51 protein-coding genes (1 of these 51 cut by a window edge) are annotated in these 56956 nt (G+C 64.1%); 33 read left to right on the forward strand and 18 right to left on the reverse strand.

Annotated elements, in window-relative coordinates:
• On the reverse strand, positions 1-968 hold a 968-nt coding region (locus tag QOS90_RS12590; protein WP_085272983.1), incomplete at its 3' end, for an IS110 family RNA-guided transposase.
• 385 nt (positions 969-1353) lie between these two features.
• Between QOS90_RS12590 and QOS90_RS12595 the strand changes: the two genes are divergently transcribed.
• Entirely contained in the window at positions 1354-1566 is a 213-nt protein-coding gene (locus QOS90_RS12595; protein ID WP_027593522.1) for a PLDc N-terminal domain-containing protein, read from the forward strand.
• Positions 1567-1616: 50 nt separating this feature from the next.
• Here QOS90_RS12595 and QOS90_RS12600 read toward each other — a convergent pair whose 3' ends face one another.
• A complete protein-coding gene (locus tag QOS90_RS12600; protein ID WP_085272982.1) occupies positions 1617-1934 on the reverse strand; it encodes a hypothetical protein in 318 nt (105 codons plus the stop codon).
• 191 nt (positions 1935-2125) lie between these two features.
• Between QOS90_RS12600 and QOS90_RS12605 the strand changes: the two genes are divergently transcribed.
• Both QOS90_RS12605 and QOS90_RS12610 read left to right on the forward strand, forming a co-directional pair.
• Positions 2126-2536 carry a RidA family protein gene (locus QOS90_RS12605; protein WP_027593520.1) on the forward strand — a complete coding sequence of 137 codons (411 nt, stop codon included), beginning with the start codon at positions 2126-2128 and terminating at the stop codon, positions 2534-2536.
• 100 nt (positions 2537-2636) lie between these two features.
• On the forward strand, positions 2637-3509 hold the full coding sequence (locus QOS90_RS12610; RefSeq protein ID WP_085272981.1) for a DMT family transporter: 873 nt from the start codon (positions 2637-2639) through the stop codon (positions 3507-3509).
• On the opposite strand, the gene QOS90_RS12615 is transcribed toward QOS90_RS12610, so the two are convergent.
• A complete protein-coding gene (locus tag QOS90_RS12615) occupies positions 3506-4225 on the reverse strand; it encodes a TorF family putative porin (RefSeq protein ID WP_085272980.1) in 720 nt (239 codons plus the stop codon). The two genes, QOS90_RS12610 and QOS90_RS12615, sit on opposite strands and share 4 nt — an antisense overlap.
• Positions 4226-4306: 81 nt before the next feature.
• The gene (locus QOS90_RS12620; RefSeq protein WP_027593517.1) at positions 4307-4558 is read right to left on the reverse strand and encodes a hypothetical protein; all 252 of its coding nucleotides are present in this window, start codon (positions 4556-4558) and stop codon (positions 4307-4309) included.
• A gap of 204 nt (positions 4559-4762) precedes the next feature.
• Here QOS90_RS12620 and QOS90_RS12625 point away from each other — a divergent pair, with 204 nt between their 5' ends.
• On the forward strand, positions 4763-6229 hold the full coding sequence (locus QOS90_RS12625; RefSeq protein WP_085272979.1) for a DUF3300 domain-containing protein: 1467 nt from the start codon (positions 4763-4765) through the stop codon (positions 6227-6229).
• Positions 6226-7119, forward strand: coding sequence for a DUF2950 domain-containing protein (locus QOS90_RS12630; protein ID WP_085272978.1), 894 nt, complete (start codon positions 6226-6228; stop codon positions 7117-7119). The genes QOS90_RS12625 and QOS90_RS12630 overlap by 4 nt, the downstream gene beginning before the upstream one ends.
• Before the next feature lie 27 nt (positions 7120-7146).
• On the opposite strand, the gene QOS90_RS12635 is transcribed toward QOS90_RS12630, so the two are convergent.
• The 4 genes from QOS90_RS12635 to QOS90_RS12650 form a co-directional block, all read right to left on the reverse strand.
• Positions 7147-8103 carry an AraC-like ligand-binding domain-containing protein gene (locus QOS90_RS12635; RefSeq protein WP_085272977.1) on the reverse strand — a complete coding sequence of 319 codons (957 nt, stop codon included), beginning with the start codon at positions 8101-8103 and terminating at the stop codon, positions 7147-7149.
• A 149-nt stretch (positions 8104-8252) separates the two neighbouring features.
• Positions 8253-10337 (reverse strand): caprolactamase subunit alpha, encoded by a 2085-nt coding sequence (gene capA, locus QOS90_RS12640; RefSeq protein WP_085272976.1) that lies wholly within the window; start codon positions 10335-10337, stop codon positions 8253-8255.
• 13 nt (positions 10338-10350) lie between these two features.
• Complete coding sequence (capB, locus tag QOS90_RS12645) at positions 10351-12096, reverse strand: caprolactamase subunit beta (RefSeq protein WP_085272975.1); 1746 nt, start codon at positions 12094-12096, stop codon at positions 10351-10353.
• Positions 12097-12354: 258 nt separating this feature from the next.
• The gene (locus QOS90_RS12650) at positions 12355-13221 is read right to left on the reverse strand and encodes a LysR family transcriptional regulator (RefSeq protein ID WP_085272974.1); all 867 of its coding nucleotides are present in this window, start codon (positions 13219-13221) and stop codon (positions 12355-12357) included.
• 93 nt (positions 13222-13314) lie between these two features.
• On the opposite strand from QOS90_RS12650, the gene QOS90_RS12655 reads away from it, so the two are divergent.
• Positions 13315-13746 (forward strand): multidrug/biocide efflux PACE transporter, encoded by a 432-nt coding sequence (locus QOS90_RS12655; RefSeq protein ID WP_027593510.1) that lies wholly within the window; start codon positions 13315-13317, stop codon positions 13744-13746.
• Between the two features lie 4 nt (positions 13747-13750).
• Here QOS90_RS12655 and csiR read toward each other — a convergent pair whose 3' ends face one another.
• Positions 13751-14449, reverse strand: a complete 699-nt coding sequence (gene csiR, locus QOS90_RS12660) for a DNA-binding transcriptional regulator CsiR (protein ID WP_027593509.1) — start codon at positions 14447-14449, stop codon at positions 13751-13753.
• 196 nt (positions 14450-14645) lie between these two features.
• On the opposite strand from csiR, the gene glaH reads away from it, so the two are divergent.
• From glaH to proP, 6 genes are all read left to right on the forward strand, one after another.
• The gene (glaH, locus tag QOS90_RS12665) at positions 14646-15623 is read left to right on the forward strand and encodes a glutarate dioxygenase GlaH (protein ID WP_085272973.1); all 978 of its coding nucleotides are present in this window, start codon (positions 14646-14648) and stop codon (positions 15621-15623) included.
• A gap of 22 nt (positions 15624-15645) precedes the next feature.
• Complete coding sequence (lhgD, locus tag QOS90_RS12670; protein ID WP_027593507.1) at positions 15646-16896, forward strand: L-2-hydroxyglutarate dehydrogenase; 1251 nt, start codon at positions 15646-15648, stop codon at positions 16894-16896.
• A 158-nt stretch (positions 16897-17054) separates the two neighbouring features.
• A complete protein-coding gene (gene gabP / locus QOS90_RS12675; RefSeq protein WP_027593506.1) occupies positions 17055-18446 on the forward strand; it encodes a GABA permease in 1392 nt (463 codons plus the stop codon).
• A 119-nt stretch (positions 18447-18565) separates the two neighbouring features.
• Positions 18566-19459, forward strand: coding sequence for a PA4780 family RIO1-like protein kinase (locus tag QOS90_RS12680; protein ID WP_027593505.1), 894 nt, complete (start codon positions 18566-18568; stop codon positions 19457-19459).
• A gap of 215 nt (positions 19460-19674) precedes the next feature.
• Positions 19675-20649, forward strand: a complete 975-nt coding sequence (hemB, locus tag QOS90_RS12685; protein ID WP_027593504.1) for a porphobilinogen synthase — start codon at positions 19675-19677, stop codon at positions 20647-20649.
• 142 nt (positions 20650-20791) lie between these two features.
• Positions 20792-22294: a glycine betaine/L-proline transporter ProP gene (gene proP, locus QOS90_RS12690; protein ID WP_027593503.1), complete on the forward strand. Its 1503-nt coding sequence runs from the start codon at positions 20792-20794 to the stop codon at positions 22292-22294.
• 42 nt (positions 22295-22336) lie between these two features.
• Here the strand turns inward: proP and QOS90_RS12695 are convergent, their stop codons facing one another.
• The 4 genes from QOS90_RS12695 to QOS90_RS12710 form a co-directional block, all read right to left on the reverse strand.
• On the reverse strand, positions 22337-23038 hold the full coding sequence (locus QOS90_RS12695) for a YoaK family protein (protein WP_027593502.1): 702 nt from the start codon (positions 23036-23038) through the stop codon (positions 22337-22339).
• A 2-nt stretch (positions 23039-23040) separates the two neighbouring features.
• Complete coding sequence (locus QOS90_RS12700) at positions 23041-23670, reverse strand: riboflavin synthase (RefSeq protein WP_027593501.1); 630 nt, start codon at positions 23668-23670, stop codon at positions 23041-23043.
• 83 nt (positions 23671-23753) lie between these two features.
• Positions 23754-25820, reverse strand: a complete 2067-nt coding sequence (treS, locus tag QOS90_RS12705) for a maltose alpha-D-glucosyltransferase (protein WP_027593500.1) — start codon at positions 25818-25820, stop codon at positions 23754-23756.
• Positions 25821-26070: 250 nt separating this feature from the next.
• Positions 26071-26988 (reverse strand): LysR family transcriptional regulator, encoded by a 918-nt coding sequence (locus QOS90_RS12710; RefSeq protein ID WP_027593499.1) that lies wholly within the window; start codon positions 26986-26988, stop codon positions 26071-26073.
• Positions 26989-27108: 120 nt separating this feature from the next.
• Here QOS90_RS12710 and QOS90_RS12715 point away from each other — a divergent pair, with 120 nt between their 5' ends.
• From QOS90_RS12715 to QOS90_RS12725, 3 genes are all read left to right on the forward strand, one after another.
• Positions 27109-27867: a 5-oxoprolinase subunit PxpA gene (locus tag QOS90_RS12715; RefSeq protein ID WP_027593498.1), complete on the forward strand. Its 759-nt coding sequence runs from the start codon at positions 27109-27111 to the stop codon at positions 27865-27867.
• 93 nt (positions 27868-27960) lie between these two features.
• Positions 27961-28848 (forward strand): 5-oxoprolinase subunit B family protein, encoded by an 888-nt coding sequence (locus QOS90_RS12720; protein WP_027593497.1) that lies wholly within the window; start codon positions 27961-27963, stop codon positions 28846-28848.
• Entirely contained in the window at positions 28845-29816 is a 972-nt protein-coding gene (locus QOS90_RS12725; RefSeq protein ID WP_027593496.1) for a 5-oxoprolinase subunit C family protein, read from the forward strand. The genes QOS90_RS12720 and QOS90_RS12725 overlap by 4 nt, the downstream gene beginning before the upstream one ends.
• 27 nt (positions 29817-29843) lie before the next feature.
• Here QOS90_RS12725 and QOS90_RS12730 read toward each other — a convergent pair whose 3' ends face one another.
• Positions 29844-30710, reverse strand: coding sequence for a TIGR03915 family putative DNA repair protein (locus QOS90_RS12730; RefSeq protein ID WP_085272972.1), 867 nt, complete (start codon positions 30708-30710; stop codon positions 29844-29846).
• Positions 30701-31921, reverse strand: coding sequence for a putative DNA modification/repair radical SAM protein (locus QOS90_RS12735; RefSeq protein WP_027593494.1), 1221 nt, complete (start codon positions 31919-31921; stop codon positions 30701-30703). Before QOS90_RS12735 ends, QOS90_RS12730 begins: the two co-directional genes overlap by 10 nt.
• A gap of 156 nt (positions 31922-32077) precedes the next feature.
• On the opposite strand from QOS90_RS12735, the gene mqo reads away from it, so the two are divergent.
• The 3 genes from mqo (at position 32078) to QOS90_RS12750 (ending at position 35779) form a co-directional block, all read left to right on the forward strand.
• The gene (gene mqo / locus QOS90_RS12740) at positions 32078-33658 is read left to right on the forward strand and encodes a malate dehydrogenase (quinone) (protein ID WP_027593493.1); all 1581 of its coding nucleotides are present in this window, start codon (positions 32078-32080) and stop codon (positions 33656-33658) included.
• A 278-nt stretch (positions 33659-33936) separates the two neighbouring features.
• Positions 33937-34983, forward strand: a complete 1047-nt coding sequence (locus QOS90_RS12745) for a class I SAM-dependent methyltransferase (protein WP_027593492.1) — start codon at positions 33937-33939, stop codon at positions 34981-34983.
• 100 nt (positions 34984-35083) lie between these two features.
• Entirely contained in the window at positions 35084-35779 is a 696-nt protein-coding gene (locus tag QOS90_RS12750; RefSeq protein ID WP_027593491.1) for a tRNA (adenine(22)-N(1))-methyltransferase, read from the forward strand.
• 1 nt (position 35780) lies between these two features.
• On the opposite strand, the gene QOS90_RS12755 is transcribed toward QOS90_RS12750, so the two are convergent.
• Positions 35781-36044, reverse strand: coding sequence for a DUF2790 domain-containing protein (locus tag QOS90_RS12755; protein ID WP_027593490.1), 264 nt, complete (start codon positions 36042-36044; stop codon positions 35781-35783).
• A 125-nt stretch (positions 36045-36169) separates the two neighbouring features.
• Between QOS90_RS12755 and QOS90_RS12760 the strand changes: the two genes are divergently transcribed.
• Positions 36170-37102 carry a LysR family transcriptional regulator gene (locus QOS90_RS12760; protein ID WP_027593489.1) on the forward strand — a complete coding sequence of 311 codons (933 nt, stop codon included), beginning with the start codon at positions 36170-36172 and terminating at the stop codon, positions 37100-37102.
• Between the two features lie 63 nt (positions 37103-37165).
• Here the strand turns inward: QOS90_RS12760 and QOS90_RS12765 are convergent, their stop codons facing one another.
• Together QOS90_RS12765 and QOS90_RS12770 are read right to left on the reverse strand one after the other, a co-directional pair.
• Positions 37166-38317 carry an acyl-CoA dehydrogenase family protein gene (locus QOS90_RS12765; RefSeq protein ID WP_085272971.1) on the reverse strand — a complete coding sequence of 384 codons (1152 nt, stop codon included), beginning with the start codon at positions 38315-38317 and terminating at the stop codon, positions 37166-37168.
• A gap of 16 nt (positions 38318-38333) precedes the next feature.
• Complete coding sequence (locus QOS90_RS12770; protein ID WP_085272970.1) at positions 38334-39404, reverse strand: enoyl-CoA hydratase/isomerase family protein; 1071 nt, start codon at positions 39402-39404, stop codon at positions 38334-38336.
• A 322-nt stretch (positions 39405-39726) separates the two neighbouring features.
• Between QOS90_RS12770 and mdcA the strand changes: the two genes are divergently transcribed.
• From mdcA to QOS90_RS12840, 14 genes are all read left to right on the forward strand, one after another.
• On the forward strand, positions 39727-41388 hold the full coding sequence (mdcA, locus tag QOS90_RS12775; RefSeq protein WP_027593486.1) for a malonate decarboxylase subunit alpha: 1662 nt from the start codon (positions 39727-39729) through the stop codon (positions 41386-41388).
• On the forward strand, positions 41388-42344 hold the full coding sequence (locus tag QOS90_RS12780; protein WP_085272969.1) for a triphosphoribosyl-dephospho-CoA synthase: 957 nt from the start codon (positions 41388-41390) through the stop codon (positions 42342-42344). The genes mdcA and QOS90_RS12780 overlap by 1 nt, the downstream gene beginning before the upstream one ends.
• A gap of 1 nt (position 42345) precedes the next feature.
• Positions 42346-42645: a malonate decarboxylase subunit delta gene (locus QOS90_RS12785; RefSeq protein WP_085272968.1), complete on the forward strand. Its 300-nt coding sequence runs from the start codon at positions 42346-42348 to the stop codon at positions 42643-42645.
• Complete coding sequence (locus QOS90_RS12790; protein WP_085272967.1) at positions 42638-43486, forward strand: biotin-independent malonate decarboxylase subunit beta; 849 nt, start codon at positions 42638-42640, stop codon at positions 43484-43486. Before QOS90_RS12785 ends, QOS90_RS12790 begins: the two co-directional genes overlap by 8 nt.
• Entirely contained in the window at positions 43483-44274 is a 792-nt protein-coding gene (mdcE, locus tag QOS90_RS12795) for a biotin-independent malonate decarboxylase subunit gamma (protein ID WP_085272966.1), read from the forward strand. Before QOS90_RS12790 ends, mdcE begins: the two co-directional genes overlap by 4 nt.
• A gap of 1 nt (position 44275) precedes the next feature.
• A complete protein-coding gene (locus tag QOS90_RS12800) occupies positions 44276-44890 on the forward strand; it encodes a malonate decarboxylase holo-ACP synthase (RefSeq protein ID WP_027593481.1) in 615 nt (204 codons plus the stop codon).
• Entirely contained in the window at positions 44887-45807 is a 921-nt protein-coding gene (mdcH, locus tag QOS90_RS12805) for a malonate decarboxylase subunit epsilon (RefSeq protein WP_085272965.1), read from the forward strand. The genes QOS90_RS12800 and mdcH overlap by 4 nt, the downstream gene beginning before the upstream one ends.
• Before the next feature lie 62 nt (positions 45808-45869).
• Positions 45870-46292, forward strand: a complete 423-nt coding sequence (gene madL / locus QOS90_RS12810; RefSeq protein WP_027593479.1) for a malonate transporter subunit MadL — start codon at positions 45870-45872, stop codon at positions 46290-46292.
• Positions 46293-46294: 2 nt separating this feature from the next.
• On the forward strand, positions 46295-47059 hold the full coding sequence (gene madM, locus QOS90_RS12815) for a malonate transporter subunit MadM (RefSeq protein ID WP_027593478.1): 765 nt from the start codon (positions 46295-46297) through the stop codon (positions 47057-47059).
• 271 nt (positions 47060-47330) lie between these two features.
• Entirely contained in the window at positions 47331-53198 is a 5868-nt protein-coding gene (gene mnxG / locus QOS90_RS12820) for a manganese-oxidizing multicopper oxidase MnxG (RefSeq protein ID WP_027593477.1), read from the forward strand.
• Between the two features lie 18 nt (positions 53199-53216).
• Complete coding sequence (locus QOS90_RS12825) at positions 53217-55208, forward strand: cytochrome D1 domain-containing protein (protein ID WP_085272964.1); 1992 nt, start codon at positions 53217-53219, stop codon at positions 55206-55208.
• Complete coding sequence (locus QOS90_RS12830) at positions 55205-55897, forward strand: SCO family protein (protein ID WP_050580734.1); 693 nt, start codon at positions 55205-55207, stop codon at positions 55895-55897. The genes QOS90_RS12825 and QOS90_RS12830 overlap by 4 nt, the downstream gene beginning before the upstream one ends.
• On the forward strand, positions 55894-56559 hold the full coding sequence (locus QOS90_RS12835; protein WP_085272963.1) for an SCO family protein: 666 nt from the start codon (positions 55894-55896) through the stop codon (positions 56557-56559). The genes QOS90_RS12830 and QOS90_RS12835 overlap by 4 nt, the downstream gene beginning before the upstream one ends.
• A 173-nt stretch (positions 56560-56732) precedes the next feature.
• Positions 56733-56956 carry the 5' portion of an ABC transporter substrate-binding protein gene (locus QOS90_RS12840; RefSeq protein WP_027593474.1) on the forward strand. Its footprint extends 1267 nt past the window's final position, so 224 of the gene's 1491 nt are visible here — the first part of the coding sequence; it begins with the start codon at positions 56733-56735; its stop codon lies off the right edge, out of view.

A 56956-nucleotide genomic window follows, 5' to 3' on the forward strand; every position in this document is an offset into this window, starting at 1 on the left:
CTCGCAAGAGCAATTTGGGGGTCAAACGGTTTGCCCGACTTCACTACCCCGTAAACCAGATGCAGCAGCTTGCGCATTGCCGCGCATACGATCTGCTTATACGCCTTATGCCGGCTGCTCAACCGCTCTGCCAGCGCCTTTACGACTGGGTTGTGCTTGATCGAGACAGCGCCTGACATCCACAAGCCCGCACGCAGCCGTGAGCTGCCTGTACGCGAAATGCTGCTCTGACCTGTGAACTCTCCCGACTGTTGCACCACGGGATTCAGGCCTGAAAACGCGACAATCGCAGAAGGGCTTTGGTATTTCAGTGGATCGCCGAGTTCGGCCAGCAGCAACGCAGCAGTGGTCTCGCCCAAACCGTCAATCGAAGTAATCAGGTCACGTCGGTTACGCAGATCTGGATCATCATCGATCGTCTGTTCAATGGCCTTCTTGGTCTTTTCCAGCTCTTCGGTGATGTGCCCGATTATGTCTCGAATCGATTGCTGTACCGCGTCCCGTGCGGCATCCAAGCGATTCTGCTCCATCTGGCGCATTTCCTTGAGGTCGTCCAGGCGTCGCACCAGAGCGCGCAAGCGGCGCTGTGCTGGGGGCTCAGGCTCCCACTGGCGAAGCGAGGCGGCGTTCTGTTGACTATAGGCAGCAATGACTTTGGCGTCAGCCTTGTCGGTTTTGACGCGGCGAAGCTCTACATCAGCGAATTTTGCGATCACAGCCGGGTTCAGAATGCACACCCGATAGCCTTGAGTGTGGCAGTGCTCGGCCAGGGCTTCGTGATAGGTGCCTGTGGCTTCCATGACAATCCAGGTTCCCGGCTCCGCATGGCGTTCAAGCCAGTCGCTGAACTGCGCGAACCCGCCGGAGTCATTGGGCAGTTTTGCCTTGGTACGCTTCTTCCCGTTAGGCAGCGTAGTGGCAATGTCGAAAGATCTTTTGGCGACATCAACGCCAACAAAAATGGACATGATCCTCTCCTTCAAACTACGAAAGTCGATCACCCTTCACTCTGTGCAACCTTGTTAATGCTTGCTCACGCCGGGGGCGGGCACTAGATACCGTTCGGACTTGTCGAGTGGGGTTGGAAGGCCAGAGCGCTATCTACAATACGGGCTCGATGCCCTCGGAGCAGCTCCGCTTCATGACCTTCCCTCGATGATCAGTCGAGAACTTTCGCTTCTTTGGAAGAGAAAGTCGAGATACAAGGAGCAGCCTTGTGCTGCGAAGCGCCGCCATCGCGGCGCTCGATCCAACAGGCGCTGCAAGCCCGACGGCACGTTCCCCGGGAAATCAATCTGAACCCTCAGCGCCCAAGGCAACCCAACCCATTACATGCCAAATGGGAGAGCGCTCATGGAAATCGGAACGATCTGGATCATCATCGCGGCCTTTGTGATCCTGTTGGAAATCTGGGCCATCTGGCACATCATCGGCAGTGACCGCCGCGCCGAGCGCAAGATGCTGTGGGTCGTCTTCGTGGTCTATGCGCCGTTCCCCGGCCTGTTGTTCTGGGCGTGGCGCGGGCCGCGAGCAGTGAAGGGCAGGGCAGTGCTGCAAGAAAAGTGATGGCCATGGCACCAGGCGCGGGGGCGCCTGGTGCGGTCACTGCTCGCGGCTCAGGGCACGATGCTGAAGTGAATGGCCTGGCCCAGGCCGTCGACCATCAGGCTGCCGTGAAACTTCACCCGCGACACCACACGCAGGCTTTTGAGCTCTTCGTGTATGCGGTCGCGAATCTGCTTTTCGGCTTCATCGACACGGGCTGCCGTGGTGCTTTGGTAAAGCTGGACCACGCCTAGCAGGGTGGTTTCGATGTGGTCCACGGTGTCCCAGCCGATTTTGCGCAAGTGCAGCCGGGCGCGGGCGGCCTCGTCGTCATCGCCAACATGCCGTGGGTTAATGGTGTAGGCAAGTTGAAAGTGGTGCTTGGTCATTGTCGCTTTCCTTGTTGCGGGCAGGCCTCCGTGCCGGGTTTTGCACTCTAGCGGCAGGCAGACGCCGCTGAAAACACACACGTGGTTCAACACGCTGACCGCGTCATGTGAAAAGTCCTACAGCGCGCTTGACCTCAAGCTAACTCGAGGTCTGATACTTGGCGGCACTTTTCTCCGTTCGAGTATTCACCGTGTCCCGTTCAGCACCTTTCCAGCTGTCCAACCCTGCAGGGCTGTATGACCCCAGTGGCAATGCCTATTCCCATGTCGCAGAAGTGCCTGCCGGCAGCCGTTTGCTGTATATCGCCGGCCAGGGCGGCGAGGACGTCAGCGGGCATCTGTCGCCGGCATTCGCCGACCAGGCCCGACAGGCCCTGGCCAACCTCGAGACGGCCCTGGCCTCCAAAGGCGCCAGCCTGGCACAGGTGTTCAAGCTGACCTTGCTGATCGTCGATCACAGCGAGGCGCGTCTGCAGCAATGGGTGGCCGAGGCTGACAGGGCCTGGGGCCCGGTCATGAAACCGACCTGCACACTGATACCCGTGCCTCGGCTAGCGCTGGGCGGCATGCTGGTGGAGATCGACGCGGTGGCAGCGCTGTAGCGGCTGCCACTCGGGGGTGGCGCCAGGGAAACACTCTGTTGTATATCGGTAGCTGCAGGGCCGATATAACAACAATAACCCTCTCAGAGGTGACCCCACCATGAGCACCGGCACCACCACGCTTACCGACCGCAAGGCCAGGGCCTGGCTCTGGCCCGCACTGTTCAGCCTGGTGGCCTTCGCCGCCAATTCGGTGTTTTGCCGGTTGGCACTGCGGGACGGGGCTATCGACCCCGCATCGTTCACGGTGGTGCGCCTGGCCAGTGGTGCGCTGTTCCTCTTGCTGCTGATACGGCTACGCAAGCCCGCAGTCCCCCAGGGCGGCAGTTGGAGAGGCGGCCTGGCGCTGTTCCTTTATGCATTCCTGTTTTCTGCGGCGTACCTGCAACTGGGCGCTGGCGCAGGTGCGTTGCTGTTGTTCGGCGCCGTGCAGATCACCATGTTTGGTTTTGCCGCGTACAAAGGCGAGCGCATCACCCCGCGGATGCTGCTGGGCATGCTGATCGCCTTTGCTGGCCTGCTGGTGCTGTTGTTGCCCGGTGCAGAGGCGCCACCCTTGCCCAGCGCCTTGCTGATGGCCGCCTCGGGCGTGGCGTGGGGCGTCTATTCGCTGTTGGGCAAAGGCTCACCCAGGCCGTTGGCGGATACCGCCGGCAACTTTGCCCGCAGCCTGCCATGCCTGGTGCTGCTGGCACCCGTGTTGTGGGTCGGTGGCGGCACGCAGTTGACCGCACCCGGTTTACTGTATGCGCTTGCCTCGGGCGTGCTGGCCTCGGGGGCGGGTTATGCCGTGTGGTACGGCGTGGTCAGGCAGGTCAGCGCACAACAGGCGGCAACGATGCAGCTCAGTGTGCCGGTGATTGCCGCAGTGGGTGGGGTTTGCCTGATTGGTGAACCGCTGTCGATTCGCTTGCTGGTGGCGTGTGCGGTGGTGCTGGGCGGTATCGCGCTGGCCCTGGCACCGCGCCGTTAAAAGAAGCTGCGCTGCGCCTTGAGCGTGACTACGCTTTCGCAATACGTGTTGATCCCCGAATACGCATCACAACCGCCGCCACTGAGGTTGGAGTTGCTGTAGATCAGGTTCAGGTCGATGCCCAGCCAAGGCCGCGACAGTTCCAGCGACCAGTCGGAAAAGGCACTCACCTGGCTGCCATCGCCAATGGTGAACGGCGTGCCCAAACGGTGATGGGCGAGTTTGACGGTGAGGTCGACGTCGAACAGCGGCAATTGGCCGAAGTCGGCGAAGAGGGTGCCGGTGCGGTTGTCGGGGTTGTCGCGCAGCGCCCCGCCAAAGCGGCTGCCCAGCACCGACACGCCGCCGTACAGAGCGTAGCTGTCGGGCCCTGCGACAGTGGGCTGGCTGTAATGAATCAAACCCACCTCGTAACCCAGGCTGCTGTCGAAGTGGTGCTTGTAGCCCAGGTAGCTGTCCAACCGCAGGGTGGAGTTTGGGGTGACGCCCATGCTCGGGGCGTATTGGCCCAGGTACCAGCCACTGCGGTGGCTGAGGTCGAGGCCACCATGGAATGCGCCCATGGCGCTGGGCGAAATCAGCCCTTGGGCCATGCTGCGGGAGGGTGTGGTGCCTAGCGTGAAGTCGATGTCGCCCAGTTCGCGTTTCATTTGCTGGGCCAGCAGCAGGGGGCTGAAGAGCAGTGCAGCACTCAGCAACAGAAGGGGCCTGGTCATGGTCTCCGTCCTGGAAGGCTTGCGGTTGAGCGGTAAAGGATACCTGCGCAGGCGGGAGGAGGGAACCGTTGGCTATGGCCTTCAGCCTTTGGTCGAAGGGGCAGCGTCGGCGGCTTCAGTGACCACAGGCAGGTCGTTGGCACGCTGGATCACCCGCCGTTGCTGTTCATAGTCGTCCAGCGACAGGCCACGGCGCTGCAAGGCTTCCAGTTGCAGTTGGCGGGTTTCTTCGGCGCTGTACGGGCGCAGTTCGGGGTGGCTGGCACAGCCGGCCAACAGGGCGATGGCGGTAGCGGCCAGGGCAGTGAGCGAGAGGCGGGCCAGGGTATTCATCGGGTAGCTCCGGGGTGCGGGGATTCGCCAAGTTCGAATCAATGGCGCTAGGTTATTGGGCCGGGCCGATCAGTAGAAATTGCCTCGTTCGATAGTCACTATCGATACAACCATCAGTGCGAAAAGTTAGCGCCCTCTCTGCTGGTCAAACGGATTGCCATTGCTACCCTTAACCCACGCGGTCTGACCTCATGGGGATTAGCGATGCGCATGCCATTGATTGCCGTCCTTTCGGCGGTGCTGTGCCTGAGCGCTGCACCCGGCTGGGTGCTGGCAGAAGAGGTACCCGCGCCGGACCCAGCCCCACAAGCCGACACGCTCGCGGCCAAGGAGGCGGTGTTCACCCAGGAGCAACTGGACCAGATGCTCGCACCCATCGCGCTGTACCCCGACGCGTTGCTGGCCCAGGTGCTGATGGCCGCCACCTACCCGGGGCAGGTGAGTGAAGCCGTGACCTGGTCCAAGGCCAACCCCAAGGCCTCTGGCGACGATGCGGTCAAGCAGGTGGCGAAACAGCCGTGGGACCCGAGCGTGCAGGCGTTGGTGGCCTTCCCGCAGTTGCTGGCGACCCTGGGCCAGGACCCCGTGTGGGTACAACGCCTGGGCGACGCCTTTCTCGCGCAACCCGACGATGTCATGGCCGGCGTGCAGCGCTTGCGTCATCAAGCGCAGGCGGCCGGCAACCTGCAGAGCAACCAGTACCAGAATGTGACCGTGCAGGCGGCTCCGGCGGCAGCGCCGGCTTCCAGCGGTGGTAGCAGCAAGCAGGCGGCCCCGGCCAGCAGCCCGCCCACCACCATCATTATCGAGCCGGCCGACCCGCAAGTGGTGTACGTGCCCAGCTACAACCCCACCACCACCTACGGCACCTGGGCTTATCCGGCCTCGCCGCCGGTGTACTACCCGCCACCGCCGATGTACTACGCCGGTTCTGCGCTGGTGGCGGGCCTGGCCTTCGGTACGGGCGTGGCGATTGTCAGTTCGCTGTGGGGCGACTGTGACTGGGGCAACAATGACATCGACATCGACGTCAACCGCTACAACAACATCAACGGCAACAACCGCATCACCAACAACCAGAACAAATGGCAGCACAACGCCGCGAACCGCGAGGGTGTGCCTTACCGCGATGCCCGCAGCCGCCAGCAATATGGTCGCCAGCTGGACGGTGCTACCCAGCGTACCGCGTTCCGTGGCGACGATGCCCAGCGTGCCCAGGCACGCAACAACGCCAGGGCTTCAATGGACCGGGCTGGCATCGAGCGGCCGGCCACCAGCAACCGCCAGGCCCGCCAGCAGGTGCGCGAGGCGCAGGCGGGCAATTCGGTCGGCAATCGCATGCAATCGCGTAACGACGCGGCACGGCCAGCCGACCGCCGACAGGACACACGTAATACCCAAGGCCGGCAGCAGAACAACCAGGTGAACTCACGCAGACAAGGCGAAGGCCAGGCGCGGCAAGGGGCGCAGAACCGCCCTGCCAATACCGCAGGCCGGGCGCGTAACAATGCCTTCGATGGCGTGCGCTCGCCGTCGCGCACCAGCGCGCAGGCCAGCCGCGGCCGCACCAGCCAGTCGTTCGCCCAGCGGCCGAACGCATCGCGTGCCGCCGGGCACCAGATCTCCCGGCCCAGTGCGCCTGCACGCCGCGGGGGAGGTGGCCGTCGATGAACCGTCCATTACTCGGGGCATTGCTGCTCACTGCAGGCCTGGCCTGGTCATCCCTGGCCGCTGCGCAAGACGCTTTTCCGACACCAGAGAAGGCCGTGGAGGCGTTCGTCGCGGCACTGGGCCAGGAGCAACCTGATGAAGCCCGACTGGCCCAGTTGCTGGGCGATGACTGGCGTACCTACATCCCGCGTGGGGGTGTGCAACGCAGCGATGTGGACACCTTCCTGGAGCAGTATCGCGCGCAGCACAGCATCGACATGACGGCCCAGGGCAAGGCCATACTGGCGGTGGGCAGTGATCACTGGACGTTGCCTATACCCCTGAGCAAAAGCAGCCAGGGCTGGCGTTTCGACCTCAAGGCCGGCAGTGCCGAAATCCGCGCCCGGCGCATTGGCCGCAACGAACTGGGCGCCCTGCAGTCGATGCTGGCGTACCACGACGCGCAGATGGACTACGCCTCACAAGACCGCAACGGCAATGGCGCGCTGGAATACGCGCAGAAAATTTTCAGCGAGCCTGGCAAGCATGACGGCTTGTACTGGGACGATGAAGGTGATGGGCAGGTCAGCCCGCTGGGGCCGCTGTTCGGCCAGGATGTGGTGGGTGACGACTGGTATGGCTACCACTTCCGCATCCTCGATGCGCAAGGCCCTTCGGCCCCCGGTGGCGCCTACAGCTACTTGATCGGCAACCAGATGAGCCGCGGCTTTGCTCTGATCGCCTGGCCAGCGAAGTATGACGACACAGGGGTGATGAGCTTCATGATCAGCCATGACGGCCAGGTCTTCGAGAAAGACCTCGGGCCACACGGGGACAGGCTGGCCAAGGAGATGAAACGCTTCGACCCGGATGACAGCTGGAAAGAGGTCGATACCACGGCGATCGAGTGAGCACGGCGCATCCCTGCGCCGCCGCCTTCAGTGCGCGCGCGCCGCGCGCACCTCGCGGGCGGTACACCCATAGCGCTGGCGAAAGGCCCGGGTGAACTGCGCCTGGTCGGCAAAACCCCAGCGAAACGCCAGTTGGCCGATAGACAGATGGCAGTGCGGGTCGCACAGCTGGCGATGCACTGCCTCCAGGCGCTGTTGGCGCACCCATTCGCCCAGGGTATAGGGCGTGATCGAGAACAGCTTGTGCAGGTAGCGCAATGACAGGCCGCAGGCCGTGGCGACGGCTTGCGGTGACAGGTCGGGGTCGCCGAGGTTTTGCAGCACGTAGTGCTCGACACGGGTCAGGTGCAACGTGCTGAGGTTGGAGCCTTCACTGCCCAGCACCCGTTCGTCCTGCTGCAAGGCCAGCAGCAGGGTCGCACTGGCCTGCTCCAGCAACAGGTGGCGGGCGGCTGCGGGGCTGGCGTCGAAGTGGCGCGCGCAGAGGTCCAGTTGCTCGACAAAGATGCGCCCAAGGCCTTGGCTGGCGTCGAAGCAGTGGCGGGTGTAGCGCTTGTGCCCGAGCAAGTTGGCCTTGAGCGCGCGTTCAGGCAGTTTCAGCACCCACAGGTCGTTCTCGGCCCGGTAATGGAAACGGTAAGGCGCGTCGCCGCGTTCGACGATGAAACCGCCCGGGCGGCAGCTCACTGGGTGGCCATCCTGCTCGAAGTGCACCTCGCTGCGGCTGGGCACGGTGACCAGGTAAAACGCGTCAGTGTCCTGGCCGATGTGCGCCTTGCTGCGGGAATAGCCAAGCTGGCTGGAGCGCAGGCGTGACAGGCTCAGCGGCGTGCTGGGGGTGCTCCAGCGCTGCAGGTGGCCATCGAAGGGTTGCCCGGCGGCAAATTCCAGGCTCAAGGGGAAGTAGGTGTCGTTGATGGCTTCGGCCCAGCGCGCCTGGCGTTCGGGTTGCGGCCAGCCGTGGGTCGACAGTTCTGTGGGCATGGGTTGTCCTTTTTCAAAGAGGGCAGCATTGAAAAAAGGAACTGCAGGCAAGCTACTCAAGCAGCTCTTGTTATTGTGCAAAAACGCCCGGCAGCGCAACGCTGCCGGGCGGGTGTCACGCCCATGATCGGCGCGTGCCGACCCTTTGATCAAGCCCCGCGTGTCACCCGGTACGTGGCCGAAGGTTCCAGGCAGGCCTGCCAGCCTGGCGGCACGACGATGTTGGTGGTGTCCTCCTCGATCACACAGGGGCCTTGCACCGTCTGCCCAGGCAGCAGGTGGTTACCGTTGAACACCGGGGTGTGCTGCCACTCGCCGTCGGCACTGAACAGCATCGGGCGCTCGCCCGCTGGGACTGCAGCAGGTGGCTGGGCCGGCCCCTGCAGTTCTGGCTGCGGTGGGCGCGGCAGGTGACCGATCACCGAGCACTCCAGGTTGACCAGTTCTACCGGGCTGTCGGGCTCACTGTACGAGTACAGCGTCTGGTGGCGAGCGTGGAAGGACTCGATCAACGCTGCCAGCCCGTCGCTGTCCAGGCTGTGACGCTCCAGCTCCACGCTGCACTCATGGATCTGCCCGCTGTAGCGCATTTCCAGGGTGTAGTGGCAGCTGCTGGCCTGGTCGCCGAAGCCGTCTTCACGCAGGTTCGCCAAGCCTTGCTGGCGCAGTTCGGCCAGGGCCTGGTTGAGCTGCGCGAGGTCGGCATGTTCGGCGTCCAGGCGCATCGACAGGCTGGTGAGCTGGTCGTAGCGCACATCCGAAAGGATCTGGCCGAAGGCGCACAAGCCAGAGGCCACCTTGGGGATCAACACGGTGTGCATGCCAATTTCTTCGGCCAGGCGCACCACGTGCATACCCGCTGCGCCACCCGCGCCGATCAGGGCGAAGTCGCGCGGGTCGTGGCCGCGTTCGATGGAGACACGGCGGATGCCGTTGACCATGTTCAGGTTGACCAGGGTGGTAATGCCAAACGCGGCGCGCTCAACACTGATGCCCAGCGGTTCGGCGATCTTGCTGCGGATGGCCTCCAGCGCAGCCTGGCGATTGAGCGTAATACTGCCGCCCAGCAACGCACGGTCTGGCAGGTAGCCCAGGGCCAGGTTGGCGTCGGTCACGGTGGGCTCACTGCCGCCTTTGCCGTAGCACACCGGGCCAGGCTTGGCGCCCGCACTGCGGGGGCCGACCTGCAGCATGCCGAACTCGTCGAGGTGCGCGATGGAGCCACCGCCGGCACCCAGTGTCTCCACCTGGATCATCGGCACGCCGATGCGCTGGCGCAGGAAGTCCACATCCTTGCTGAAGTTGGTGCGCCCGGCATTGGTCAGGGTGATGTCGAACGAGGTGCCCCCCATGTCCACGGTGATGACGTTGTCGATGCCAAACGGGCGGGCGACCGAGAGCCCCGCCTGGGGCGCCGAAGCCGGGCCGGAGTTGATGGCATTGACCGCGCGCTCACGCATCAGGTGGCCGGGCGCCAGGCCACCGTTGGACTGGAAGTAGCGCACCGGTTGCTGGGCGCCCAACGCCTCGAACAGGCTGTCGATACGCGCCACGTAGCGCGCCATCACCGGGCTCAGGTAGGCGTTGACCACGGTGGTGGAGGTGCGGGTGTATTCGCGGATTTGCGGGAACACTTCAACGCCTGTGCAAACGAACACCCCGGGCAGCGCTGCCCTGACCAGTTCGGCGGCACGCTGCTCATGGCTGGGGTTGCGCACCGACCAGAGGAAGGAAATGGCCACCGCTTCCACGCCTTCGGCGCGGAAGTAGTCGATAGCCTCATGCACCGCGCGCTCGTCCAGCGGGCTGTGCTCGCGGCCATCGCCGAGGATCCGGCCACCGATCGGGCGCCGCAGGTGACGCGGGGCGAGCATGTGCGCCGGCGGGTAGTGGGCGTCATAGCGGTGGCCCTCTTCCTTGTGGCCCAGGCGGATTTCCAGGCTGTCTTCGTGGCCCTCGGTGCACAGCAGGCCGACCTTGACCCCGGTGCGCTCGATCAGGGCGTTGAGGGCGACCGTGGTGCCGTTGATGCACAGGTCGCAGTTGGCGATGATCTCGGCCGGCGTGCGGCCGGTGGCGTCGGCGATTTGCGCCAGGCCCGCGCGGATGGCCAAGGTGCCGTCCTGCGGCGTGGAAGGGGCTTTGAACAGCTGCACGCCGCCATCGCGGTCAGCCAGGATGAAATCGGTGAAGGTGCCGCCGGCGTCGATGCCCAGGCGATATTGATTGCGCATGATGGGTCTCCGGTCAGTGCAGGTCGCGGGCAAGGCGGGTGGCGGTTTCATCGAGGTGGCCGTCAGCATCGACGACCACGCCGTATTCCAGGGCGGCGCCGTGGGGCGAGACCAGGCCGTTGCGCAGGTCTTGCAGCACGGCGGCTACCGGGCGGCGCAGGGGGTCGCCATAACCGCCGCCCCCCGGGTTGATGTTGATGATCCGCTCGCCGGGCTGGAGGGTGAGCATGGGGTTCTGGGTGTAGTGGTCTTCCGAGCCATCGGCATGACGGTGGATCAGGCGGCCGAGTTTGGGCTCCAGCAGGGCATTGCGGGCCCCGGCGGCGCCGGCGGTGGGCAGTTGGCGGCCCTCGCCGAAGCCGACCACGGTCATTGCGTGTTGCAGGGGCTCGATCTCCAGGCGGGTGCCGGAGCCGCCGCGAAATTCACCGGCGCCGCCACTGTCGGCCATCAGGCTGTAGCGGTGGATGAGTATCGGGTAGGCGTGCTCCAGCAGCTCGATGTCACCGCTCATCAAGGCACCGAAGCAGCACAGCGGCCCACAGGCATGCCAGCCATCCATGACTTTGTTGGCCCCCGCGCCGGCAATGATCGAGGCCAGGACCATGGTCACGTACTCGCTGTTGCCGTTACGTGGGTCGTGGCCGGCGATGTTGATGCCGCTGGTATGGCCCCAGGAGGCCGTGACCCGCTGCGGCGAGGCTTGCTCCAGTGCCGTGCGCACGGCATCGGCCAAGGTTTCCATCGGAGTCGTGGTGCAGTTGACGTGGGGCGCCGGTTCCTGGGCGTTGCACAGCGTGCCCTTGGCGCCGACATCGACCGTGACGCAGCGATACAGGCCTTCGTTGTAGGGCGGTGCGACCTGGGCGAACATCATCAGGCCAAGGTACACACCCGACACCGAGTTGCCCTCGTAGGAGTTGATGAAGTAGGGCACCTGCGGCGGGCTTTCGATACGCACATGGGCTTGCTCGCCGCGTATCTCGACATGCGCGGTGATGGCCAGTTCGCCCAGGCCGTGGCCGGCGTCTTCGAGCACGGCGGTGCCGCTGTAGTGGCCGTCCGGCACGTCACGCAGCAAGGCGCGCATGTGGCGGTCGGCCATGTTCTTCAGCTCGGCGATGCAGGCACGCACCTGCTCCACGCCGTACTTGTCGAGCAAGTCGAGCAGGTGCCGCTCACCGACTTTGCAGGCGCCGTATTGGGCGTTGAGGTCGCCCTCCTGATAGGGGCGGGCGCGCATGTTGGTGAGCATGAAGTTGATCACGTCTTCGCGGCGCTTGCCCTTTTCCCACAGTTTCACGGGCGGGATGCGCAGGCCTTCGGCGTAGATTTCCTTGGCGTCCGGGTTGTAGCCGGCCGGTACCGGGCCGCCGATGTCGGTCAGGTGGCCCTTGCACACGGTCCAGAACACCAGCTCGCCCTGGTAGTACACGGGCTTGTACATGCAGCAGTCGAGGATATGGCTGCCCTTGTACGCCGGGTCGTTGTGGTAGATCACGTCACCTTCGGCGATATCGTCACCGAAAAACTCGGCCACGCACTTCATGGCGGGGATCAGTGAACCCAGGTGGATGGGGATGTCCTGGCCTTGCAGGATCATTTCGGGGAGGTGATCGAACAACGAGTTCGAGTAATCATGTGCCAGGTTGAACACACTGGAGCGGCCGGTCTTTTCCAACGTCAAGGTCATTTCGCGCTGCGCTGTTTCCAGCGCACCCCGGACCACCGCAAGGGTGATCGGATCTACTGTTTTCATAGGTCACCAACGTTTGTTCTTGTGCTTTTGGGTGCGTGCCGCAGTGATCGGCGCGTGGTGACAGGCTACGGGGCGAGCGGGGTGGCTGACTTGTCGGTGGGTGTACTGCTTGTTGCGCTTGGGTGCACTGTTGTATGCGATCGCTAGCCCACTGTGGGAGCCGGCTTGCCGGCGATGCAGGCGACGCGGTGCATGGCACCGGCTTTGCCGGTGATCGCTGGCAAGCCAGCTCCTACAAGGCCCCAACAAAATCAGGGGTCAGGTATCTGCCTGCTTACCCAGCAACCGCTGCACCAGCCATTGCCCGGCTGGGCCGAGGGCGCGGCGGCGGGACCAGGCGATGTCCATGTCGACGCGGCGCGGATAACCGGCCACCTGCAATTCCACCAGGCCGCTGCCAAAGCGCGTGACCAGGGCCTTGGGCAGTTCTGCCCAGCCAAAGCCACGGGCGGCGAACTCCAGCAAGGTCAAGTAGTCGGGCGCCGACCAGGCCTGGCCGCGGTCGTGGTGCAGGCTGGGGGCGTAGGTCTTGATGTACAGCTGGCGTACGGTCTCCAGGTGCTGGCGCTGCACTGTGCGCAGCGCCGCCAGCGGGTGCTCGGCGCTCACGTACACACAAAACTCCGCCTGCTCAGGCAGGCGCGCCACGGCGACATCGGCGGGGTACTGGCGCTGCGCGGCAAGAATGCCGATCTGGGCCATGTCCTGCTGCACCAACTCGATCACGTCAGCGTCTTCCGAGGGCCCACAGCGCAGCTCGGTATGCGGGTAGCTGTGTGCGAAGCCGGCCATGACCGCGCTTTGGAAGGTGACGCTGTAGCTGTCCGACATCACCACCGAGACCAACGCTTCAACGTGCTCAGCCAGCCTCAGTGACAGGGCGTCGAGCCCGGCACTGGCGTCGAGGATCGCTTCGACATGGGGCAACACCTGGCGCCCGGCAGCATTGAGCGTAGGGTGGCGCCCGCCGCGGTCGAACAGGGGGCAGCCGATATCCGCCTCGAAATTGGCTATCGCAATGCTGACGGTGGACTGGCTTTTCTTCAGTTTGCGGGCCGCCGCAGAGAACGAGCCCAGCGCGGCGGCTTCGACAAAGGCAAGCAAAGCTTCAGGTGAGTAGCGCATAGGTATTGATAAAAACGATAGGAGCTATATCGCGAGTATCTGTTCCATCAAAGAAAATAGGAAGCACGTCTCAAGCAAATGATGGAATTCAAGATGAAAAAGGTCTCTTTCACCGAACGCATGGTCCATGCCGTAGGTTATGAAGTATTCGCTGTGCTGTTGTGCGCACCGCTGTTGTCCTGGGTGCTGGGCAAGTCGTTGGCAACGGCCGGGGGGCTGGCGGTGACCCTGTCAGTGATCGCCATGGCCTGGAACGTGGCCTATAACGCACTGATCGACCGCGTCGTGCAGACCGAACGGGTTGCCTGGAAGCCTTGGGCGCGTGTCGCCCATGGCCTGGGCTTCGAGGCAGGCCTGGTGGTGTGGTGCCTGCCCGTGGCGGCCTGGATGCTGGATATTTCGCTGCTTCAGGCGTTCATGGTCGAGTTGGGCTTCTTCGTGATCATCCTGCCCTACACCGTGGTGTACAACTGGGCGTTCGACAAAGCCCGGCACTATGTGGTCCAGCGCCAGGCCGCCGCCTGACGGCCTACTCCCCGCGCCCGATGCCCTCGGCATGCATGATTTGCGCGATGATTGGCACGGGGGTCATCAGGTGCGAGTGCATCATGGCGCTGGCGCGCTTGGCGTCGCGGGCCAGAATCGCCTCCACCAACGCCGCGTGCTCCTGGCGCTTGAGTTCAAGGGCCTGCTCGGAAAACACCGTCTGCGTCAGCCACAGATGCCGATAACGCTCGGCCTGGTCGAACAGGTAGGTGCGTGCCTGCAGTAAGTGCTTGGAGCCGCAGCCGGAGGCGATGGCGGTGTGAAACGCCTTGTGCCGCTCGTCCCAGACGTCCAGGCGCTGCTCGCGGGTTTTCACTTCCACCACTTTGGCCAAGGTATGCGAACAGGCCAGCACCGAGGCCTCCCAGGCGTCGTCGCCGCGTTCGATGGCCAGGCTGATGATCATGGCTTCCAGGTTGGCGCGGGCATCGTAGATGTCGTTCATCTCCGCCAGTGACATGGGGGCGACACGGTAGCCCTTCTGGCTGATGGCATTCACCAGGTGCTCGGCCACCAACTGCGAGAGCGCCTCCCGCAGAGGCCCTACACCCAGTTCATAGCGGTCTTTGAGGGTGCTCATCAAGAGCTTTTCCCCCGGCTTGAACACGCCACGGATGATGTCTTTCTTGAGCCTCTCATACCCGCTGAATGCTGAATTTTGTCGGGGCGCGAGCGCTTCCAAGGTCCTGTTCCTCAAAACGTTTTGCCGATCATACCGAAACCACTGGCGGACGAAAAACAATGGACATACTCGCTCTTTGTCTTCGTTTTATAAAAATGTAGACATTTTTGTTGAGTGGCGATATTTTTGCTTCGCCTGCACTGATCCAGATCACACACTGGGCGGCGCCACTCACTTTTTCTGCCAGGACCTAGCCATGAACGCTTTTACGCAGATCGACGAACTTGTCATGCCGTTGCCACTCGAACCGCGGGGTTACACCATCGCCCCTTCGAAGCAGTCGCCGCGTCTGCTTGAACTGACCTTTGCCCGCGAGACCGTGGAGGCGTTCGTCAAGGCCGTGGCCGAGTGGCCGGTGCAGGCGTTGGAGTACAAGTCGTTCCTGCGTTTCCGGGTGGGCGAAATCCTGGATGAACTGTGCGAAGGCACGCTGCGCCCGGTATTGCTCAACACCATCCTCGACCGCGCCAGCGGCGGCATGCTGATCACCCCGGTCGGGCTGGATGACGTGAGCCAGGCCGAGGACATGGTCAAGTTCACCACCGCCTGCGCCCACCTGATCGGTCGCTCCAACTACGACGCCATGAGCGGCCAGTACTACGCCCGCTTCGTGGTCGTGAACAGCGACAACTCCGACAGCTACCTGCGCCAGCCACACCGCGTCATGGAGTTGCACAACGACGGCACCTTCGTGAACCAGATCACCGACTATGTGCTGATGCTGAAGATCGACGAAAAGAACATGGAAGGCGGTAATTCGCTGCTGCTGCACCTGGACGACTGGGAAGACTGCGACGCGTTCTTCCGCCACCCGATGGCGCGCCGCGAGATGCGCTGGACCGCGCCACCGAGCAAGAAAGTGGCCGAGGACGTGTTCCATTCGGTGTTCGATACCGATACCGAAGGCCGGCCGACCATGCGCTACATCGACCAGTTCGTGCAGCCGGAAAACTTCGAGGAAGGTATCTGGCTGAACGCCTTGTCCGAATCGCTGGAGGGCAGCGACAAGAAACTTTCCGTTCCGGTGGCAGTGGGCAGCTTCGTCTTGATCAATAATCTGTTCTGGCTCCACGGCCGCGACCGCTTCACCCCGCACGATGGCTTGCGCCGCGAGCTGATGCGCCAACGCGGCTATGTCGCCTTCCCCAAGCCGCTGTACCAGCGCGGCCAGTAAACACGGCGCGGGAGGTAACACTGTGTACGACTTCATCATCATCGGCGGTGGCATTGTGGGCATGTCCACTGCCATGCACCTGATCAAGGTGTACCCGGACGCCAAGATTCTCCTGTTGGAGAAAGAGTCCGGCCCGGCCCGCCACCAGACCGGGCACAACAGCGGCGTGATCCATGCCGGGGTGTACTACACCCCTGGCAGCCTCAAGGCGCGCTTCTGCCTGGAAGGCAACAAGGCGACCAAGGCCTTTTGCACCGAGCACGGCATCGCCTTCGATGAGTGTGGCAAGCTGCTGGTGGCCACCAACGACCTGGAAATGCAACGCATGAAGGCGTTGTGGGAGCGCACCGCGGCCAATGGCCTGGAGCGTGAATGGCTGTCTGCTGCCGAGCTGCATGAGCGCGAGCCCAACATCGTCGGCCTGGGCGGGATCTTTGTCCCCTCCAGCGGCATCGTCAATTACGCCGAGGTCACGGCGGCCATGGGCCGTCAGTTCCAGCGTGCCGGTGGCGAGATCCGCTACAGCGCCGAGGTGATTGGCCTGGAAGAGCGCGCCAGTGAAGTGATCGTGCGTACCCGCAGCGATGAGTTCCACAGCCGCTTCCTGGTCACCTGCTCGGGGCTGATGGCCGACCGCGTGGTGAGCATGCTGGGCATCCAGACCAATTTCGTGATTTGCCCGTTCCGCGGCGAGTACTACTTGCTGCCCAAGCAGCACAACCAGATCGTCAACCACCTGATCTACCCGATTCCGGACCCGTCCATGCCGTTTCTGGGCGTGCACCTGACGCGGATGATCGACGGTACCGTGACCGTCGGGCCAAACGCGGTACTGGCGATGAAGCGCGAAGGTTATCGCAAGTCCGACGTCAGCCTTGGCGACATGTTCCAGACCCTGACCACACCCGGCATCCTCAAGGTGCTGGCCAAGAACCTGCGGCCGGGCCTGATCGAGATGAAAAACTCGCTGTTCAAGGGCGGCTACCTCAAGCAGGTGCAGAAGTACTGCCCGAGCATCACCAAGGACGACCTCACGCCATACCCGGCGGGTGTGCGGGCACAGGCGGTGTCACGCGATGGCAAGCTCATCGACGACTTCCTCTTCGTCAACTCCGCACGCAGCGTGAACGTGTGCAATGCGCCGTCGCCTGCCGCCACCTCTGCCATTCCGATCGGCGCCTACATCGTCGAGAAGGTCTGCGAACAAGTCAGCCGCCAAGGGGGCGGCTCGCTCAAGCCTGACTTGGCGGGCAAGCAGCGCGCTGCCAGCTGAGGCGGCAGCTAACCCCGGTGGATCTGCGTTTCGTTTTACTCAACCCGTCCTTGCCCTACTCACCATTTAGGGCAGGGCGGGCTTTTTCGCGCCCGCGTTCGCTAGCCATGCGTGCTGACGGCTTAGCGCGGGCATGACAAGAATAAGAAGGTAAGACCATGCAAACAGACAAGAACAATTTGAGTCATGGATTGAAATCGCGGCATGTCACCATGCTGTCCATTGCCGGGGTGATCGGCGCCGGCCTGTTCGTTGGCTCTGGGCGGGCCATCGCCGAAGCCGGGCCTGCAACCATCCTGGCCTATATCCTGGCCGGCGGGTTGGTGGTGCTGGTGATGCGCATGCTGGCGGAAATGGCAGTCGCTTCGCCCGACACCGGCTCGTTCTCCACCTATGCCGACCTCGCCATCGGCAAGTGGGCCGGCTACACCATCGGTTGGCTGTACTGGTGGTTCTGGGTGCTGATCATCCCCATCGAAGCCAACATTGCCGCCACCATCATCAACACCTACGTGCCGCAGATGGAGATCTGGGTATTGTCGTTGGTGATCACGCTGCTGCTGACCGCCACCAACCTGTTCAGCGTGAAAAACTACGGTGAATTCGAGTTCTGGCTGGCGCTGGTGAAGGTCATTGCCATCGTCGCCTTCATCATTCTGGGTGCCTGTGCCATTTTCGGCCTGCTGCCCAGCTCCGGTGTCAGCGGTGTTTCGCGCCTGTGGGATACCGGTGGGTTCATGCCCAACGGCTTTGGCGCGGTGCTCAGCGCCATGCTGATCACCATGTTCTCGTTCCTTGGGGCCGAGGTGGTGACCATTGCCGCTGCAGAGTCCGACGAGGCGGGCAAGCACATCTCCAAGGCCACCAACTCGGTGATCTGGCGGATTACGCTGTTCTACATCCTGTCGATCTTCATCGTCATCGCGCTGGTGCCCTGGACCGACCCACGGCTGGCCACTGAAGGCTCGTATGTCACGGTGCTGGATACGCTCGGCGTGCCGCATGCCAAGGCCATCATCGACTTCGTCGTGCTGACTTCGGTGACCAGCTGCCTCAACTCGTCGTTGTACACCGCCTCACGCATGGTCTATTCGTTGAGCCGCCGGGGTGACGCGCCGGCCTGTGCCCAGGTGACCAGCCGCAGCGGTACGCCGATTGTCGCGGTGCTGTTGTCTACCGGGGCGGCGTTCCTGGCGGTGATCGCCAACTACCTGGTGCCGGCCAAGGTGTTCGGCTTCCTGATGGCCAGCTCCGGCGCCATTGCCTTGCTGGTTTATCTGGTTATCGCCATTTCCCAGCTGCGCCTGCGCAAGCGTCTGACCGCCCAGGGCAAGACGCTGAGCTACCGCATGTGGCTGTTCCCGTGGCTGACCTGGGGCGTGATCCTGTTCATCAGCAGCGTGCTGGTGCTGATGCTGTTCCGCCCGGATCATCGCCTCGAGGTGGTTTCGACAATGGTGCTGGCGGTGTTCGTAGTGTGCTCGGGGTTGTTGATCACGCGCCGACGGGCGCGGGTGGCGCAAGGCAGTGCTGTGGGGCAGGGCGCCTAGGCGCCCGAAACACCCCGAACAGACGAACGTTGCATCACAGACGAGCAAGATCCATCAGGCTGTGAGAGGATGACCGCCACCTCCACGGCTCGGCCACAGGACCCCAGAACTCAAGCCTGATGAAGACTCCAAAAAGAATCGAACCCCTGATCGAAGACGGCCTGGTCGACGAAGTACTGCGACCTTTGATGAGCGGCAAGGAAGCAGCCGTCTACGTGGTGCGTTGCGGTACCCAAGTGCGCTGCGCCAAGGTCTACAAAGAAGCCAACAAACGTAGCTTCCGCCAGGCCGCCGAGTACCAGGAAGGCCGCAAGGTCCGCAACAGCCGCCAGGCCCGGGCCATGGCCAAAGGCTCCAAATACGGCCGCAAAGAGGCCGAGGATGCCTGGCAGAACGCCGAAGTGGCGGCCCTGTTCCGCCTGGCCAGTGCCGGTGTCCGGGTGCCCAAGCCTTATGATTTCCAGGATGGCGTACTGTTGATGGAGCTGGTGACGGACGCCGATGGCGATGCCGCGCCACGCCTTAACGACGTGCACCTGGAGGCCGACGAGGCCCGCGAGTTCCATGCATTCGTCGTCCGCCAGATCGTGTTGATGCTGTGTGCGGGGCTGGTGCATGGTGACTTGTCCGAGTTCAACGTGTTGCTTGGCCCTGAAGGCCCGGTGATCATCGACTTGCCGCAGGCGGTGGATGCGGCCGGTAACAACCATGCGTTCAGCATGTTGCAACGTGACGTGGGCAACATGGCGCTGTACTTCGGCCGCTTCGCCCCCGAGCTCAAGAGCACCCGTTACGCGCAGGAAATGTGGGCGTTGTACGAGGCCGGCGAACTGAAACCGGACAGCCCGCTGACCGGCGAGTACGAGGAGGATGACGAGGCTGCCGATGTGGATGGCGTGTTGCGTGAAATCGACGCCGCACGGCTCGACGACGCCCGCCGCCGGGCGGCGCTGGCCGATGCTGAGCGCGGCCCGGTCAAGGGCGAAGAGCCGCCACCGCCCTGGTTGCAGTAAACAGTCACCCACAGGTACAGCGCCGCTTTTACCCAAAGCGCTGTACCTGATGGGCGCCCCCCCCTGTGGGAGCGGGTTTACCCGCGAAGGGGCCGGCACACGCGCTGCAAACTCCCGCTATTACCCCCACCGCAAGACACAATCTCGTCATTCAGCCTTTTCACTGAAGCTCAACAGGCATATGGTGTACGCCGTCCATATTCCCTGGAGCTGTCATGTCCAACCGTTTCCCCTCCGTTCGTCCGCGCCGTCTGCGCCAGAACGAATCCCTGCGCTCGATCTTCCAGGAAACCGAGTTTCGCCTTGAAGACCTGATCCTGCCGATCTTCGTCGAAGAAGGCATTGACGATTTCGTGCCGATCACCAGCATGCCCGGCGTAAACCGCATCCCTGAAAAGCTGCTGGCGCAGGAAATCGAGCGCTACGCCCGCGCCGGCATCAAGTCGGTGATGACCTTTGGTGTCTCGCACCATCTGGACGAGGTTGGCAGTGACACCTGGAACGAAAACGGCCTGGTGGCGCGCATGGCGCGTATCTGCAAGGACACCGTGCCGGAAATGATCGTGATGTCCGACACCTGCTTCTGCGAATACACCAGCCATGGCCATTGCGGCGTGGTGCACGACCACGGCGTGGACAACGACGCCACCCTGGCCAACCTGGGCAAGCAGGCCGTGGTCGCGGCCGCAGCCGGTGCTGACTTCATCGCGCCATCGGCGGCGATGGACGGCCAGGTCCAGGCAATTCGCGGCGCCCTGGATGCCGCAGGCTTCCATGACACCGCCATCATGGCCTACTCGACCAAGTTCGCCTCGTCGCTCTATGGCCCCTTCCGCGAAGCGGGCGGCACTGCGCTCAAAGGCGACCGCAAGAGCTACCAGATGAACCCGATGAACCGCCGCGAAGCCGTGCGCGAATCGTTGCTCGACGAGCAGGAAGGGGCCGATGTGCTGATGGTCAAGCCGGCCGGTGCCTACCTGGACGTGATCGCCGACATCCGCGCGGCCTCGCGCCTGCCGCTGGCGGCGTATCAGGTCAGTGGCGAGTACGCGATGATCAAGTTCGGCGGTCTCGCCGGTGCCATCGATGAAGGGCGTGTGGTGCGTGAGAGCATCGGTGCCATCAAGCGCGCCGGTGCCGACCTGATCCTGACCTACTTCGCCATGGACCTGGCCCGCGAAGGCATCTGATCAGTAAAAGGTATTCGCGGCCCTCCAAGGGCCGCCAATACCCGCAGATGGCCTCTAGCCACAAAAAATTTACTAAGCGCTGAATTATTTTGTGTCCCTTTGTCTCTGATGCCATAGAGCATTCAGTGACAAGGAAATGGGCATGAAATCTCGCAAGAAAAGCGTCAAGCCAATTGGCTTGAAAGATATCACCATCGTCGACGACGCCAAGATGCGTAAAGCGATCACCGCTGCCGCACTGGGCAACGCCATGGAGTGGTTCGACTTCGGCGTTTATGGCTTCGTCGCTTACGCGCTCGGCAAGGTGTTCTTCCCCAACGCCGACCCCAGTGTGCAAATGATCGCCGCCCTGGCGACGTTCTCGGTACCGTTTCTGATTCGCCCGCTGGGTGGGTTGTTCTTCGGCGCCCTGGGCGACAAGTTCGGCCGGCAGAAGATTCTCGCCGCGACCATCGTGATCATGTCGTTGAGCACCTTTGCCATCGGCCTGATACCGTCTTACGCCACCATCGGCATCTGGGCGCCCATCCTGCTGTTGCTGGCCAAGATGGCCCAGGGCTTTTCGGTGGGCGGTGAATACACCGGGGCGTCGATTTTCGTCGCCGAGTACGCACCCGACCGTAAACGCGGCTTCCTCGGCAGCTGGCTGGATTTCGGCTCGATCGCAGGCTTTGTGCTCGGCGCAGGTGTGGTGGTGTTGATTTCCACCGTGCTGGGCGAGGAGAAGTTCCTTGAGTGGGGCTGGCGCCTGCCGTTCTTCCTGGCCCTGCCGCTGGGCATCATTGGTCTGTACCTGCGCCATGCGCTGGAAGAAACACCGGCGTTCCAGCAACACGTCGAGAAGCTTGAGCAGGGCGACCGCGAAGGCCTGGCCTCCGGCCCCAAGGTGTCGTTCAAGGAAGTCGCCACCCAACACTGGCGCAGCCTGGTGACTTGCATTGGCGTGGTGATCGCCACCAACGTCACGTACTACATGCTGCTCACCTACATGCCCAGCTACCTGTCGCACAACCTGCATTACAGCGAAGACCACGGGGTGCTGATCATCATCGCGATCATGGTCGGCATGCTGTTCGTGCAACCGATCATCGGCCTGCTCAGCGACAAGTTCGGCCGCCGGCCTTTCATCATGGTCGGCAGTGTCGGCCTGTTCGCGCTGGCCATCCCGGCCTTCATGCTGATCAACAGCGGCGCGCTCGGGCTGATCTTTGCCGGGCTGTTGATCATTGCCGTGCTGCTGAACTTCTTCATCGGCGTGATGGCGTCGACATTGCCGGCGATGTTCCCCACGCATATCCGCTACAGCGCGTTGGCCAGTGCCTTCAACATCTCGGTGCTGATCGCGGGGCTTACCCCGACCTTGGCGGCCTGGCTGGTGGAAAGCACCGGCAACCTGTACATGCCGGCGTACTACCTGATGGTGATCGCGGCCATCGGCCTGATCACGGGCTTGACCATGAAAGAGACCGCCAACAAGCCGCTGCGCGGCGCAGCGCCTGCCGCGTCGGACATCGATGAAGCGCGCGAGCTGTTGCAGGAGCACCACGACAATATCGAGCAGAAGATCGAGGACATCGACACGCAGATCGCCGAGCTTGAGGCCAAGCGCAAATTGCTGGTGCAGCAACACCCGCGCATCGATTAAGGGGCGGGCCGAGGGTTTTTCGGCGCTACCCGCAGCGTTTGATTAACGCGGCATGTAGCCGCGTTGCCAAGAGCGTGGAATGAACCGTGTCACCAGGGCCAGCAGGCACGCCAGCGCGCAACTGCCTGCCAGCGCCTGCAGGCCCAGTTGGTGCTCAAGCCAGGCGCCCAGTGCGGCGCCCAGCAGCATGCCAGCCCAAGGCACCAGCTGTACCCGCCAGCCATTGCGCCGTTCGCCCAGCAACCAGCGCCCCAAGCCGCGGCCGAAGCGGGACAGGGCGCCGGTCACATAGGTCAGGCCGATCGGCAGGCCATTCACTTGTTCAACCACGGCATTGATCATGCCCATCGCCAGCGTCGCTGCCAGCAGCGCCGGAAAGGTGGCGGGCAGGGGCCAGGCCGCCGCCATGCCAAGCAGTACGGCGACCACCAGCAGCACCGGCCAGGCGCGGCGTCGGCAGGCCCGGGCCAGTATCACGCCCAGGGCATTGCCTGCGACAAAGCCGAGCACCGCGCCACTAAGGCGCAGCACCATGGCCAGGTCCGCCTCGCTGATGGCCACTGCCAGACGGGTGGTGTTGCCACTCATGAACGACACGAAATCACCCAGCGCCAGCAGGCCGATAGCATCCGTCATGCCGGCCAGTACCGACAGCGCGGCGACCAGCCCCAGGCCCACGCGACCGCGCAGGGCCTGCAGCTTCAGCCGTCGTGCGTTGCGGGCGGGCAGTACGTTGGGCAGCATGCTCAGCGCAGCAGCGTTTCGCGGGCCAGCGTGCCCTTGAGCGTTCGCTCGATCACATCGACCAGCACCATGGTCTGGTGGTCCACTTCGATGTTGAGCAGCTCGCCGGCCTTGTAATGGGCGAAGGTGGTCTGGCGCAAGGTCTCGGGGATCAGGTTGATGGTGATGACGTTGTCATCGACATCGGCGACGGTCAGGCTGCAACCGTTGACCCCCAGGAAGCCGCGGGGGAATACGTACTTAGCCCATTGCGCTGGCATGCGGAAACGGATGAACGCACCGGTCTCTTCGATCACCTGTTCGACGATCTCGGCGGTGGTGGCGATGTGCCCGGCCATCAGGTGGCCGCCAACCTCGGCGTTCATCTTCGCCGAGCGCTCGATGTTCACGCTTTGGCCGGCCGTCAGGCAGCGCAGGTTGGTGCGTTCGAGGGTGGCATTCATGGCGTCGAACTTCACCTGGGTGCCGTCGATCTCGGTGACTGACAGGCACGTGCCCTCGACACTGACGCTGGCGCCGATCTTGAGGTCGTCGAGCAGTTCAGGGGTGAGGTCGACCGTGAACTGCCGGTGGCCTGGGTAAGGGGTCACAGCAAGCAGCGGGCGAACGGCCTGGACGATGCCGGTGTACATGGAAATTGCTCCTGGGCACGGGAAAATGAAGTCCCCCGGAAGCTATGCCTCTGAAGCGGTAAAAGCAAGGCGGCCGCTGCCCCTCACACATGCCCGCTGCTGTTCACGATGCGCAGGCACAGCGCCTCGTACGGCTCCAGGTTGACCATCAAGCGCCCATCTTCGGTCAAATCCCCCTCGACCGTCTCGTTGATCATGTCCACCACCGTTCCCGGTGTGAAGCCGGTCAAGAGCAGCTCCTCGGCAATGACCGTCTGGCCAAAGTTCAGTGCGCTGATCTGGATGCCGCGCCCCGCTGGCAGCTCGTGCACCATCACCAGCAAACCAGGGCTACTGACCTCGGGCACCAGCACTTGGCGGCTGGTGGCGATGCCATAGGCCTGGCGCACGGCCAGCAGTTTTTTCACCTTGCTGGCGAACGAGTCGCTGTTCTCGAGCTGGCTGTCGAGGCTGCCGTAGAGCGCCCGCGCCCGGGGCATGCCGCGCACCGACGCCTCAGCGTCGGGGGCGAGCCCGGCCAGGTCGTAGCCGCCACGGTGGATCCAGCGGGTGTCGCCATCGAGCATCCGTTCGGCCACCGCCTCGGCAGGCAAGGGCAGGGCGCCGACCAGGTCCCAGCCGGACAGTGCGACCACACCGGGCTGCATGGCGTTGTACATCACCAGCAGCAGGTGGATTTTCTGGATGCGCTCGATATCCGCTGCGTCGATCTGCGCAAGGTCGCGGATACCCAGCGCGGCGGTGATCAGGCTGGCGGTGGTGCAACTGATGCCATTGGTGACGAAGCGCAAGTTGTAGGGGGCATGTTCGCCAGACAAACGCTCATAGATTTCTTCGCGAATGTGCTCGCGCAAGATATTGCCAGGCAAGGTTTGGCCCTTGAACAGGTACATGTCATGGGCATGCAGCGTCCAGAAGTGCACCAGCTCGACGGTCAGCTCGTCATGGTTTTGCAGGGCGTGGATCAAGGACGCCGGGTCGATGCCAAACGCGTGCATTTCCTTGAGCATCAGGCGCAGGAACTCGGTGTCGCCGGTCAGCAATGCATGCTGGTAGGCGGGGCGGGTGATGAAGTCATAGGACAGATCGGCGCCGCCCGTGGACATCTGGGCAATGTCGTCGATTGTCAGGTTAAGCTCCTGAAAGCTGAACCCGCCCGCCTTGCGAATCATGCCGCCAATCAACTGGTTGCCGACGATCGACAGCGGGTGGCTTTCGGACCAAGCGGTGCCCTGGAGCCGCGTTTCCACCCCGAGAAAACCATTGGCATCCAGGCGCAGGCCACGCGCGCCCAGGCAGTCCAGCGCATGCAGGGCATCCCCGATGATCATCTGCTGGGCGGCGAAGGTTGGGTCGAGCCAATTGAGCGACGGCTGCCCTTCCTTGAAGTAGTGCAGGTACACCCAGCGCCGGGTCTTGCCATCGACGCCGGTGATGGGCGGGGTGACGCTCCAGTCGGTCTCCTTGACCCCAGGCTCGAAGAAGATCACCCGCTGCAACTGGCCGACGATGTAGTGGCGGGCCTTGAGCTCGTCGCACACAGCCGGCAACAGGTTGACCGCATCACGGCCTGCCGGCACCTCGGGCAGCAGCGGCCAGTCTTCCTCGCGCACTTCGACCATGTGGTAGAGCCCAGGGTAGGCCCCGTGTGCCAGCTCAGCCAGGCGGAAGTCGGCACCTTTGCCGGTGTGCGAAGGGATCAGGTCATCGATGGTCACAGCGTTATGCGCAGCGGCCATGCGGCTCATCTGGATCAAGTCCTGCTCGCTGCCGTAGAGCGGGTCGATGTCGAAGCTGATGCGGTCGAAGTTACCGTCCACGCTGGGGGTGAACTCGCGGCCACGCACGCCGCCGGACTGTTTGATCGGGCCAGTGTGCACGCCTTGTATGCCAATTTCCGACAAACGCTTCCACAGCGCCTCGTGGGCCAAGGCCGCCAGCACTGAGCCGCCCTCCGGGGCAATGATGGCGTCGGGGTAGACCGTCAGCCACACCGAGGCGATTTCAGTGGCGCGGCGGGGCTGGGCTTCGGCGTAGGGGTTCTGCCACAGGCGCGATTGCCCCGAATACAGGCGGGCCCGTTCCTGGGAGGCCTTGAGCATGGAACGGTCTTCGAGCCACTTAATGTATGACGGGTCGGGTTGGGTCATCTCGCGTCCTCTCTGCGTGTCGGCACCGGCCAAAGTTATGACGGCATTGCAGGCGGAACGTTCGGCGTGAAACGCAGTGGCTGCAATCTTCAAGCTTGCTTCGCCCCAGTGGGAGCAACTGTCTTGTGGTGCTTGTTTGGCGTCATTGCCGGCAAGCCAGCTCCCACAGGTGCGGCGCTAGACTTGGAGGCTACACAGTTCGGGTAGGAGCCGGCTTGCCGGCGATTGGGCTGCAAAGCAGCCCCCCGGCTCAACGCCGCGCCGACAACTGCTGCGGTGCCAGAAATGCACCATGAAAGTAGTTGCGCAACGCCTGCATCGCCGGGCTGAACGCCCGCTCGCGATGCCAGGCCAGGCCCACGCTCATCGGCGTGACCGGGTCGCTGATGGTCACCGTCTCGATCCGTTTGCCCTCCAGCGACCAGGGCCTGTGCACCAAATCAGAGAGGATCGCCACGCCGCTGCCATTGGCGACCATGCTGCGCACGGCCTCCACCGAGCTGGTCCGCACGCGCACGCTGGGCCGCTGCCCGGCCTGCTCCCAGTAACGCATGGCACTTTGTTCGGCTTCGTCCACGGTCAGCAGAATGAACGGTTCGCTGGCCACATCGGCCAGGCTCACCGCCGAGCGCTCGCACAGCGGGTGGTGGCCGGGCAGCCACAGCCGGCGCTCGGAGTTGAACAGGGTTTCCGAGACGATATCCGGGTGGGTGAGGTTGGCGGTGAGCACCACGGCCATGTCGAAGCGCCCCTCCAGCAGCCCTTGCTCGATCGCGCTGCGCTCCTGCTCATGCACTTCCAGGGTCACGTCCGGGTGCCAGTGTTCGAGGCGTTGCAGGTGGTGTGGCAAGAAGTAGCCAATCACCGTATAGCTCGCCGCCAGGCGCAGCAGGCCGCTGGCGCGCACGTCTGGCAGCGGGCTGTTCAGCGCATCGTCGACGCTGCGCAAAATCACGTAGGCGCGGTTCAGAAAGTGCCGGCCCGCCTCGGTCAGGCTCATGCCCTGGGCCGAGCGCTGGAACAGCAGCACGCCGAGCATCGCTTCGAGTTCCTTGATTGCGGTGGTCACCGCCGACTGGGAAATGTTCAGGTGGATCGCCGCCTGTGAAATCTGGCCGATCTCGGCAGTGGCGACGAAGTAGCGGACCTGGCGCAGGGTCAATGACACGGTTGGCTCCCGGTGTATCTGATTTTCAGAAGACACCCTATCTGTTTATAGATCTTCCCAAGGGGGTGTGGAAAATCTAACGTGGCTTGCATGCAGTCACAAGTGCCAGGAGATACGTTCATGCAGGTGGTGGATTTCAATTCGGACATGGGTGAGGGCTTCGGCCCGTGGACCATCGGTGATGGCGTCGACAACGAGCTGATGGCTTTTATCAGCTCGGCCAACATCGCCACCGGCTTCCATGCCGGCGACCCCGGCACCATGCGCCGCACTGTCGAGCGGGCCAAGGCGCTGGGCGTGGGCGTCGGTGCACACCCAGGCTTTCGTGACCTGGTCGGTTTCGGCCGCCGGCACATCAATGCCACCGCCCAGGAGCTGGTCGACGACATCCTGTATCAACTGGGTGCGCTGCGTGAAATCGCCCGTGCGCAAGGTGTGACCTTGCAGCACATCAAGCCCCACGGCGCGTTGTACATGCACCTGGCGCGCGATGAGGTGGCGGCCCGGCTGCTGGTGCAGAACCTGCGCGTGGTCGAGCCGCAATTGCTGTTGTACTGCATGCCAGGCTCGGTGATCTGCCGTATTGCCGAAGAACTTGGCCAGCCGGTGGTGCGCGAGTTCTATGCCGACCGCGAGTACGATATGAGCGGCTCCATCGTGTTCACCCGCAACGTGCGCGGCTACCAACCCGAGGCCGTCGCCGAGCGCGTGCTGCGCGCTTGCCAGCAAGGCCTGGTGCGCACGGTCGAGGGGCAGGACCTGGCCATCACGTTCGATTCCATTTGCCTGCACAGCGATACCCCCGGCGCACTCGACCTGGTCGAGGCAACGCGCAAGGCGCTGGATCAGGCCGGTATCGAGGTGCGTGCGCCACGCTGAGTTTTACCGGCACCTGGCGCACCTAGGCCGGGGCCGCTGCATCGATTTGATTTCGCCTGCCTTTCTATAAAGATTCCAAGAAAAGGAACAGTCATGGCCGAGCCGGTTGCTTCTACCCCGATCCGCTACAGCTTCGGTGCCGACGAGCACCTGTTTGCCGAAGTCAGTGACAGCATGTCGCTGGAGGCCTTTTTCAAAGGCATGGCCGTCACCCGCGCGGTGGAGCGGCTTGGCCTGGAGGGCGTCCTCGACGTGTGCCTGGCCAACGCGTCGTTCCAGATCCGCTTCGACCCTGACCGTATTGCCCCCGAGGCCCTGCTCGAAGCCGTACGCGGCGCCGAGGCAGAGGCGGTGGCCGAGCGCTCGTTGCACACCCGCATCATCGAAATCCCGGTGCTGTACAACGACCCCTGGACCCACGAAACCCTGATGCGTTTTCGCGATCGCCACCAGGACCCGAGCAGCACCGACCTTGAATATGCGGCGCGGGTCAACGGCCTGGCCGATGTCGAGGCGTTCATCGCCGCCCACAGCGGCGCACCCTGGTTCGTGTCGATGGTCGGCTTCGTCGCCGGCCTGCCGTTCATGTTCCAGATGGTCGAGCGCGAGCGGCAACTGCAGGTGCCCAAGTACCTGCGCCCACGCACCGACACGCCCAAGCTGACCCTCGGCCATGGCGGGTGCTTCGGTTGCATCTACTCGGTGCGCGGGGCGGGGGGCTACCAGATGTTTGGCGTCACCCCGGCACCGATCTACGACCCGCAGCAGACGCTGGCCTACCTCAAGGCGCACATGGTGTTCTTCCGCCCGGGTGACATCGTGCAGTTCAAGCCGATCGACCGCCGCGCCTATGACCAGGCGGTGGCGGATGTGGAAGACGGTTGCTTCAACCTGCGCATTCGTCCGGTGGCGTTCTCCCTGGATGCCTTCCTCGCCGACCCAGTCGGCTACCCCAAGACGCTGCAGGAGGTGCTGGCATGATCAAGGTACTCAAACCCGGCCTGGCCACCTCGGTACAGGACCTCGGTCGCGAGGGGTATTACCACCTGGGCATTCCGCCTTCCGGGGCGCTTGACCAGTACGCTTTGAGCGCAGCCAACCATCTGGTCGGCAACCCGGCAGGCGCCGCGGGGCTTGAATGCGCGCTGGTGGGCCCAGAACTTGAGTTCCAGCAGGATGCGCTGGTGGCAGTGTGCGGCGCGCAGATGCCGGCATTGCTCGACGGCCGTGAGCAGCGCCCCGACACCGCGTTCGCGGTCAGGGCAGGGCAGGTGTTGCGCTTCGGTTTCCCCACGGCGGGTGCCCGGGCGTACCTGGCCGTCGCCGGCGGTATCGATGTGCCCGAGGTGCTCGGCAGCCGATCGACCTACGCGCTGGGGGCCTTGGGTGGGCACCATGGGCGAAAGTTGCTGGCAGGCGATGTGCTGCCAGTCGGTGTGCCCAGCGGCAAGACCCGCGCCGGCGCAAGCCTGCCGATGGCGTTGCGACAGTCGCTGGGTGGCGAAGTGGTGTTGCGGGTGGTCCCAGGCTTGTATTTCCATCGCCTGACCGACGCAGCAGCGCAGCGCTTTTTCACCGAGGCGTGGACCGTCGGCTCCGAGGCAGACCGAATAGGCTACCGCTACAAAGGCGGCAGCCCATTGAGTTTCCAGCCGCGTGAGCAGCCGTTTGGCGCCGGCTCGGACCCCTCGAACATCGTCGACAGCTGCTACCCGATCGGCTCGATCCAGGTGCCGGCGGGGCTGGAGCCGATCATTCTGCACCGCGATGCGGTGTCCGGAGGCGGGTATGCCATGATCGGCACCGTGATCAGTGCCGACCTGGACCTGGTCGGGCAGATGCAGCCTAATCAGCAGGCGCGGTTTTTGCCGGTGAGCCTGGAGCAAGCGTTGGAGGCGCGGCGGTCGTACAAGAAGAAGCTGGGGTGTGTTGCCAGGCTGTTTGGCTGAGTGCTGGGGCGGGATCTTGCTTGCCCGTTATCGGTCAGAGGATTTCGGTATTCTCTGGCCGTTCTCGTTTATTTGCTTACCGCGCTGCGCAGCCACCTCCAGCGCCTGCCCATCCCGCTGCTTACCCTGGCGCGCCAGGCCTTCGAGCTGGGGTATCAGCATCCCTTCCGGCAAATGCCGCCAGAACCGCCCCGGCATGTGCAGGCGCAACGCGTCCGGGTTGAGGCGGGCGGGGTTGAAGGTGTGGCGATAGTAGGTGCGCCACAGCTCGGCGCCGGGGTCGTCGGCATTGCGTGCCCATTGCCGCCACTCGTCAGGGCAGGTGCGCCGGTAGTCGAAGGCCTGGCCGTCGAAGCGGATAGCGTCGGCAGGGGTGGCGATCAACCAGCGTTGCCGGCCCAGGCGGTCGGCGAAATGCGCACTGGCCCTGTGCAGGATATCGTGGGCGGGTTCGTAGTAGGCGACCAGGTCCAGTTGCAGCTGCTGCGCCAACGCTTCGGGTAGCGGCACGAAGCGTACAAAGGCATGCAGGTGATGGGCTTCACGGCTGACCTGTTTGATGCGCCGGTGCAATTCGCTGCCCAGGCGATCGCCGGCCAGCATCGCGGTGCGGTCACCATGGGCCACGCGCCAGAGCACTTCGTACAGCAGGTTCCAGCGTTGCTCGCCGCGGTAGCAGGCTGCCTGCTCCAGCTGGCTCAGTAGCGCTGCCGGCACTTTGCCGCGAAACGGGCCGGGGCCTTGGGGCAGCGGTGCAGGGATGGCCAGCAGATCATCGATCGGGCCTTGTGACCAGGTGACGTCGGCTGGGTCAATGCCATGGCCCAGCAGCGCTCGGGCTTGGTCACGCCAGGTGGCGAAGCTGTCATTGCAGTCGAGCGCGATCATCCCCATAACCCCATTTGCACCGGTGCCTGGGGTTCGCGCAGGCGTTCGCGCAGCAGGCCGCTGCGCAGCTCGGCCTGGGCCGGGCGGTAGTCACTGGTGACGATGAATGGGCGCGCTTTGTCCAGCACGCAGCGCAGTTGAATCAGGTCGTCGTAGCGGATGCGCCGCTCTCGTCGCAGCGCTACCAAACGCTGCACGCTGCGCAGGCCGATGCCCGGGATGCGTGCCAGCAGGGCTGGCTCGGCGCGGTTCACATCCAGCGGGAAGACCTCACGGTTGGCCAGCGCCCACGCAAGCTTCGGGTCGATGTCCAGTGCCAGGTTGCCGCTTTGCGCCAGCAGTTCGCCGGCCTTGTAGCCATAGCCACGCAGCAGGAAGTCGGCTTGGTACAGGCGGTGTTCCCGCAGCAGCGGCGGCGCTGCCAGGGGCACACTGTCGGGGCTGTCGGGGATCGGGCTGAAAGCCGAGTAGTACACCCGCTTGAGGCCGTATCCTTGGTACAAGGACTCGGCATTGCGCAGCAGGGTGCTGTCGTCGGTGGCGTCTGCGCCGACGATGACCTGGGTGCTTTGCCCGGCCGGGGTAAAGCGCGGCGCCTTGGGTTCGTTGGCCACGGCTTGCTGGCCGTGGTGGATGACCGCCATGGCCTGGCGGATGGTGTGCGCGTGTTTCTCAGGGGCCAGGCGCTTGAGGCTGGCGTCGGTCGGTAACTCGATGTTGACGCTCAGGCGGTCGGCCAGGCGCCCGGCTTCTTCGATCAGCAGCGGGTCGGCATCGGGGATGGTCTTGAGGTGGATGTAGCCGCGGAAGTTGTGCTCCTCGCGCAGCAGGCGTGCCACGCGGATCAATTGCTCCATGGTGTAGTCGGCCGAGCGGATGATGCCCGAACTGAGAAACAGGCCGCTGATGCAGTTGCGCCGGTAGAAGTCGAGGGTCAGGCGCACCACCTCTTCTGGAGTAAAGCGCGCCCGCGGCACGTTGCTGGAGCGCCGGTTGACGCAGTACTGGCAATCGTAGAGGCAGAAGTTGGTCAGCAGCACCTTGAGCAGCGATACGCAGCGCCCGTCCGGGGTATAGCTGTGGCAAATGCCCATGCCATCGGTGGCACCCAGGCCTTCGCTGCCGCGCGAACTACGCTTGGGTGCACCGCTGCTGGCGCAAGAAGCATCGTACTTGGCGGCGTCGGCAAGAATGCCGAGTTTGGCGATGAGTTGCATGGCGGCTGACTCGAAATACTGAATATTCATACAGTATTTTGAGAATGCCCTGATTGCAAGCCCCATCGATGAAGGCCGTGGATCAATGCCCGAGTAAATCCGTCAGCTAAGCTTGTGCTGGACTTACGGACAGCAACGAGGCGCGCGGGAGAGGACATGAAAATCACGATCGAAGCGAAGCGGGCGCTGGCCGGCCTGGCGCTGGCCATGGGGTTGGGCGCAGTCATGCTCAACGCCCAGGCCGCTGAAACCAAAAAGGTCGATGTACTGCTGGTGGGCGGCGGCATCATGAGTTCGACCCTGGCTATCTGGCTCAACGAGCTGGAGCCCGGCTGGTCGATGGAGATGGTCGAGCGCCTGGACAAGGTGGCCGAAGAAAGCTCCAACGGCTGGAACAACGCCGGTACCGGCCACTCGGCCTTGGCAGAGCTGAACTACACGCCAGAAAAAGATGGCAAGATCGACATCAGCAAGGCCGTGGAGATCAACGAGTCCTTCCAGATCACCCGCCAATTCCTTGCCTGGCAGGTCAAGCAGGGCGTGTTGAAGAACCCCCATTCCTTTATCAACACCACGCCGCACATGAGCTTCGTCTGGGGCGACGACAACATTCGCTTCCTGAAGAAGCGTTATGAGGCGTTGCAAGCCAGCCCGCTGTTCAAGCCCATGCAGTATTCCGAAGACCACGAACAGATCCGCAAATGGGTGCCCTTGATGATGGAGGGCCGCGACCCCAATCAGAAATTGGCCGTGACCTGGACGCCGATCGGTACCGACGTCAACTTTGGCGAGATCACTCGGCAGTATGTGGGATACCTGCAGACTCGGCCTAACTTCGACCTCAAGCTGTCGAGCGAGGTACAGGACATCACCCGCAACGACGACGGCTCCTGGCATGTCGAGTACAAGAACCTGAAAGATGGCAGCCAGGCTGCCACCGATGCCAAGTTCCTGTTCATCGGCGCCGGCGGCGCGGCGCTGCCCCTGTTGCAGAAGTCGGGCATCGATGAAGCCAAGGACTATGCCGGTTTCCCGGTCGGTGGTTCGTTCCTGGTCACCGATAACCCGGCCATTGCCCAGCGCCACATGGCCAAGGCCTATGGCATTGCGGCAACCGGCGCGCCGCCGATGTCGGTACCGCACCTGGACACCCGTGTCCTCGATGGCAAGCGCATGATCCTGTTCGGGCCGTTTGCTACCTTCTCGACCAAGTTCCTCAAGCAGGGCTCGTTGCTCGACCTGTTCGCCAGCGCCAGTGTTCACAACGCCTGGCCGATGGTGAGGGTAGGGGTACGTGAGTTCGATCTGGTGCAATACCTGGTCGGTCAGGTTTTGCAGTCGGACGATGACCGCTTCGAAGCACTGCGCACCTACTTCCCCGAGGCCAAGAAGGAAGACTGGCGCCTGTGGCAAGCCGGCCAGCGGGTGCAGATCATCAAGAAGGACGAGGCCCAGGGTGGGGTGCTCAAGCTGGGTACCGAAGTGGTCACGTCCAAGGACGGCAGCATCGCCGGCCTGCTTGGGGCCTCACCGGGTGCCTCGACCGCGCCGCCGATCATGCTGGATGTGTTGAACAAGGTGTTCAAGGACAAGGTGGCCTCGCCGCAGTGGCAAGCGAAGATCAAGCAGATCGTGCCGTCTTACGGCATTCGCCTGAACGAGCACCCGGACAGGGTGCAGCAGGAGTGGACGTATACCAATGAGGTGCTGCAGCTGAATCCACCGTCAGTACCGTAAACAGGCCGAATGCGCTGTAGGAGCAGCCTTGTGCTGCGAAAGGGCCGGTCTGGCTATTGAGGATGTTGTTGCCGCACGGGCCTCTTCGCAGCACAAGGCTGCTCCTACAAAAAACGCGCGCACTCTGCAGTGCTGCGCTTGGCTGAATGGTGTCCATCTACACTTACACAGCACATCACGGCGAATGTCGTGGTGAGCGAATTAATCACCGGACCACCGCCCCCTCGGACCCGGACTTCCCTCGTCGACGGTGGCCTTCTTGCAGAGGAGGGCAGGTCATGGACGAGGCACGGCTTCACGAATTCATGGGCAAGCTGGTGGGTGACATGGGCGCTGCGGCGACCCTGGCCAATGTCATTCTGGGCGACGAGCTCGGGCTGTACCGGGCGATGGCCGACAGCCTGCCGACCACCCCCGACGCGCTGGCGGCCAAGACCGGTTGCCACCCGCGCCTGGTGCGCGAATGGCTCAATGCCCAGGCGGCGTCGGGCTACATGGTGCATGACAAGGGCAGTTTCGTGCTGCCCGAAGAACAGGCCATGGCCCTGGCGCTGGAGGACTCGCCGGCCTACATGGCCGGTGGCGCCGCAGTGGTGGCGGCGCTGTTTCACGACAAAGACAAGCTGGTTGCGGCCATGCGTGGCGACGGCGGATTAGCGTGGGGCGACCACCACCCGTGCATGTTCAGCGGCACCGAGCGGTTCTTCCGGCCGGGTTATCGGACGTTTCTGGTGGCCGAGTGGCTGCCGGCGCTGGACGGGGTAGTGGCGAAACTGCAAGCGGGCGCCAAGGTGGCCGATGTGGGCTGTGGCCATGGCGCCTCGACGTTGGTCATGGCCCAGGCGTTTCCTGCATCGACCTTTGTCGGCTACGACTATCACGGGCCATCCATCGCCACCGCCAACCAGCGCGCCGAAGAGGCGGGGTTGGGCGCGCGGGTGCATTTCCAGCAGGCTACCGCTAAGGACTACCCCGGCCACGACCATGACCTGGTGTGTTTCTTCGATTGCCTGCACGACATGGGTGACCCAGTGGGCGCGGCGCGCCATGCCTACCGTGCCTTGAAGGCTGACGGCACGGTGATGCTGGTGGAACCGTATGCCGAAGACTCGCTGGAGGGCAACCTGACGCCGGTTGGGCGCTTGTTCTACGCAGCGTCGACGTTTATCTGCACGCCGAACTCGCTGTCTCAGGAGGTGGGGTTGGGGTTGGGTGCCCAGGCCGGGGAGGCACGGCTGCGGGCTGTGTTCGAAGAGGCGGGGTTCACCCGGTTCCGGCGTGCGACGCAGACACCGTTCAACCTGATCCTGGAGGCGCGTAAATAGCCGCTGCCCTTGCCGCAACCGGGCCATTCGGCTTTTACGCATTGTAATGCCGCGCCCTGATCGTCAGAATCGCGCCCGGTTGTCGAGCAAGGGGCTTACGTTGAACGAACAGACACTCTCCATGCGCCTGGAGCGCGTGGCGGCGCATGTGCCACACGGCGCGCGCCTGGCCGATATCGGCTCGGACCACGGTTACTTGCCGGTAGCGTTGATGCTGCGCGGCACTATCGAAGCGGGCGTGGCCGGTGAAGTGGCGCAGACGCCCTTTGCCTCCGCTCAGCGCAATGTGCGCCGCAATGGCTTGGAAGCACGCATCACCATTCGCCTGGCCGATGGGCTGGAGGCGATCGAAATAAACGACCGGATCTCTGCCGTCAGCCTCTGCGGCATGGGCGGCGACACCCTGTGCGAAATTCTGGAACGCGGCAAGCATCGCTTGAACGGCACCGAGCGCCTGATCCTGCAACCCAATGGCGGCGAGTGCGCGCTACGGGGCTGGCTAATGACCAATGGCTATCGCATCGTCAGCGAAGAGTTGCTGCGGGAGAACCGCTTCGACTACGAAATCATCGTCGCCGAACCGTGTGAGGCAGTGGCGTATACCGCCGAAGAACTGTACTTCGGTCCACTGTTGATGCGCGAGAAAAGCCCAGCGTTCATGACCAAATGGCAGCGCATGTTGCGTCAGAAGCAGCAGACGTTGGCCAACTTCGAACGCGCCCGGGATGCAATCCCACAGGAAAAGCGCGACGATTTCGCCCGGCAAATCACCTGGATCAACCAGGTATTGGCCTGACTCACTGCTGCGAGCAGTTGCCCATTTCCCGGTAGTTGATTTCGCGGGTGTGGCCTTGATGGTCGACATAGACCATGTGCGCGGTGCCAACCTGGCAATCGGCTGCATTGCTGGCTGGGGTGATGGAGATGACTTTGGCCACATCCAGCGGCATGCCGTATTCGTAGTTGCTGCTGGCAACAGGCTGGTTAGTGCCCGCGTCAGCCAAGGCGCCGAACGAGGCGAGGGCAGCGGTAACGGCAAGCACAGCGATCGAACGTTTCATGGCAGGTTCCTTTTTCGATGTTTTACCAATGATGTATTCATTGGTGATCCACAATAAATGGGCTAACCCGTGATAGATTCCTGCCTTGAACGTAAGAATAAGATTGAACAAGGAGCCCATTCCTCATGGACATGCTGCATGCCATGCGTACCTTCACCCGGGTGGTGGAGTGCGGCAGCTTTGCGGCGGCTGCCAATGCCCTGGATATTTCAGCGGCGCAGGTGTCGCGCATCGTTGCCGAGCTTGAAAACCAGCTACAGACTCGTCTGCTGCACCGCACCACGCGCCGTTTGCGCATGAGCGAGGCGGGCGAGCGTTTTCTTGAGCGCGCCCGGCAAATCATGTTGTTGACCGAAGAAGCCGTCGGCGAAGCGCGCGGCGCGCACCTCACGCCCCGTGGCCGCTTGCGCCTGCATTGCCCGCACGGCCTGGGCTTGCTGCTGATGCCGCTGGTGGCAGGCTACAACGCGCTGTGCCCGGAGGTGGTGGTCGAATTGACCCTGTCCCAACGCAACCCTGACCCGCTGGCTGAAGGGCATGACGTGGTGATCACCGTGGACGGGGCCTTGCCGGACTCGCAATTGATCGCAGTGCCCTTGGGCGACATCTTCAGCATCCCCTGTGCCGCGCCGAGCTACCTGGAAACCTTTGGGGTACCCGAGCGGCCGGAAGACCTGCATGATCATCGTTGCCTGCGCATGGCGTATCCGATGTATGAAGGCGACTGGGTATTCCCGCAAGGCGTCGATCAGTGCGTGATCGCGCCGCGAGACAGCTTCCTGACCAACGTGGCCGACGCCATGCTGCTGGCCAGCGAGTTGGGCATGGGCATCGGGCTGTTGCCGTTCTATACCGCCAGCCAGGCCATCGAGCAGGGGCGTTTGCGCCGGCTGCTGGCCCCGTATCGCCTGCGCGAGTGTGCGCTGTACGCGATCTACCCGTCGCGGCACTACCTGGATGCCAAGGTGCGTACCTGGATCGACTACCTCAAGGAACAGCTACCCGCGCTGTTCGAGGCCCATGCGCGGATAGTGGATGATGAGCGGTATTGGCGCTGAAACGGGCTGATTTAGCAGGAACCTGTGGACTGGCTTGCCGGCGCCCACAGGTTTGGCGACCCGCTACAGCGGATAGTGCTTGAGCTCCCGCGCAATCAGCATCCGCTGGATCTCGCTCGAGCCTTCGTAGATCTGCGTGATTCGTGCGTCGCGGTAATAGCGTTCCACCGGGTAATCCTCCAGGTAGCCATAGCCACCATGCACCTGGATGGCCATGGAACATACCCGCTCGGCCATTTCCGACGCGAACAGCTTGGCCTGCGAAGCCTCCGACAGGCACGGCTTGCCGGCACTGCGCAAGCGGGCCGCATGCAGGATCAGCAGGCGTGCGGCATTCACCTGTACCTGCATGTCGGCCAGCAGGTTGGCGATGCTCTGGTGTTCGTTGATCGGCTTGCCGAACTGCACCCGATCACGGGAGTAGACCAGCGCGGCTTCGAACGCGGCGCGGGCGATACCCAATGCCTGCGCGGCAATGCCGATACGCCCACCTTCGAGGTTGGACAAGGCGATGGCCAAGCCCTTGCCGCGCTCACCGAGCATATTGGCGGCCGGGATGCGGCAGTTGTCGAAGGTCACCGCGCAGGTATCCGAGGCGCGAATGCCCATCTTGTGCTCGCTGCGGTCAACCTTGAAGCCAGGGTTGTCAGTGGGTACCAGGAAGGCCGACAGGCCTTTCTTGCCCAGTTCCGGGTCGGTCACCGCGAAGACGATCGCCAGGCCCGCTCGGCGAGCATTGCTGACAAACTGCTTGGACCCATTGATCACCCATTCGCCCCCCACGCGTTCGGCTCGGGTGCGCAGGTTGTGCGCCTCGGAGCCGGCTTGGGGTTCGGTCAGGCAGAAGCAGCCAATCACCTCGCCCGTGGCCAGGCGTGGCAACCAAGCCTGTTGCTGTTCGGCTGTGCCATAAGCCAGCAACGGGCCGCAGCCCACCGAGTTGTGGATGCTCATCATCGCCCCGGTGGCGCCGCAGCCTGCGGAGATTTCTTCCACGGCCAGGGCGTAGGCGACGTAATCGGTGTAGCTGCCGCCAAAGGCTTCAGGTACCACCATGCCGAGCAGCCCCAGCTCGCCCATCTTGCGGACCACGCCATCATCGATCCAGCCAGCTTTTTCCCAGGCCTGGGCATGGGGCGCGATTTCGCCACGGGAAAAGTCCCGGGCCATGTCGCGGATCATGATCTGCTCTTCGCTCAGTTCCAGGTCTTGCATCTGTGTACTCCCGGGCTCACAGGCCTTCGAAGAATTGGTCGACCCGCTGGCGCTCGAGCTCGGCCAGGGTGGGCGGGTTCCAGCGGGGCTGCTTGTCCTTGTCGATGATCAGGGCACGCACGCCCTCGATGATGTCGCCGTACTGGAACCACTGGCGGTCCAGGTGCAGCTCCATGGCAAAGCACGCCTCAAGTGCCAGGTGGCGACCGCGGCGCAGCATTTCCAGCGTAACCGCCATGGCCAGTGGCGAGCGGCTTTCCAGCTGGTCGGCGGTTGCCAGGGCCCATGGGTGGCTGTCGCCGATGCTGACGGTGCGCAGTTGCTCGATGATCGCTGGCAGGTCGGGGAGGGCAAAAAAGTGGTCGATGACCGGGCGCAGCTTCTCCAGCGGCGCGTCATCCAGCACCTGAGTGCCGAGCTTGGCCAGCAGGCCTTGCAGGTCCTTGAGCGGGTGGTCGCCAAAGGTCAGGCGGTCCAGGCCCTGGTCGAGTGCGGTGAGTTTATCGCAGGGCACGTGCCAGTCGGCGAGCCCGCAATACAGGGCGTCGGCGGCCTGGATCTGGGTGCCAGTGACACCGAGGTAAGTGCCCAGCTCGCCAGGGAGGCGTGAGAGGAAATAGCTGCCGCCCACATCCGGGAAATAGCCGATGCCGACTTCCGGCATGCCCAGCCGGCTGCGTTCGGTCACCACCCGCAGGTCACAGCCTTGAGCCAGGCCCATGCCGCCGCCGAGGGTGAAGCCGTCCATCAGCACCAGCACCGGTTTGCGGTAATGATGGATGCACAGGTCGAGCGCGTATTCCTCGACGAAAAAGTCTTCATGCAGGCGTTCTGCGTTTTTGTAGCTGTCGTGCAGCGAGCGGATGTCGCCACCGGCGCAAAACCCTTTAGGGCCCGCACCACGCAGTACCACTGCGCGCACCTGCGGGTCGTCTGCCCATTGGTCGAAGTGCAGGCGCAGGCTGCGCACCATATCCAGGGTCAGGGCATTGAGGCCGGCGGGGCGGTTCAGGGTCAGGTGGCCAATCTGGTTGCGGACTTCAGCCAAGACATGATCCGTTGCCGAAGTGTAAGCATGCGCGGTCATCGCGTTCTCCCTGCTTTGTTATTGATTTTCCAAGTGAAGTCTGGAGTTCGCTGGAGGATCACTGGATCCTGTCATGCGAATTTGTCGTGCACAATCGGCAAATCTGCAGGGGTGTTTTGCATTTTTGCCCTGTGTATGGGTTTAGCGCTTGCAGCGCCTGGGAGATCGAGCGCCGCCCCACTAATATCACGCCATACACCCCCAAGCCCACTCCACCCTCAATTCATTAACCTGAGCGTAACGATCATCCACCCAGCTTGATTGATGCACCCTCACGCCTCGCCCTAAGGTGGCTCCACGACAGCGAACCCGTGGAGTCACCATGACAACAACCAAGAATCCACCGCCGCAATGGTCGCGGCGGCGCGCCGAGAAGCAGCGCCGCCTCGACCGGGTCCGCCACCTCGCCGACGGCGTGGTGCTGCCCACCGCGCATATCGTCGAGGCACTGGAACTGTTACTCGCACCCGGCGACCGGGTGGTGCTGGAAGGCAACAACCAGAAGCAGGCCGATTTTCTCTCCCGCTCACTGGCCAAGGTCGACCCGGCGCGGCTGCACGATTTGCACATGATCATGCCCAGCGTCAGCCGTGCCGAACACCTCGACCTGTTCGAGCGGGGCATCGCCCGCAAGCTCGACTTCTCGTTCGCCGGGCCACAGAGCCTGCGCATCGGGCAACTGCTGGAAGACGGCCTGCTCGAAGTCGGCGCCATCCATACCTACATCGAGCTGTACTCCCGGCTGCTGGTCGACCTCATCCCCAACGTGACCCTGGTCGCGGGCTTCATGGCCGACCGGGATGGCAACCTCTATACCGGCCCCAGCACCGAAGACACCCCAGCCCTGGTCGAACCCGCCGCCTTCAGTGACGGCATCGTCATTGCCCAGGTCAACCAATTGGTGGAGCGGGTCGACGACCTGCCGCGCGTCGATATCCCCGCGTCCTGGGTCGACTTCGTGGTGGTCGCCGACCAGCCGTTCTACATCGAGCCGCTGTTCACCCGCGACCCACGCCACATCAAGCCGGTGCATGTGCTGATGGCGATGATGGCGATCCGTGGCATCTATGAAAAACACCAGGTGCAGTCGCTGAACCATGGCATCGGGTTCAATACCGCAGCCATCGAGCTGATCTTGCCGACCTATGGCGAATCCCTGGGCCTGAAAGGCAAAATTTGCCGCAACTGGACGCTCAACCCCCACCCCACGCTGATTCCCGCTATCGAAACGGGTTGGGTCGAGAGCGTGCATTGTTTTGGTACCGAATTGGGCATGGAGGACTACATCGCCCAGCGCCCGGACGTGTTTTTCACCGGCCGCGACGGCTCGCTGCGCTCCAACCGCATGATGTGCCAGCTGGCGGGGCAGTACGCCGTCGACCTGTTTATCGGCGCCACGTTGCAGGTGGATGGCGACGGCCATTCTTCGACCGTGACCCGCGGCCGCCTGGCGGGCTTTGGCGGTGCGCCGAACATGGGCCACGACCCCCGTGGGCGCCGCCACGCGACACCGGCCTGGCTCGACATGACCGTGCCCGAAACAATGCTCGAGCGCGGCCGCAAGCTGGTGGTGCAGATGGTCGAGACCTACCAGGAGGGCGGCAAGCCCACCTTCGTCGAAACCCTCGATGCGGTTGAAGTGGCGAAAAAAGCCGGCATGCCGCTGGCACCGGTGATGATCTACGGCGACGACGTTACCCACTTGCTCACCGAAGAAGGCATCGCCTACCTCTACAAGGCGCGCAGCCTTGAGGAACGTCAGCAGATGATTGCAGCCGTGGCCGGTGTCACCGCCATTGGCTTGCGGCATGACCCCAAAGACACCCAGCGCCTGCGCCAGCAGGGCCTGGTGGCGTTGCCCGAGGACTTGGGCATCCGCCGAACCGATGCCAGCCGTGAACTGCTGGCTGCGCGCAGCATCGCCGACCTGGTCGAATGGTCCGGTGGCTTGTACAACCCACCCGCACGGTTCAGGAGCTGGTGATGAAAGTACTCGACCTGCAATCGCAAGGGCTGCTTCGCGAGCAAGCTCGTTCCTACAGGTATGTCACGGGCCTTGAAGCCAGTGGGGGCTCTGTGGGAGCGGGCTTGCCCGCGAAGAGGGCTGAACAGACAACCGAAATCCCTCTGGCCGACCACCTGGCGGATTTGGCAGTAGAAGCCCTGATCGACGAAGCCGACCTGTCGCCCAAACCGGGCCTGGTAGACCGCCGCAGCAACGGTGCGCACACCGACATGACGTTAGCGTTGATGCATGCGTCGGCGCTGGCCCTGTGGCCGTGCCTGCGGCAGATGGCCGAAGCGGCCGGGGCCATTGGCGGCGTCGGCCAGCCCTTGCGCACTGCGCTAGGCCGCATTGGCCGCGAAGGCGAGGCCGCGATGCTGGCGACCACCGGCGGGGTGAATACCCACCGAGGCGCGATCTGGGCCCTGGGGCTGCTGGTGGCAGCCCGTGCCCTGGGTCCCCACGCTGACCCGTGCGCAGTGGCGGCCCGCGCCGGGCGCATCGCGCTGATCGACGACCCGGGCGCAACCTCGGAAGACAGCCATGGTGCCCAGGTAAGGCGCCGGTATGGCAGCGGCGGTGCCCGTGAACAGGCGCAATTGGGCTTCCCAGCGGTTATCGCGCATGGCCTGCCACAGCTGCAGCGCAGCCGTGCCTTAGGTGCCAGCGAACCCCACGCGCGGCTCGATGCCTTGCTGGCGATCATGGCGGCGCTGGCCGACACCTGCGTGCTTTGGCGCGCCGGGCCACAAGGGCTGGCCACGGTCCAGAAGGGTGCCCGCGCCGTCCTGGACGCCGGTGGCAGCGCCACGCTGGACGGGCGCCGGCAACTGCGCCTTTTGGATGAACACTTGCTGCAACTGAATGCCTCTCCGGGTGGCGCTGCCGATCTGTTGGCGGCCTGCCTGTTCCTCGACAAAGCCGGGAGCCTGTGACATGGAAACCCTGACCTTTCAATTTCCCGCCGCCGAACCGGGGCGCGGGCGCACCGTGGTCGGCTGCGTCAGCTCCGGCGACCTGGAAGTGCTGATCGAACCCGGCATCGCCGGCAGCCTGCAGATCCAGGTCGTGACGTCGGTCAACGGCAGCGGCGCGCGCTGGACGCAACTGTTCCAGCGCCTGTTCGAAGGCCGCCAATGGCCAGCGGTGAACATCGACATCCATGATTTTGGCGCCACGCCAGGGGTGGTGCGCCTGCGCCTGGAGCAAGGTTTCGAGGAGATCGCCCATGACTGACACCGAACGTTTGCTGCACAGCCGCAGCCTCGTCGAAATGGGCGCCCGCCAGCGCGCCCGGGCACTACTTGACCCAGGGACGTTCCGCGAGCTGCTGGGCCCCTTCGACCGGCTCATGTCACCTTGGCTGCCGCGCCAGGGCATCGTGCCCCAGGCCGATGATGGCGTGGTCATTGCCAAAGGCCGGCTGAATGGCCGCAACACGGTGGTCGCCGCTATCGAGGGTGGCTTCCAGGGCGGCAGCATGGGTGAGGTGGGCGGGGCGAAGATCGCCGGTGCACTGGAATTGGCCATCGAAGACAACCGCAACGGCACCCCGACCTGCGCCGTGCTGCTGTTGGAAACCGGTGGCGTGCGCCTGCAGGAAGCCAACCTCGGCCTGGCGGCAATCGCCGAGATCCAGGCCGCGATCATCGAGCTGCGCAGCTACCAGCCGGTGATCGGCGTGATCGCAGGCTCGGTCGGCTGCTTCGGCGGTATGTCCATCGCTGCCGGCCTGTGCAGCCACCTGCTGGTTACCCGTGAGGCGCGCCTGGGCCTCAATGGCCCGCAGGTCATCGAGCAGGAAGCGGGTATCGCCGAATACGACGCCAAGGACCGCCCCTTTATCTGGAGCCTGACCGGTGGCGAGCAGCGCCATGCCAGTGGGCTGGTCGACGGCTATGTGGCCGATGATGCAGATGCAATACGCCAGCAGCTTTTGCACCTGCTCGACACCCCCGCCACAGACCGTGCTCGCCGCCACGCCTGGTACCTCGAGCGGCTGTCGCGCCTCGGCGATGACTGCCCGCAACTGGATGCCGCCGCTGTACGCAGCCTCTACCAAGGAGAAGCCAAATGAACCGAGCCATGAACTGGCTGCCGGGCCTGGCCGGCGGGCAAGCGCTGCCGGGTTACCCCGCGTCGCTGCAGGTGATCGACGGCGAACTGGACAACCGCCTGGCACGCTTCATTGCCGTGGTGCCCGATGCGCACAACCCGTTCCCCCGGGCGCGTGCGGGCGAGGTCGGCTTGCTGGAAGGCTGGGGGCTGGCCAAGGCGGTGAGCGAAGCGGTCGCGGCAGACCGCGACGGCGAGAAGCGGGCCATCGTCGCCGTCATCGATGTGCCCAGCCAGGCCTATGGCCGCCGCGAGGAGGCGCTGGGCATTCACCAGGCGCTGGCCGGTGCGGTGCAGGCGTATGCCGAGGCGCGCTTGGCCGGGCACCCGGTGATTGGGCTGCTGGTCGGCAAGGCGATGTCTGGCGCGTTCCTCGCGCATGGCTATCAAGCCCAGCGCCTGATCGCGTTGGACGACGCTGGGGTGATGGTGCACGCCATGGGCAAGGCCGCTGCCGCGCGCATTACATTGCGCAGCGTCGAAGCGCTGGAGGCCCTGGCCGCCGAAGTACCGCCGATGGCCTATGACCTCGACAGCTACGCCTCGCTGGGCTTGCTGTGGCGACGTCTTGGCGTGGACAACGCCGAGACGCCAAGTGCGGCCGACCTGGCCAAGGTACGTACCTGCTTGGCCGAAGCGGTGCGCGATATCGGCAACTCGACCGACCTGTCATCGCGGCTGGCGGGCGAAAACCGGCGTGCCTCCCGCGAGGTGCGCGAACACATGCGCCGTCAGTGGCAGGGGGCCTGAGATGAATAGCCCACGCGCGCACGACCTGCTGTGGGGGTTGCCCCTTTGCGCGCTGCCTGAAGATGCCCCGCAGTGGGCGCATCAGGTGGTGGCAAGCGGTCAGCCGGTGGTGGTGCGCCGCGCCGCCTGCGCTGACGGCTGGGTGGCGGTGGGCCTGCGCGGCCTGAGCCGGGATCAGCGGCTGGGCACACAGATGCGCCTGGCCGATATCCAACGCCTGCAAAGCCCTGAGGCCCTGCGCTGGAAAGCTCCGAGCCCGTGGCCTGCATTGCAGGCGTTGGCCTCGGTGGCCCCGGTACTCGATACCACCGGGCTGGCCTGGGGGCCGACAGGTGGGGTGGGGTACCAACTCGCCACCGAGACTGGCGTGCTGCACCTGGCCAGTGACCTGGACGTGGTCGTGCGCACGCCGCACCCCCTGGCACGCGCAAAAGCGCGGGAACTGCTGGACATACTGGACTGCGCGCCATGCCGTATCGATGTGCAATTGGAAACACCGGCAGGTGCCGTCGCCCTGCGTGAGTGGGCCGGTGTTGCCCGCCGCGTGCTGCTCAAGTCGCCCCATGGCGCGCGCTTGGTGGCCGACCCCTGGGCAGCTTGGGCGTGTGCGGCATGAGCAGTTTGTTCGCGTTCCCCGGCCAGGGTGCCCAGCAGGTAGGCATGTTGCACCGCTTGCCTGAGGGGGCCGGCCCACTGCTGGAGGAGGCCAGCGATACGCTGGGTCATCAGGTGTTGGGCCTGGACAGCGAGCAGGCATTGCAGAGCACCCGGGCCGTGCAGCTGTGCCTGTTGCTGACCGGGGTGGCCTGGGCGCGCCGACTGCTGCAGCAAAGTCCCGCCCCCGACTATGTGGCAGGGCTGTCGATAGGGGCGTATCCCGCCGCTGTCACGGCCGGTGCGCTGGCGTTCGCCGATGCCGTGCGCCTGGTTGCCCTGCGCGGTGAGTTGATGCAGCGCGCCTATCCGCAGGGGTATGGCATGACCGCGCTGAGCGGCCTGGACCTGGCCAGTGTCGAGCGCTTGCTGGCGGAGGCGGGCGGTGAGGTCTACATCGCCAACCTCAACAGCGAAAACCAGATCGTCATTGCCGGCAGTGAGGCGGCCATGGCTGCGGTGGCCCAACGCGCGCGCAGCCTGGGCCAGGGCGTCGCGCGGCGCCTGGCGGTCAGCGTGCCGTCCCATTGCCCACTGCTCGACGCCCCGGCTGCGGAACTGGCCCAGGCCTTTGCTGCGGTCGAACTGCGAAGGCCCATCATCACCTACCTGAGCGGCAGCAGTGCACGGCCGATCCACGACCCGCAACGCTTGCGCGACGACCTGGCCGGCAACATGGCGCGGGTGGTGGACTGGCGTGCCACGTTGCGCAACGCCTATGAACGCGGGGTGCGCCTGCACCTGGAAATACCACCGGGCAGTGTGCTCAGCGGCCTGGCCCGCCAGGTGTTCGCCAACGGCCGCGTGGTAGCCATCGAGTCCACTCGGCTGGACAGCGTCGACGCCTTAATGCGTCAGGAGGTGGCCGGCAACCGATGACCGTGCTGTGCAACGCGAAGGACAACAACAAGCAACTTCGACAACACCTGAGGACAACAACAATGATTATTTATGGTGTGGCTCTGCTGGCGGTGTGCACGCTTGCCGGCGTTATCGTCGGCGACTTCCTGGGCGTGCTGCTGGGCGTCAAATCCAACGTGGGCGGGGTCGGTATCGCCATGATCCTGCTGATCTGTGCGCGGCTGTACATGCACCGCCATGGCGGCATGAGCAAGGAGTGCGAGTTCGGCGTCGGCTTCTGGGGCGCGATGTACATTCCGGTGGTGGTGGCCATGGCGGCCCAGCAGAACGTGGTCACGGCCCTGCACGGCGGGCCGGTGGCGCTGCTGGCGGCCGTCGGCGCGGTACTGGTGTGTGGCGCGACCATCGCGCTGATCAGCCGCAGCCACCGCGGTGAACCCTTGCCCGCACTTGAGCCCACACCCGAAACACCTGTGCAGGTTGCCCCTGCAGGAGGGCGCTGATCATGTGGCCGATCATTGACAATGCCTTGGAACACAACGGCCTGATCACCGCGTTCGCGGTTGTCGGGGCGATCATGTGGTTGTCGGTACTGATGTCGAAATACCTGACGTTCGGCCGGGTGCACGGCTCGGCGATTGCCATCGTCATTGGGCTGGTGCTGGCCTGGGTTGGCGGTACCGTGACCGGCGGGCAAAAGGGCCTGGCGGACATGGCGCTGTTCTCTGGCATCGGCCTGATGGGTGGGGCGATGCTGCGCGACTTCGCCATCGTCGCCACGGCCTTCGAAGTGCAGGCCACCGAGGCGCGCAAGGCCGGGATGATTGGCGCCGTGGCGTTGCTGCTGGGCACGGTGCTGCCGTTTATCGTCGGTGCGGCGGTGGCCTATGCTTTCGGCTATCGCGATGCCGTAAGCATGACCACCATTGGCGCGGGCGCGGTGACCTATATCGTCGGGCCGGTGACTGGGGCGGCGCTGGGTGCGAGCTCGGACGTGATGGCCTTGTCGATAGCTACCGGGTTGATCAAGGCCATCCTGGTGATGGTGTTCACCCCGGTGTCGGCCCGCCTGCTGGCCCTGGACAACCCGCGTTCGGCCATGGTGTTCGGTGGCTTGGCAGGGACGGTGTCGGGGGTGACCGCAGGCTTGGCGGCCACGGACCGGCGGCTGGTGCCGTACGGCGCGCTGACCGCGACCTTCCATACCGGCTTGGGCTGCTTGATGGGCCCTTCGATACTGTATTTCTGCGTGCGCGGCTTGATGGGCTGACCCACCCCTCACGCCCTCTGTGTAGGAGCAGCCTTGCGCTGCGAAGAGGCCCGTACTAGCGGCGACTATCTACGGTGTTGTCACCGGCCTCTTCGCAGCACAAGGCTGCTCCTACCTGCAACTCCATCCCCCGAATCGGGGAAAAGCGCTGGGGAATCCTCCCCAATCTGTTTCGGTTAGCCCTGTAACTCACCAAAAAATATAACAATTCTCATCTGGCATATACCTTGCTCAACCTCCACGCAGAGACCCTGTGTTCCGGAGGTGCAGCATGTCGACCCCGCTCAAAGGCCCCGTCCTGTCATCCCTTGTCCTGGCCCTACTCGGCTGGGAAGCGACCAGCGAGGCAGCTGTGCAGTGCCAGCGCACCCTGGTTGCCAATGTGGTCGCACTGGACCAGCCGCTGATGTTCAACCGCCTTGGCGCGCAGAACGCCAATGGCATGATGTTCGCCCTGCGCGAAGATGTCGTGGACGAGCACCAGGTCCCGCTTGGCAAAGGCGGAGCCGCAGTGCCTGGCAAAGTCACCTTGCGCCCGGACAAACGCCCACGGCCAATCGTCTTGCGGGTCGCTGCCGGTGACTGCCTGACCGTCAACCTGACCAACCTGCTGGCCTACCAGGCCAACCCCAACAAGCACGGTTTCGACCACGAAGAGAACGAGGCCGAAGGTGAGGAAGAAGAAGGGCCGGAAACCGAATTCGAGAATGAAGGCGGTGAGCACTTCGTTGCGGATGAACAAGTCAGCGACCGCCACGTAGGTTTCCAGGTCAATGGCATGCAAGCCGTCAACAGCATTGGCGACATCGCCGCCAACACCGGCCGCAACGGCAACTTCCTGGTGTCGCCGGGCAACACCCGCAGTTACACGCTGTATGCCGAACGCGAAGGGGCCTTCGCCGCCACCAGCCAAGGCGCGACCTTCGGCGGCCAGGGCGGAGCCGGCAACGTTGCCAACGGCTTGTTCGGCCAGGTGGTGGTGGTGCCCAAAGGTGGGCGCACCTTCCGCAACACCCTGACCGAAGAAGAAATGCGCCTGGCCACCACCGGCCGCACCCCCACAGGCCAACCTGTCATCGATTACCAGGCCCGTTACCCGCAGGCAGAGCCGTGGATCACCGAAGGCAAGGCCGGCAAGCCGATCATCGCCATGGTCGATGGCAACGAGATTCTCAACAGCGAGACCGATGCCATCGTCATGGGCCCCAACCCAGACGGCAGCTTCCCCCGTTCGACCTACCCACTGGAGAGCGTCAACAAGCGCAACCCGGCGCTGCCCAACCGGCTGGATGCGTTCCGTGATTTCGCCTCGCAGTTCGCCGACGAAGTGGCCGGCACCCAGGCCTTCCCCGGCTACTGGGCCGACCCGATCATGGGCCACGTGCTGGAGCCGACCCGCGATTCGTTCATGATCAACTACGGCTCGGGCGGCATGGGCGCCGAGGTGGTGGCCAACCGCCTGGGCGTGGGCCCGATGCATGACTGCCTGTCGTGCGCCTATGAGGAGTTCTTCCTCAGCGCCCACACCGTGGGCGATATCGGCACGCTGGTGGACGTGCCAGCCAACGTCGGCCTGGAGAACATCCGCCCCGGCGAAACCCCACCGGCCAATGCCGTGGGCGTCAAGGCCAGCATGGCCCTGTACCCGTCGGAGCCGGCCAACGTCCACCACAGCTACATTGGCGACTTCACCAAGTTTCGTAATACGCACAATGGTCATGAGCAGCACATCTTCCACTTGCACGGCCACCAGTGGCTATTCAACCCAAACGACGACAACTCCGACTATGTGGACGCCCAAGGCATCGGCCCGGGCATCGGGTACACCTACGAGATCGCTAACGGCGGCTCTGGCAACCGTAACCGCGTAGCGGGCGATGCCATCTACCACTGCCATTTCTACCCGCACTTCGCCCAAGGCATGTGGGCTATGTGGCGGGTGCACGACGTGTTTGAGGAAGGTACCCGGCTGGAGGTCAGTGGCCAGGATGCAAACGGCTTCCACAGCACGCCGTTTGCCCTGCGCAGTGGCAAGCCAGCCGTCGGCGCACGGGCATTGCCAGACGGTGAAATCATTGCCGGTACGCCGATCCCCGCCATCGTCCCGCTGCCGGGCAAAGCCATGGCGCCGATGCCGGGCAAGGTGGTCGTGGTGCCTAAGCTTGCAGAGCAGTGGGTGGCCGCAAATGAGCAGGACGATGATGAAGACGAAGAAGAGGGCGACGATGACCATGGCCACGGGGCAGGTGCGCCCAAGGCTGTCGGCTCCTTGGCCCTGGTCGACCGTAGCGAAACCAACCGCAACGCCGACGGCACCTTGAAAAACCCAGGCTACCCGTTCTGGATCGGTGGCATGGAAAGCAGCGTCGGCCAGCGCCCACCGACCCCGCCGCTGGACATGCTCGACCCTGCGCTTGCCCAGCAACTGAAAAACAGCGGCAATGCCCTGTGGGCCAACCTGGACCCCAACCAGGTCGATGGCTGGGATGGTGGCCTGGGCCGGCACGCGCTGGATGGCATCTCGGCAGGTGGCGAAGCATTGACCACCACCACCAAGCTGGATTTCTCCAAGGTGGTGCACAAAGCCAAGCCGATCTACCTGCCGGAAGAGGGCACCGAAGTCGAACAGGCGGCCATGAAGTTTCACGCCAAGGCTGAGCACCCCAGCTATGCGCTGATGCCGGGCAGCCAGCCGGTGGCGCGCAACTTCCGCACCAATGGCGCCTTGCCGACGGCCGGGGCACCGTTCTTTGAGCCGTGCATGGACGACCGCGGCAAGCGCCTTACCCAGACCTCGGGCATAGGCGAGTTCGCCAGCGGTGAAAGCCTGACCGGCATGAGCTTCCGGGGTGCGTCTGCCTTTACCGCCGACCGCCCGCGCATCTACAAAGGCGCCAACATCCAGTTCGATGCGGTCTACAACAAAGTGGGCTACCACTTCCCGCAGGCGCGCATCATTGCCCTCTGGGAAGACGCCTGGCCAGTGATCACCAAGCAGCGCCCACCCGAGCCGCTGGTGATGCGCATGAACACCTTCGATTGCACCATGTACCAGCACACCAACCTGATCCCGTCCATTTATGAGATGGACGACTACCAGGTGCGCACCCCAACCGACGTGATTGGCCAGCACATCCACCTGCCCAAGTGGGACCTCACCGCGGCCGACGGTTCGGCCAACGGCTGGAACTACGAGGACGGCATTCTTTCGCCCGGCAGCGTGGTCGAGCGCGTGCATGCCATTCGCGCCTACAACGGTTGCACCGAAGGCGATAGCCGAGACGGCACCGCCGCCTGCCCAAGCGCCAAGCAGCACCCGTACTTCGGGCGCTTTGGCCGGGCCGACTGGCTGGGCGCGCGTACCGCCATGCAGCGTTGGTTCGCCGACCCTGTGGTCAACGTGCACAACGTCGACCGCGGCCTGGGCACCATCTTCACCCACGACCACCTTGGCCCATCGACCCACCAGCAACTGGGCCTGTACGCCACGGTGCTGGCCGAACCTGCCGGCTCCACCTGGTACCACGCCGAAACCGGCGAGCAGCTGTACAACCCGGCTGCGCGTCAGGACGGTGGGCCGACCTCGTGGCAAGCAGTGATCAAGACCGGTGACCACGATGGCGACGGCAAAAACGACAGCTACCGTGAGTTCTTCCTCGAGTACAGCGACTTCCAGCATGCCTATGAAGCCGGCGTGTACGTGGGCGCAGGGCCGGACGGTATTCCCAATGGCCAGTCGTACCCGGCCACGGCCGACAGCTTCCGCTACGCCATCAACCCACCGGTACGGCAGAAAGCCTCGTCGCTGCTCGAATCGGTGGTCGAGTCGCGCGGTGGCCTGAGCCCTGGCTGCCCAAGCCGGCCGTGCCCACAAGCCATTTCGGTGGATGACCCAGGCATGTTCGTCGTCAACTACCGAAACGAACCGCTGGCCCTGCGCGTGTTCGACCCCAACAAAGTGGCCCCGGACGGCAAGCGCGGCATGCAGGCCGACGGCCTGGGCGGTGACCTGAGCTATGCCTTGCAGAGCCGCACCGACCGTGCAATCCCAGCGATGAACATGGCGCCCTCGGCGATCACTTCGGCGGTCGGCCCAACCGGTGGCACCACGGTGTTCCCGCCGCACATCAACACCGCCGGTAGCGAGCCCGGTGACCCGTTCACGCCGCTGCTGCGCACCTACTCGGGTGACAACGTGCGCTTGCGCATGCATGCCGGTGGCCATGAAGAGGAGCACAACGTCACGCTGCACGGCGTCAAGTGGCTGCAGAATGGCTCGGGCTTCGGCAGCAGCTCCAACTCGGGGTGGAAGGCATCGCAGATGATCGGCATCTCCGAGCAGCTGGGCTTCATGGCGCCGGTGTCGATGATTTCCAGCTCTGCGGCCACCAATGGCGACTACTTGTACTCGCTGGACGCGGCACTGGAAGGCTACTGGAACGGCATCTGGGGCATCATGCGCAACTACACCACCTTGCGCCCGGACCTGTTCCCGCTGTCGAACAACCCGCAGCCGGTGGCCATGCGCAACACCGTTAACTTTGACGGCATCTGCCCAAAAACCACCACCAACGCCAATGGCATTGGTACCCGCGCCACGGTCAAGCGCAGCTACGAGATCGTTGCCGCACTGGCCAACGACATTCTTGAGAACCGCCACGGGGTCAGCATCACCGACCCGGCCGGCGTCGGCCAGCATGTCGGTGGGCCGCTCAAGCCTGGCGGTGGCACGCTGGTGTTCAACAGCCGCAAGACCAGCATCCCGCAGGTGACCGTGGTCGATGAGGAGGACGGCACCACCTTCACCGTTGGCGGCCACAGCGCACCACTGCATGACCCGACCGCGGTGCTGTATGTGCGCAAGGCAGACCTGGACGCGACCACCGGCAAGCTCAAACCCGGCGTGCCGGTAGAGCCCCTGGTGCTGCGCGCCAACGCCGGCGACTGCATCAGCATCACCCTGGAAAACCGCCTGCCGCTGGTGATGCCCGACCTGCCAAGCACGGCCGTGATGCAGAACGTGGTCAAGCGTGACCGTAATGGCAGCGAAGGCTCCACAGCGTTCAACAACAACCTGATGCGGCCGTCCAGCCATGTTGGCCTGCACGCGCAGTTGCTGGCCTACGACATCACCAAGTCCGATGGTGCCAACGTCGGCCTCAACCCGGTGCAGACCGTGCCGCCGCGTGCCGGCAACAGCGGTGCCTACCCGAGCAAGGTGTACCAGTACTACGCCGGGCACCTGGAGCGTGAAGGCAAGCCGGTGCTGCAACTGGGCCGCACGGTGGACAACATCAACACCACGGCGATCGAATTCGGCGGCCTGAACCTGACCCCGTCCGATTTCATCAAGCAACCGCAAAAAGGCCTGGTGGGCGCCATGAGCATCCTGCCGCAAACCGCCACCTTCACCGAGGACACCGCCAGCCGTGCCCAGGCCACGGTAAAAGTCAGCGGGCAGCCGGACTACCGCGACTTCGTCACGGTGTGGCAGCGCTCGATGAACATGCGCTGGGCTGACGGCCGCCCCGTGGAAGGTATCGCTACTGAAGGCAATGGCGTGCCGGGCGATCCGAAGGACAACGGCAACATGGCCATGAACTACAAGACCGAACCGCTGTGGTTGCGCTTTGGCATGGCGCCGGACGCACCGTTCGGCCATGCCGATGGCAATGGCTTCGCCGATGTGCCAAACGCCCACATGGCCTACAGCAACGCCCTGGTCGGTGGCGACCCGCAAACGCCCGTGCTCTGGGCCAAGCCCGGCCAGCCGGCACGCAGCCATGTGCTGATGCCCAGCGGTGGCAGCCGCGGTATCACCTACCAGCTGGACGGGCACCTGTGGCCACTGCACGCCTACCAGGCCGAGAAGAACGACGCCGATGGTTACCCGATGAACCTGCCAGGCATCGGCTCGGTGCGCTTCGGTTTCAACCCGATGTCGATCTACATCGGTGCCCAGGAAAGCGTACTGCCAGCGGCGCACTTCAGCTTCATGCTGCCCAGCGCGGGTGGTGCCAACGCGGTGCCGGGGGACTACCTGTTCCGCGACTATGCCGCCTACGGCAACCTTTCGGGGCTGTGGGGGATTTTGCGGGTCAGCAACGAAGCGCCGCCCGCAACGGCTGCGCCACAATAACGACACTGGAGTGCGAGCATGAACAAGAAGACTCGCCCTGCTTACTTGGGGGTACTGCTGGGAGTGGCACTGATCGGCCTGGGCGTGGCGTATGAGCAGCTCTGGTGCGACCCACGCGAACTGCTGCAGGAGCCTGCAGACCCGCAGGCCCTGCATCGGCTCAGCCGGGACGGGGTGACCGTGGAGTTCGAGGCGCGGCCGCTGGCCGGGGGCGAGCTGCGCGAAGGCGCCTTCGCCAATGTGCGCTTCAAAGTCAGCGACCAGGCCAGCGGCCAGCCGCTGTCGGGCATGGCGCCGGGGGCCTGGATCGACCCGGCCCAGTCGGCACCGGTCGGTGACCGCGACCAAAGCTGCAAGGCCCGCGTGGCGCTGTTTCTCAAAAGCAGCATTGGTGCCCGGCCATTGCTCGACCTCAACAGCTACTTCCTGTTGATGCTGAACAAGGACGCCAGCCTGACGGTCATCGACCCGACGGTTTCGGTGGGGGGCGTCACCAGCACCATGGCCCGTATCGAACTGCCAGGCAGGCCCATGGACTGGGCGGCCACCGGCGACGACAAGCAGGTGTTCGTGTCGATCCCGGAGCGCGGCAAGGTATCGGTGATCGATACCGAGACCTTCACCCGCGTGGCCGACCTGGATGCCGGCGACCAACCGACGCGGGTGGCGCTGCAACCGGACCAGCATCGGCTGTGGGTGGGCAACAACAGCAGCGACCCGGCCAAGGGCGGGGTAACGGTGATCGACGTGCCCGGGCGCAGCACCCTCAAGTCCTTCGCCACCGGCTCTGGGCACCATGAGATCGCCTTCAGCAGCGACTCGCGCTACGCCTTTGTCAGCAACCGCGACAGCGGCACCTTGAGCATCATCGACATCCCTGAAATGCGCCTAGCCAAGACTCTGGAGGTGGGGCCGCACCCGCTGTCGGTGAGCTACTCGGCGCTGTCCCAGGCGGTCTATGTGGTCGACGGCCAAGAAGGCACGGTGCGGGTCATCGATGCCCGCAGCCATCAACTGCGCCACACCGTCACGGCGGAACAGGGCCTGGGCCCGATGCGTTTTAGCAGCGACGGGCGCTACGGCATCGTGCTCAACACCCTGGAGAACCAAGCCTTGGTGATCGATGCCAGTACCGACACGCTCATCCACCGCATCCCGGTGGCGGCCGAACCCTACCAACTGACCTTTACCAAGGGCTATGCCTACGTCCGCGGCCTGGCCTCGCCCAAGGTCAGCATGATCAACCTGAGCAGCCTTGGGGAAGGGCGTTCGCCGATCGTCCAGGGCTTCGAGGCCGGCCCTGCCGCGCCGCGCCAAGCCGGTGATCTGCCGCTGGCACAAGGGTTATCGGTGTCGCGTGACGACAACTCGGTGTTCGTGGTCAACCCGGTAGACAACACCACCTACTTCTACGCCGAGGGCATGAACGCGCCGATGTCGGGCTACAACAACCGCGGCCACCAGGCCCGCGCGGCCATCGTCGTCGACCGCAGCCTGCGCGAGGTGGCCCCAGGGGTGTACGGCTCGACGGTGAAGCTGCCGGCGGCCGGCAAGTTCGACGTGGCCTTCCTGCTCAACCAGCCGCAAATCATCCACTGCTTCAGCACCGATGTGGGCGAGGCGCCGAATGCCCGCAAGCACAAAGGCGCGCATGCCGAGTTCCTTGGCCTAGAGCAGCCTTTGCCGCAGCACAGCGCCTTCACCGCACGGGTGCGCATCGTCGGCGACGACGGTGAACCGCGCCTGGGCCTGAACGACCTGAGCCTGCGCTACTTCCTGGCGCCGTCGTCGATGCCGCGCAACCTGCGCCTCGAAGAAGTGGGCGAGGGCGTCTACCAAGCGGCCTTGACCCTGCCCGAAGCCGGCGCCTGGTACCTGCATGTGCAGTCGCCGTCGCTGGGCCGCAAGTTTGCCGAAGAGAATTACACCAGCCTGCGCGTCCTGCCGGCCTCGGCCTCCACGGCGTCCCAAGGGGACGCTTCCCAGATGCAAACCAGGAGTGTGCGATGAACGCCAAGCATGCTTTTACACGGCTGGGCCTGAGCCTGGCGCTGCCCCTGTTGTTGTCCAGCAACCTGGCCCTGGCCCATGCCGGGCATGACCACAGCGGCCATGCCGAGCAACCGCCCGCCGCGCGACAGGAGAAAGCCAGTGTGCGCTTTGCCGATGTCTCGCTGCTGGACCAGGACGGCATGCCCGTGCGCCTGGAGAAGGACCTGGTCGGCGATCACCTGGTGGTGATGGGTTTCATCTACACCAGTTGCACCACGGTGTGCCCGGTGGTGTCGTCGATCATGGGCAAGGTCCAGCAGCAGTTGGGCGGCCGTGTGGGTGAAGAAATCCACCTGGTGTCGATCAGCGTCGACCCCCAGCGCGATGATTCCAAGCGCTTGCAGAGCTACGCCAAGGCCTTCCAGAAAGGGCCGGGCTGGAGCTGGCTGACCGGTACGTCGTACGCCATCACCGAAACCCTCAAAGGCCTGGGCAGCTTCAGTGCCGACCTCAGCCAGCACCCGCCGCTGATTCTGGTGGGCGATGGCCGCAGCGGCCACTGGACGCGCTACTACGGCTTCACCGACCCGGCGGTACTGGTCGCGGAAATCAACCGCCTCAGCGCACGCCGGGTGCATGCCAAGAGCACGGCCATCGCCGAACACCATGCCGACCACACCGGCGACCATAACGAGGTGCAACCATGAGCCATCTGATCTCACGCCGCGCCGGTATGCGCGGTCTCGACTGGCTGGTACTGGGCGGTTGCCTGTGGATTCTTGCCTCGGTCGCATTGGCCCACGAAGGCCATGCCCAGCAGGCGCCCGAGCCACAGGCAGCGCCCCAGGCGATGACCAGCGGCGGCGGCACCCGTGATGCCCAGACCTGGTTCACCGACACCGTGCTCAAGGACCAGAATGGCCGCGACCTGCGCTTCTACAGCGATGTGCTCAAGGACAAGGTGGTGATGCTTAACGTCATCTTCACCCACTGCACCGACGCCTGCCCGTTGATCACCCGCAAGCTGCGGGAGGTACGCGAGGCCATGGGGCCGGCGTTGGCCGGGCAGGTGACGTTCGTCTCGATCAGCAGCGACCCGCTCAACGACACCCCGGCGGCGCTCAAGGCCTTTGCCGAGAAGCAGGGCGTGGACGGCCCCAACTGGCTGTTCCTGACTGGCGACAAGACCAGTGTCGACCTGGTTCTGGGCCGCATCGGCCAGTTCCTGCCCAGCCCCGAACAGCATTCCACGCAGCTGATTGCCGGTGACGTGGCAGGCAAGCGCTGGAGCAAGATCCGCCCCGATGCGCCCCCAATGGCGATCGCGCAGCGCATGCAGCTGCTGGCCCAGCCGCTGGCAGGGCGGTGACGGCCATGAATGCCAGGACTGCATTGCGCTGGCCCCATCGCCGGCAAGCCGGCTCCCACAGGGTATGCACAACCTTCAGCGGCACCGCTATCCCTGTGGGAGCCGGCTTGCCGGCGATGGGGCCCGCGCAGGCAAGAAATGCCCTCATCAGGTCCCTGACCTTGCTCATCACCATGAGCCTATGCAGCACAGCCTTCGCCCTGGACCTCACCGAACACGAACAGGCCGGCAAACGCCTGTACCGCGAAGGCCAGTCGAGCAGCGACGCACAATTGCTGGCGCGCGTCGGCTCCAGCGACATGAGCGTCCCTGCCAGCGTCTTACCCTGTGCAAGCTGCCACGGCGCCGACGGCCGCGGCCGCGCCGAAGGCGGTGTTCGCCCGCCGAGCCTCGACTG

The organism is Pseudomonas sp. LAIL14HWK12:I10 (assembly GCF_900184205.1).
GTDB lineage: Bacteria > Pseudomonadota > Gammaproteobacteria > Pseudomonadales > Pseudomonadaceae > Aquipseudomonas > Aquipseudomonas kermanshahensis.

What these genes read in the sequence shown, in the direction of transcription:
- QOS90_RS12595 (WP_027593522.1), top strand. Translation starts at nt 1,354, where the DNA reads ATGGAAATCGGAACGATCTGGATCATCATCGCGGCCTTTGTGATCCTG.
- QOS90_RS12600 (WP_085272982.1), bottom strand. Translation starts at nt 1,934, where the DNA reads ATGACCAAGCACCACTTTCAACTTGCCTACACCATTAACCCACGGCAT.
- QOS90_RS12610 (WP_085272981.1), top strand. Translation starts at nt 2,637, where the DNA reads ATGAGCACCGGCACCACCACGCTTACCGACCGCAAGGCCAGGGCCTGG.
- QOS90_RS12615 (WP_085272980.1), bottom strand. Translation starts at nt 4,225, where the DNA reads ATGACCAGGCCCCTTCTGTTGCTGAGTGCTGCACTGCTCTTCAGCCCC.
- QOS90_RS12620 (WP_027593517.1), bottom strand. Translation starts at nt 4,558, where the DNA reads ATGAATACCCTGGCCCGCCTCTCGCTCACTGCCCTGGCCGCTACCGCC.
- QOS90_RS12625 (WP_085272979.1), top strand. Translation starts at nt 4,763, where the DNA reads ATGCGCATGCCATTGATTGCCGTCCTTTCGGCGGTGCTGTGCCTGAGC.
- QOS90_RS12630 (WP_085272978.1), top strand. Translation starts at nt 6,226, where the DNA reads ATGAACCGTCCATTACTCGGGGCATTGCTGCTCACTGCAGGCCTGGCC.
- QOS90_RS12635 (WP_085272977.1), bottom strand. Translation starts at nt 8,103, where the DNA reads ATGCCCACAGAACTGTCGACCCACGGCTGGCCGCAACCCGAACGCCAG.
- capA (WP_085272976.1), bottom strand. Translation starts at nt 10,337, where the DNA reads ATGCGCAATCAATATCGCCTGGGCATCGACGCCGGCGGCACCTTCACC.
- capB (WP_085272975.1), bottom strand. Translation starts at nt 12,096, where the DNA reads ATGAAAACAGTAGATCCGATCACCCTTGCGGTGGTCCGGGGTGCGCTG.
- QOS90_RS12650 (WP_085272974.1), bottom strand. Translation starts at nt 13,221, where the DNA reads ATGCGCTACTCACCTGAAGCTTTGCTTGCCTTTGTCGAAGCCGCCGCG.
- QOS90_RS12655 (WP_027593510.1), top strand. Translation starts at nt 13,315, where the DNA reads ATGAAAAAGGTCTCTTTCACCGAACGCATGGTCCATGCCGTAGGTTAT.
- glaH (WP_085272973.1), top strand. Translation starts at nt 14,646, where the DNA reads ATGAACGCTTTTACGCAGATCGACGAACTTGTCATGCCGTTGCCACTC.
- gabP (WP_027593506.1), top strand. Translation starts at nt 17,055, where the DNA reads ATGCAAACAGACAAGAACAATTTGAGTCATGGATTGAAATCGCGGCAT.
- QOS90_RS12680 (WP_027593505.1), top strand. Translation starts at nt 18,566, where the DNA reads ATGAAGACTCCAAAAAGAATCGAACCCCTGATCGAAGACGGCCTGGTC.
- hemB (WP_027593504.1), top strand. Translation starts at nt 19,675, where the DNA reads ATGTCCAACCGTTTCCCCTCCGTTCGTCCGCGCCGTCTGCGCCAGAAC.
- proP (WP_027593503.1), top strand. Translation starts at nt 20,792, where the DNA reads ATGAAATCTCGCAAGAAAAGCGTCAAGCCAATTGGCTTGAAAGATATC.
- QOS90_RS12695 (WP_027593502.1), bottom strand. Translation starts at nt 23,038, where the DNA reads ATGCTGCCCAACGTACTGCCCGCCCGCAACGCACGACGGCTGAAGCTG.
- QOS90_RS12700 (WP_027593501.1), bottom strand. Translation starts at nt 23,670, where the DNA reads ATGTACACCGGCATCGTCCAGGCCGTTCGCCCGCTGCTTGCTGTGACC.
- treS (WP_027593500.1), bottom strand. Translation starts at nt 25,820, where the DNA reads ATGACCCAACCCGACCCGTCATACATTAAGTGGCTCGAAGACCGTTCC.
- QOS90_RS12715 (WP_027593498.1), top strand. Translation starts at nt 27,109, where the DNA reads ATGCAGGTGGTGGATTTCAATTCGGACATGGGTGAGGGCTTCGGCCCG.
- QOS90_RS12720 (WP_027593497.1), top strand. Translation starts at nt 27,961, where the DNA reads ATGGCCGAGCCGGTTGCTTCTACCCCGATCCGCTACAGCTTCGGTGCC.
- QOS90_RS12725 (WP_027593496.1), top strand. Translation starts at nt 28,845, where the DNA reads ATGATCAAGGTACTCAAACCCGGCCTGGCCACCTCGGTACAGGACCTC.
- QOS90_RS12730 (WP_085272972.1), bottom strand. Translation starts at nt 30,710, where the DNA reads ATGGGGATGATCGCGCTCGACTGCAATGACAGCTTCGCCACCTGGCGT.
- QOS90_RS12735 (WP_027593494.1), bottom strand. Translation starts at nt 31,921, where the DNA reads ATGCAACTCATCGCCAAACTCGGCATTCTTGCCGACGCCGCCAAGTAC.
- mqo (WP_027593493.1), top strand. Translation starts at nt 32,078, where the DNA reads ATGAAAATCACGATCGAAGCGAAGCGGGCGCTGGCCGGCCTGGCGCTG.
- QOS90_RS12745 (WP_027593492.1), top strand. Translation starts at nt 33,937, where the DNA reads ATGGACGAGGCACGGCTTCACGAATTCATGGGCAAGCTGGTGGGTGAC.
- QOS90_RS12755 (WP_027593490.1), bottom strand. Translation starts at nt 36,044, where the DNA reads ATGAAACGTTCGATCGCTGTGCTTGCCGTTACCGCTGCCCTCGCCTCG.
- QOS90_RS12760 (WP_027593489.1), top strand. Translation starts at nt 36,170, where the DNA reads ATGGACATGCTGCATGCCATGCGTACCTTCACCCGGGTGGTGGAGTGC.
- QOS90_RS12765 (WP_085272971.1), bottom strand. Translation starts at nt 38,317, where the DNA reads ATGCAAGACCTGGAACTGAGCGAAGAGCAGATCATGATCCGCGACATG.
- QOS90_RS12770 (WP_085272970.1), bottom strand. Translation starts at nt 39,404, where the DNA reads ATGACCGCGCATGCTTACACTTCGGCAACGGATCATGTCTTGGCTGAA.
- mdcA (WP_027593486.1), top strand. Translation starts at nt 39,727, where the DNA reads ATGACAACAACCAAGAATCCACCGCCGCAATGGTCGCGGCGGCGCGCC.
- QOS90_RS12780 (WP_085272969.1), top strand. Translation starts at nt 41,388, where the DNA reads ATGAAAGTACTCGACCTGCAATCGCAAGGGCTGCTTCGCGAGCAAGCT.
- QOS90_RS12785 (WP_085272968.1), top strand. Translation starts at nt 42,346, where the DNA reads ATGGAAACCCTGACCTTTCAATTTCCCGCCGCCGAACCGGGGCGCGGG.
- QOS90_RS12790 (WP_085272967.1), top strand. Translation starts at nt 42,638, where the DNA reads ATGACTGACACCGAACGTTTGCTGCACAGCCGCAGCCTCGTCGAAATG.
- mdcE (WP_085272966.1), top strand. Translation starts at nt 43,483, where the DNA reads ATGAACCGAGCCATGAACTGGCTGCCGGGCCTGGCCGGCGGGCAAGCG.
- QOS90_RS12800 (WP_027593481.1), top strand. Translation starts at nt 44,276, where the DNA reads ATGAATAGCCCACGCGCGCACGACCTGCTGTGGGGGTTGCCCCTTTGC.
- mdcH (WP_085272965.1), top strand. Translation starts at nt 44,887, where the DNA reads ATGAGCAGTTTGTTCGCGTTCCCCGGCCAGGGTGCCCAGCAGGTAGGC.
- madL (WP_027593479.1), top strand. Translation starts at nt 45,870, where the DNA reads ATGATTATTTATGGTGTGGCTCTGCTGGCGGTGTGCACGCTTGCCGGC.
- madM (WP_027593478.1), top strand. Translation starts at nt 46,295, where the DNA reads ATGTGGCCGATCATTGACAATGCCTTGGAACACAACGGCCTGATCACC.
- mnxG (WP_027593477.1), top strand. Translation starts at nt 47,331, where the DNA reads ATGTCGACCCCGCTCAAAGGCCCCGTCCTGTCATCCCTTGTCCTGGCC.
- QOS90_RS12825 (WP_085272964.1), top strand. Translation starts at nt 53,217, where the DNA reads ATGAACAAGAAGACTCGCCCTGCTTACTTGGGGGTACTGCTGGGAGTG.
- QOS90_RS12830 (WP_050580734.1), top strand. Translation starts at nt 55,205, where the DNA reads ATGAACGCCAAGCATGCTTTTACACGGCTGGGCCTGAGCCTGGCGCTG.
- QOS90_RS12835 (WP_085272963.1), top strand. Translation starts at nt 55,894, where the DNA reads ATGAGCCATCTGATCTCACGCCGCGCCGGTATGCGCGGTCTCGACTGG.